At 72.4% G+C, this 42,892-nt stretch carries 41 protein-coding genes, 2 tRNA genes and 1 pseudogene; 24 read left to right on the top strand and 20 right to left on the bottom strand.

Going from position 1 to position 42,892, the window contains the following annotated elements:
• The 3 genes from AB0J67_RS18470 to AB0J67_RS18460 all read right to left on the bottom strand — a co-directional run.
• Positions 1-905, bottom strand: a 905-nt coding sequence (locus tag AB0J67_RS18470) for a glycosyl hydrolase family 18 protein (RefSeq protein ID WP_363483755.1), incomplete at its 3' end; no start/stop codon positions are given.
• 196 nt (positions 906-1,101) lie between these two features.
• Entirely contained in the window at positions 1,102-1,674 is a 573-nt protein-coding gene (locus AB0J67_RS18465; RefSeq protein WP_363483734.1) for an isochorismatase family protein, read from the bottom strand.
• Positions 1,675-1,793: 119 nt separating this feature from the next.
• Positions 1,794-3,149, bottom strand: a complete 1,356-nt coding sequence (locus AB0J67_RS18460; protein WP_363483731.1) for a nicotinate phosphoribosyltransferase — start codon at positions 3,147-3,149, stop codon at positions 1,794-1,796.
• 152 nt (positions 3,150-3,301) lie between these two features.
• Here AB0J67_RS18460 and clpS point away from each other — a divergent pair, with 152 nt between their 5' ends.
• The 5 genes from clpS (at position 3,302) to AB0J67_RS18435 (ending at position 6,170) form a co-directional block, all read left to right on the top strand.
• A complete protein-coding gene (gene clpS / locus AB0J67_RS18455) occupies positions 3,302-3,604 on the top strand; it encodes an ATP-dependent Clp protease adapter ClpS (protein WP_203753525.1) in 303 nt (100 codons plus the stop codon).
• Between the two features lie 10 nt (positions 3,605-3,614).
• Positions 3,615-4,133 (top strand): DUF2017 domain-containing protein, encoded by a 519-nt coding sequence (locus AB0J67_RS18450; protein WP_363483728.1) that lies wholly within the window; start codon positions 3,615-3,617, stop codon positions 4,131-4,133.
• Between the two features lie 67 nt (positions 4,134-4,200).
• Positions 4,201-4,716 (top strand): M67 family metallopeptidase, encoded by a 516-nt coding sequence (locus tag AB0J67_RS18445; protein WP_363483725.1) that lies wholly within the window; start codon positions 4,201-4,203, stop codon positions 4,714-4,716.
• Between the two features lie 58 nt (positions 4,717-4,774).
• Positions 4,775-5,089 (top strand): MoaD/ThiS family protein, encoded by a 315-nt coding sequence (locus AB0J67_RS18440; RefSeq protein WP_363483722.1) that lies wholly within the window; start codon positions 4,775-4,777, stop codon positions 5,087-5,089.
• 115 nt (positions 5,090-5,204) lie between these two features.
• A complete protein-coding gene (locus AB0J67_RS18435; RefSeq protein ID WP_363483719.1) occupies positions 5,205-6,170 on the top strand; it encodes a cysteine synthase in 966 nt (321 codons plus the stop codon).
• Positions 6,171-6,373: 203 nt separating this feature from the next.
• On the opposite strand, the gene AB0J67_RS18430 is transcribed toward AB0J67_RS18435, so the two are convergent.
• Positions 6,374-6,871: a hypothetical protein gene (locus AB0J67_RS18430; RefSeq protein ID WP_363483716.1), complete on the bottom strand. Its 498-nt coding sequence runs from the start codon at positions 6,869-6,871 to the stop codon at positions 6,374-6,376.
• A 167-nt stretch (positions 6,872-7,038) separates the two neighbouring features.
• Between AB0J67_RS18430 and murI the strand changes: the two genes are divergently transcribed.
• From murI to AB0J67_RS18405, 5 genes are all read left to right on the top strand, one after another.
• Positions 7,039-7,833 (top strand): glutamate racemase, encoded by a 795-nt coding sequence (gene murI, locus AB0J67_RS18425; protein ID WP_363483714.1) that lies wholly within the window; start codon positions 7,039-7,041, stop codon positions 7,831-7,833.
• Between the two features lie 61 nt (positions 7,834-7,894).
• Complete coding sequence (locus AB0J67_RS18420; protein ID WP_363483711.1) at positions 7,895-8,641, top strand: MBL fold metallo-hydrolase; 747 nt, start codon at positions 7,895-7,897, stop codon at positions 8,639-8,641.
• A gap of 92 nt (positions 8,642-8,733) precedes the next feature.
• Positions 8,734-9,510, top strand: coding sequence for a ribonuclease PH (gene rph / locus AB0J67_RS18415; RefSeq protein WP_363483708.1), 777 nt, complete (start codon positions 8,734-8,736; stop codon positions 9,508-9,510).
• A complete protein-coding gene (gene rdgB, locus AB0J67_RS18410) occupies positions 9,507-10,130 on the top strand; it encodes an RdgB/HAM1 family non-canonical purine NTP pyrophosphatase (RefSeq protein WP_363483704.1) in 624 nt (207 codons plus the stop codon). The genes rph and rdgB overlap by 4 nt, the downstream gene beginning before the upstream one ends.
• A 144-nt stretch (positions 10,131-10,274) precedes the next feature.
• Positions 10,275-11,474 (top strand): FAD-dependent oxidoreductase, encoded by a 1,200-nt coding sequence (locus tag AB0J67_RS18405; protein WP_363483752.1) that lies wholly within the window; start codon positions 10,275-10,277, stop codon positions 11,472-11,474.
• Between the two features lie 154 nt (positions 11,475-11,628).
• Here the strand turns inward: AB0J67_RS18405 and hutH are convergent, their stop codons facing one another.
• From hutH to AB0J67_RS18375, 6 genes are read right to left on the bottom strand one after another with little or no spacing between them, the layout of a single operon-like run.
• Positions 11,629-13,164 (bottom strand): histidine ammonia-lyase, encoded by a 1,536-nt coding sequence (hutH, locus tag AB0J67_RS18400; RefSeq protein WP_363483701.1) that lies wholly within the window; start codon positions 13,162-13,164, stop codon positions 11,629-11,631.
• Entirely contained in the window at positions 13,161-14,378 is a 1,218-nt protein-coding gene (hutI, locus tag AB0J67_RS18395) for an imidazolonepropionase (protein ID WP_363483698.1), read from the bottom strand. The genes hutH and hutI overlap by 4 nt, the downstream gene beginning before the upstream one ends.
• Positions 14,366-15,763, bottom strand: a complete 1,398-nt coding sequence (locus tag AB0J67_RS18390) for a formimidoylglutamate deiminase (RefSeq protein WP_363483695.1) — start codon at positions 15,761-15,763, stop codon at positions 14,366-14,368. Before AB0J67_RS18390 ends, hutI begins: the two co-directional genes overlap by 13 nt.
• Positions 15,757-16,956, bottom strand: a complete 1,200-nt coding sequence (locus AB0J67_RS18385; RefSeq protein WP_363483692.1) for an allantoate amidohydrolase — start codon at positions 16,954-16,956, stop codon at positions 15,757-15,759. The genes AB0J67_RS18390 and AB0J67_RS18385 overlap by 7 nt, the downstream gene beginning before the upstream one ends.
• Complete coding sequence (hutU, locus tag AB0J67_RS18380) at positions 16,953-18,602, bottom strand: urocanate hydratase (protein WP_363483689.1); 1,650 nt, start codon at positions 18,600-18,602, stop codon at positions 16,953-16,955. Before hutU ends, AB0J67_RS18385 begins: the two co-directional genes overlap by 4 nt.
• A 24-nt stretch (positions 18,603-18,626) precedes the next feature.
• A complete protein-coding gene (locus AB0J67_RS18375) occupies positions 18,627-19,484 on the bottom strand; it encodes a MurR/RpiR family transcriptional regulator (protein ID WP_363483749.1) in 858 nt (285 codons plus the stop codon).
• Between the two features lie 122 nt (positions 19,485-19,606).
• Between AB0J67_RS18375 and AB0J67_RS18370 the strand changes: the two genes are divergently transcribed.
• Both AB0J67_RS18370 and AB0J67_RS18365 read left to right on the top strand, forming a co-directional pair.
• Positions 19,607-20,449 (top strand): class I SAM-dependent methyltransferase, encoded by an 843-nt coding sequence (locus AB0J67_RS18370; RefSeq protein WP_363483686.1) that lies wholly within the window; start codon positions 19,607-19,609, stop codon positions 20,447-20,449.
• A gap of 77 nt (positions 20,450-20,526) precedes the next feature.
• Entirely contained in the window at positions 20,527-21,342 is an 816-nt protein-coding gene (locus AB0J67_RS18365) for an MOSC N-terminal beta barrel domain-containing protein (RefSeq protein WP_363483683.1), read from the top strand.
• Here the strand turns inward: AB0J67_RS18365 and AB0J67_RS18360 are convergent.
• Together AB0J67_RS18360 and AB0J67_RS18355 are read right to left on the bottom strand one after the other, a co-directional pair.
• Positions 21,335-21,850, bottom strand: coding sequence for a GNAT family N-acetyltransferase (locus AB0J67_RS18360; RefSeq protein WP_363483680.1), 516 nt, complete (start codon positions 21,848-21,850; stop codon positions 21,335-21,337). The two genes, AB0J67_RS18365 and AB0J67_RS18360, sit on opposite strands and share 8 nt — an antisense overlap.
• A gap of 99 nt (positions 21,851-21,949) precedes the next feature.
• Positions 21,950-25,036 carry a M14 family zinc carboxypeptidase gene (locus tag AB0J67_RS18355; RefSeq protein WP_363483746.1) on the bottom strand — a complete coding sequence of 1,029 codons (3,087 nt, stop codon included), beginning with the start codon at positions 25,034-25,036 and terminating at the stop codon, positions 21,950-21,952.
• 542 nt (positions 25,037-25,578) lie between these two features.
• Here AB0J67_RS18355 and AB0J67_RS18350 point away from each other — a divergent pair.
• Both AB0J67_RS18350 and AB0J67_RS18345 read left to right on the top strand, forming a co-directional pair.
• Entirely contained in the window at positions 25,579-26,067 is a 489-nt protein-coding gene (locus AB0J67_RS18350; protein ID WP_363483677.1) for a hypothetical protein, read from the top strand.
• A gap of 5 nt (positions 26,068-26,072) precedes the next feature.
• Positions 26,073-28,181 (top strand): hypothetical protein, encoded by a 2,109-nt coding sequence (locus tag AB0J67_RS18345; protein WP_363483674.1) that lies wholly within the window; start codon positions 26,073-26,075, stop codon positions 28,179-28,181.
• A 1-nt stretch (position 28,182) separates the two neighbouring features.
• Here AB0J67_RS18345 and AB0J67_RS18340 read toward each other — a convergent pair.
• Both AB0J67_RS18340 and bcp read right to left on the bottom strand, forming a co-directional pair.
• Positions 28,183-28,255, bottom strand: a tRNA-Leu gene (locus tag AB0J67_RS18340).
• Between the two features lie 73 nt (positions 28,256-28,328).
• A complete protein-coding gene (bcp, locus tag AB0J67_RS18335) occupies positions 28,329-28,805 on the bottom strand; it encodes a thioredoxin-dependent thiol peroxidase (RefSeq protein WP_363483671.1) in 477 nt (158 codons plus the stop codon).
• Positions 28,806-28,985: 180 nt separating this feature from the next.
• On the opposite strand from bcp, the pseudogene AB0J67_RS18330 reads away from it, so the two are divergent.
• The 4 genes and pseudogenes from AB0J67_RS18330 to AB0J67_RS18315 form a co-directional block, all read left to right on the top strand.
• A pseudogene (locus AB0J67_RS18330) lies at positions 28,986-29,627 on the top strand (energy-coupling factor ABC transporter permease); the annotation flags it as partial.
• On the top strand, positions 29,601-30,035 hold the full coding sequence (locus tag AB0J67_RS18325; RefSeq protein ID WP_363483743.1) for a PDGLE domain-containing protein: 435 nt from the start codon (positions 29,601-29,603) through the stop codon (positions 30,033-30,035). The pseudogene AB0J67_RS18330 and the gene AB0J67_RS18325, both read left to right, overlap by 27 nt.
• A gap of 4 nt (positions 30,036-30,039) precedes the next feature.
• Positions 30,040-30,810 carry a cobalt ECF transporter T component CbiQ gene (gene cbiQ / locus AB0J67_RS18320; RefSeq protein WP_363483668.1) on the top strand — a complete coding sequence of 257 codons (771 nt, stop codon included), beginning with the start codon at positions 30,040-30,042 and terminating at the stop codon, positions 30,808-30,810.
• Complete coding sequence (locus AB0J67_RS18315; RefSeq protein ID WP_363483665.1) at positions 30,807-31,565, top strand: ATP-binding cassette domain-containing protein; 759 nt, start codon at positions 30,807-30,809, stop codon at positions 31,563-31,565. Before cbiQ ends, AB0J67_RS18315 begins: the two co-directional genes overlap by 4 nt.
• Positions 31,566-31,669: 104 nt before the next feature.
• Here the strand turns inward: AB0J67_RS18315 and AB0J67_RS18310 are convergent, their stop codons facing one another.
• The 4 genes from AB0J67_RS18310 to AB0J67_RS18295 all read right to left on the bottom strand — a co-directional run bounded on the left by AB0J67_RS18310 (position 31,670) and on the right by AB0J67_RS18295 (position 34,764).
• Positions 31,670-32,779, bottom strand: a complete 1,110-nt coding sequence (locus AB0J67_RS18310) for a hypothetical protein (protein WP_363483662.1) — start codon at positions 32,777-32,779, stop codon at positions 31,670-31,672.
• 17 nt (positions 32,780-32,796) lie between these two features.
• On the bottom strand, positions 32,797-33,531 hold the full coding sequence (locus AB0J67_RS18305) for a thioredoxin domain-containing protein (RefSeq protein WP_363483660.1): 735 nt from the start codon (positions 33,529-33,531) through the stop codon (positions 32,797-32,799).
• Between the two features lie 9 nt (positions 33,532-33,540).
• Positions 33,541-34,095, bottom strand: coding sequence for a MauE/DoxX family redox-associated membrane protein (locus tag AB0J67_RS18300; protein ID WP_363483657.1), 555 nt, complete (start codon positions 34,093-34,095; stop codon positions 33,541-33,543).
• A gap of 105 nt (positions 34,096-34,200) precedes the next feature.
• Positions 34,201-34,764, bottom strand: a complete 564-nt coding sequence (locus tag AB0J67_RS18295) for a sigma-70 family RNA polymerase sigma factor (RefSeq protein WP_363483654.1) — start codon at positions 34,762-34,764, stop codon at positions 34,201-34,203.
• A 106-nt stretch (positions 34,765-34,870) separates the two neighbouring features.
• Here AB0J67_RS18295 and AB0J67_RS18290 point away from each other — a divergent pair, with 106 nt between their 5' ends.
• The 4 genes from AB0J67_RS18290 (at position 34,871) to AB0J67_RS18275 (ending at position 39,533) form a co-directional block, all read left to right on the top strand.
• The gene (locus AB0J67_RS18290; RefSeq protein WP_363483651.1) at positions 34,871-35,521 is read left to right on the top strand and encodes a hypothetical protein; all 651 of its coding nucleotides are present in this window, start codon (positions 34,871-34,873) and stop codon (positions 35,519-35,521) included.
• A 65-nt stretch (positions 35,522-35,586) separates the two neighbouring features.
• A complete protein-coding gene (locus AB0J67_RS18285) occupies positions 35,587-37,329 on the top strand; it encodes a copper resistance protein CopC (protein WP_363483648.1) in 1,743 nt (580 codons plus the stop codon).
• 45 nt (positions 37,330-37,374) lie between these two features.
• Positions 37,375-38,079 carry a YcnI family protein gene (locus tag AB0J67_RS18280; protein ID WP_363483740.1) on the top strand — a complete coding sequence of 235 codons (705 nt, stop codon included), beginning with the start codon at positions 37,375-37,377 and terminating at the stop codon, positions 38,077-38,079.
• Positions 38,080-38,303: 224 nt separating this feature from the next.
• Positions 38,304-39,533 carry a hypothetical protein gene (locus AB0J67_RS18275; RefSeq protein WP_363483645.1) on the top strand — a complete coding sequence of 410 codons (1,230 nt, stop codon included), beginning with the start codon at positions 38,304-38,306 and terminating at the stop codon, positions 39,531-39,533.
• 138 nt (positions 39,534-39,671) lie between these two features.
• Here the strand turns inward: AB0J67_RS18275 and AB0J67_RS18270 are convergent, their stop codons facing one another.
• On the bottom strand, positions 39,672-40,886 hold the full coding sequence (locus AB0J67_RS18270) for a glycosyltransferase family 87 protein (RefSeq protein ID WP_363483642.1): 1,215 nt from the start codon (positions 40,884-40,886) through the stop codon (positions 39,672-39,674).
• Between the two features lie 105 nt (positions 40,887-40,991).
• On the opposite strand from AB0J67_RS18270, the gene orn reads away from it, so the two are divergent.
• On the top strand, positions 40,992-41,597 hold the full coding sequence (gene orn / locus AB0J67_RS18265) for an oligoribonuclease (RefSeq protein WP_363483737.1): 606 nt from the start codon (positions 40,992-40,994) through the stop codon (positions 41,595-41,597).
• A 97-nt stretch (positions 41,598-41,694) separates the two neighbouring features.
• Positions 41,695-41,770 (top strand) — tRNA-His (locus AB0J67_RS18260).
• 223 nt (positions 41,771-41,993) lie between these two features.
• On the opposite strand, the gene AB0J67_RS18255 is transcribed toward AB0J67_RS18260, so the two are convergent.
• The coding region (locus tag AB0J67_RS18255; RefSeq protein ID WP_363483639.1) for a L,D-transpeptidase family protein at positions 41,994-42,892 on the bottom strand (899 nt) is incomplete at its 5' end.

The raw sequence follows: 42,892 nt of genomic DNA, 5'->3' as shown, positions 1-42,892 counted from the left end.
AGGCCGCAGGCGTTCGGGTACTCCCAGTCGATGTCGATGCCGTCGAACACGTCCGCCCAGCGCGGGTCCTCGACCAGGTTGTAGCAGGAGTTGGCGAACGCGGTCGGGTTGGCCGCGGCCTGGCCGAAGCCGCCGGACCAGGTCCAGCCGCCGAACGACCACACGATCTTGATGTTCGGGTACGCCTTCTTGAGCTTGCGCAGCTGGTTGAAGTTGCCGCGCAGCGCGCCCGCGTCCCAGGTGTCGGCGACGCCGTCGACGCTCTCGGCCGCGGAGTAGGCGCGGTCGTAGTCGGTGTAGGAGTCGCCGATGGTGCAGGCGCCGCCGGACACGTTGCCGAACGCGTAGTTGATGTGCGTCAGCTTCGCGGCCGAGCCGCTGCTCACGATGTTCTTCACGTGGTAGTTGCGGCCGTACTGCGCCCAGTTCGTGAAGTAGCCGATGACCTTCTTGCCCGGGTTCGGGTTGGTCGGGCTGACCGACGGGCTCGGCTGGGTCGACCGGCTCGGCGAGGCGCTCGGCGAGGTGCTGGGCCGGGCTGAGGGGGAGCTGCTCGGGCTCGCGGGCGGGGAGGCCGACGGGCTGGCGCCGGTGGCGCAGTTGGCGCCGTTGATGGTGCACGCGGTCGGGGTGCCCGAGCCCGCGGTGACGAAGCCGAAGGACGCGCTGCCGCCGGCCGGGATGGTGGCGTTCCACGTGCCCGTGGCGGTGCGGGTCTGGCCGCTGCCGGACAGGTTGGCGTCCCAGAAGGAGCTGACCGTGGTGCCCGAGGGCATCGTGAAGGTGAGGGTCCAGGTGACGGAGGCGCTGGTGCCGTTGTTGATGACGTACTTGCCCTCGGCGCCACTGCCCCAGTTGGACGTCTGGGTGTACGTGGCGGTGACGGTGCCGGCCGCGTTCGCCATGGTCACGGCCCCGATGGAACCAGCGACGACCATGGCTGCGGTGGCGGCTATCAGGCGGGCCCTTGTTCTGAGCATGGCTCTCCCTTAAAGATTGACACCTATCCCCCCGATGGCGCAAAACATTAAGTTAACTTTCCTTAAAAAGGAAGAGCGCTTACCTAAAACCTCTTTTAAAGGGCTTTCACCTGCGGTTTCGTCAGGCGTTGACGATCTCCACACCGGACTCGCGGAGCTCGGTCAGCGCGCGCTGCGTCGATTCCGGGGCGACGCCGGCGGTCAGGTCGAGCAGGACGGCGGTCCGGAAGCCTTCGCGCGCCGCGTCCAGGGCGGTCGCGCGTACACAGTGGTCGGTGGCGATGCCCACCACGTCCACCTCGGTCACGTCGCGCATGCGCAACCAGGCGGCCAGCCCGATGCCGCTGCACGAGCCCTCGAAGCCGGAGTACGCCGCGGCGTACTCGCCCTTGAGGAAGACCGCCTCGATCCGGTCGGTGTCCAGCTCCGGGTGGAACTGCTCGCCCGGGGTGTCCGCGACGCAGTGCACCGGCCAGGTGGTCGCGTAGTCCGGCGGGTCACCGAAGTGCGCACCCGGGTCCTGGTGATGGTCCTTGGTGGCCACGATGTGGTCCCAGCGGCGCCGCTCGGCGCCGGCGTCCTCGGCCAGGCGCGCCGAGACCGACGCGGCCACCGCGGCACCGCCCGTGACGGGCAGCGAACCGCCCTCGCAGAAGTCGTTCTGCACGTCGACGATGATCAGTGCGCGGGTCATGGCGGCCTCCCCGGACGGCTGGGCGGTGGTGCGCTCACCACCGCCCCTCATGCTGCTCCGGCCGCGCCGTTCCCGCAACGATCACGTGGCCAAGCTCATGCTCGCCGGCTACCGCGACCTTAATCGGTGTCATCCCTCGCTTCGCTCCGGGACGACACCGAGCGGTCGCTATCGCGGGCGACGGTGGTCACCGTCACCGGCACCGCGGGATCCCCGGCGGACAGCTTCAGACCCTCCCACGGGATCGTGATCAGACAGTCGCGCAGGTGCAGGCGGCTCTGCTCCAGATCGGGCAGCTCCGCGGCGGGCGCGCCGCCGCGGATCAGCGGGCGCTGCAGCAGCCGGTCGCCGGGCTGCGGCTCGTGCCCGTCCGCCCCGGTCAGCACGATCTCCTCGACCGCGGTCCCGGTCGGCTTGTGGCGGCGGTACGCCGTCTTGCGCCCGCCGACGGTCGCCTTGTTCTCCGAGCGCTTCACCACCGGGCGGCCCTCGACCTCGACCAGCTTGTAGACCAGGCCCGCCGTGGGGGCGCCGGAGCCGGTGACCACGGCGGTGCCCGCGCCGTACACGTCGACCGGCTCGGCGGCCAGCGCGGCGATGGCGTACTCGTCCAGGTCGCCGCTGACCACGATCTTCACGTCCGGCGCGCCCAGCTCGTCGAGCAGCGCGCGCGACTGCGCCGCCAGCACCGACAGGTCACCGGAGTCGATGCGCACCGCGCGCAGGCCGGGCCCGGCCACCGCGATCGCGTTGCGGATGCCCTGGCTGATGTCGTACGTGTCGACCAGCAGCGTGGTCTGCTCGCCCAGCGCCGCGACCTGCGAGCCGAACGCCGCCTTCTCGTCGTCGTGCAGCAGGGTGAAGGCGTGCGCGGCGGTGCCCGCGGTGGGGATGCCGTAGCGCATGCCCGCGGCCAGGTTCGACGTCGAGGCGAAGCCCGCCAGGTACGCGGCGCGGGCCGAGGCGACGGCGGCCTCCTCGTGCGCCCGCCGCGAGCCCATCTCGATCAGCGGGCGGCCCCGGGCCGCGGTGACCATGCGCGCCGCGGCGGCGGCGATGGCGCAGTCGTGGTTGAGCACCGACAGGATCAGCGTCTCCAGGATCACGCACTCGGCGAAGGTGCCGGAGACGGTCAGGATGGGGGAGTTGGGGAAGAACAGCTCGCCCTCGGCGTACCCGTCGAGGTCGCCGGAGAAGCGGTAGTCCGCCAGCCACTGCGCGGTCGGCTCGTCGACCACGCCCGTGCGGCGCAGGAAGTCGACCTCGTCCGGGTGAAACGTGAACGCGGCGAGCTGCTCCAGCAGGCGGCCCGTGCCGGCCACCACGCCGTACCGGCGGCCCTGCGGCAGCCGGCGCGCGAACACCTCGAACACGCTGCGGCGATGCGCCGAGCCGTCGCGCAGCGCCGCGCTGATCATGGTCAGCTCGTAGTGGTCGGTCAGCAGCGCCGGTGCTCCCGCACCCCTGTCATGCATCCCGACAGCCTATGGCCTGGCCCGATCTTGCGCCTGCCTCCCCCGGGACCGGGCAGCCCGCCGGGGGCGGGACGGGCATCTCGCAAGATCGTCGAGATCCGGCACGGGACCGGCTCGTGCGTACCTGTGTGTTGCCGGAATCAACTCGTAGGATGGGGGACGTGACCGCCGCCCCACAGACCGTTCCGGTCGACAAACCGGACATAGACGAAGCGTCGGAATTTGCCCGACCCTGGGTCACCATCGTGCACAACGATCCGGTGAACCTGATGAGCTACGTGACCTGGGTTTTCCAGCAGCTCTTCGGTTACAGCAGGGACAAGGCCGAACTGCTGATGCTCGACGTGCACCAGAAGGGCCGCGCCGTCGTCTCCGCGGGTGCGCGCGAGCGCATGGAGCACGACGCCACCCGGCTGCACTCGTACGGGCTGTGGGCCACGGTCGACAGACAGTGAGCGGACGCGAATGACCATCTTCCGCCGGGTCGGCTCGGAGTGCGTGGCCGACTTCCGCGAGGACGAGGTGCGGGTGCTGCGCAAGGTCGCCGAGGAGGTCGTCGGCCTGCTCACCGACGGCTTCGACCGCGAGGACCCCGTCGTCGAGCGGCTGTTCCCCGACGTGTACCCCGCCGACGCCAAGGACTCCGCCGAGTTCCGCCGCTTCACCGAGGGCGACCTCAAGACCGCCAAGATCGACCAGGCGGGCGCGGTGCTGGCCGGGCTGCCCGAGGCCGGCAAGGGCGAGGTGCGGCTCGACCCCGAGTCGGCCGAGGCCTGGCTGCGCGCCATCAACGACGCGCGGCTCGCGCTCGGCATCCGCCTGGAGCTCACCGACGACACCGTCGTGGAGTACGAACTGGAGGAGGCCCTGGAGCAGGACGCCGGCTCGGCGCGGGTCTTCCAGCTCAGCGTGTACTCGTACCTGGGCTACCTGCAGGAGTCGCTGCTCGACGCGATCATCGGCATGGGCGGCAACGGCCGCTGACGGCGCGGGCCATGGCGCGGATCACTGAGGGTGTCGTCACGTGTGACGGATCGGTAGGCTGGTCGCCGTGCTGACCATCCACAGGGAGATCATCGAGGCGATCGTCGCCCACGCCCGCCGGGACCACCCGGACGAGGCCTGCGGCGTCGTGGCCGGTCCCGTGGGCTCGGATGCGCCGCTGCGGCACATCCCGATGGAGAACGCCGAGCGCTCCACCACGTTCTACCGGTTCGACTCGACCGAGCAGCTGCGGGTGTGGCGTGAGATGGACGACCGCGACGAGGAGCCGGTGGTGATCTACCACTCGCACACGGCGACGGAGCCGTTCCCTTCGCGCACCGACGTGTCGTACGCCGGCGAGCCCAACGCGCACTACCTGCTGGTCTCGACCAGGGACGAGCACACGGCAGAGATCCGCTCGTTCCGCATCGTGGACGGACAGGTGTCCGAGGAGCCGGTCCAGCTCGTTGATGAGAGCATGGACCCCATGCGGAGCTACCAGAAGAGCGGCGACCCGCACGCCGTGCAGTCGTTCATGTTCGGGCAGAGCCCGGCGGCGGTCGATTACGAGTGTCAGCACTGAGCTGATCCCGTCCCGTCATCCGACCGTTCGACTTCTCTTCTTCAGGAGTGTTCCTTCCATGGCTATCGACGTCCGCATCCCGACCATCCTGCGGTCCTACACCGGCGGCGCGAAGGCCGTCTCCGGCTCCGGGGACAGCCTCGCCGACCTGCTCACCAACCTCGACGGCAGCTACCCCGGCCTGCGCGCCCGGCTGATCACGCCCGAGGGCGGCCTGCACCGCTTCGTCAACATCTACGTCAACGACGAGGACGTCCGCTTCCTCGGCTCGCTCGACGCCAAGGTCAACGACGGTGACACCGTCACCATCCTGCCCGCCGTCGCCGGTGGCGCCTTCGGCCTCGCCGCCGCCGCCGCGGTCCTGGGCCGCTGACCCGTACCCTCCTGCGTCGATCTTGCGCGAACTGTGGGTATGACACGCCCATAGCGGACATATCCCTAACAGTTCGTGCAAGATCGACGCAGCGGTCGCGCGAACGGAGCTGATCATGGCGCGTTATGAGTCACTGCTCGACGTGTGCGGGGACACGCCGCTGATCGGGCTGCCGCGGCTGCGCCCGACGGTGCCCGACGGGGCGCCGCCGGTGCGGCTGTGGGCGAAGCTGGAGGACCGGAATCCGACCGGCAGCGTCAAGGACCGGGCGGCGATGTACATGGTGCGCGCCGCCGAGACCGACGGGCGGCTGCGGCCGGGGGCCACGATCCTCGAACCGACCAGCGGCAACACCGGCATCGCGCTGGCCATGGTGGCCAAGCTGCGGGGATACCGCATCGTGTGCGTGATGCCGGAGAACGTGTCCACCGAGCGGGTCCAGCTGCTCCGGATGTACGGCGCGGAGATCATCTTCTCGCCGGCGGCGGGCGGTTCGAACCAGGCGGTGGCCACGGCGAAGCAGATCGCGGCCGAGCACCCGGACTGGGTGATGCTCTACCAGTACGGCAACGAGGCCAACGCCCGTGCCCACTACGAGACCACCGGCCCCGAGCTGCTGCGCGACCTGCCCACGCTGACCCACTTCGTGGCGGGCCTGGGCACCACCGGCACGCTCATGGGCACCGGCCGCTACCTGCGGGAGAAGAACCCGGACATCCAGATCATCGCGGCGGAGCCCCGCTACGGCGAGCTGGTGTACGGCCTGCGCAACATCGACGAGGGCTACGTGCCCGAGCTGTACGACGCGTCCGTGCTCACCCGCCGGTTCTCGGTGGGCACGCGCGACGCGGTGCTGCGTACGCGGCAGCTCGTCGAGGTCGAGGGCCTGTTCGTCGGGTTCTCCACCGGCGCCGTCGCGCACGCGGCGCTCGCCGTGGCGCACGACGCGGCCAAGAAGGGCCAGCCTGCCGACGTGGCGTTCCTGGTCGCCGACGCGGGCTGGAAGTACCTGTCCACCGGGGCGTACACCGGCACCCTCAGCGACGCCGAGTCCGCCCTCGAAGGCCAGCTCTGGGCCTGACCGCCCCGCGGCACCACCGAGCCCCGACCCGCTTGCGCCGGTCGGGGCTCGTCTCGTCCTACCCGGCCCGGCTCCTGTGGCCCCGCCGCCCCGGGCGCTTCGTCGATCATGAGGTTAGGGGAGCGACACGCCGTCGAACACGCCCATAAGTTCATGATCGACGCGGGCCCCGGCGGGGCCGGGGGCCGGGCCGGGGCGGGTGGTCAGAGGGCGGTGTAGACGAGGGTGATGTTGGTGAGGAGGAGGGCGGTGGCGGCGGTGAGGAGGTAGAGGGGGAGGCGCTCGCGGTGGATGGCGAAGAAGGCGGCGGCCACGGCGGCGATGCCGAGGACGCCGATGGACAGGGCGACGGGCGCGTACCAGACGGGCAGGTCCAGGTTGAGGGCGAGGGAGACGGCCAGGCGGCCGCCGGGGATCAGGCCGAGGAAGCCCAGTGCGGCGGCCCAGGCGCACAGGCCGAGCAGGCGGCTGCCGCGGGGGGACGGGTCGTCCTCGCCGGGCAGGCGGAAGCGCTTGGACACGGCGGAGCGCAGGCGGCCGGGCGCCGACGCCGCGCCCTGGTCGTCGGGGGCGGTGCGCGCGGACGGCATCACCGCATGATCGTCACTGGCCGTGCTCGGGCTGTTGCCGGTGGTGCCGACGGGGTCGGCGGTGGCGATGACGCCCTCGGCGTCGCGCTCGGAGTCTGACTCGGTACGCACTGTGCTCGCCATCCTCGTGCCTGACCTGCCCGCGGATCGGGCCGTGCACACTGTGCAACGGTCGTCGGCGACCCTGCGTAACGCCAGGATGAGACCGGTGTCACGTTGGCGACATCTCGGAACGGACCGGTCCCCTCAAGGGGGGTTGGGCAAGTAGGCTGCGCAGCGTGACGGACGCGCCGATCGGCATCTTCGACTCGGGAGTCGGCGGGTTGACGGTGGCCCGGGCCATTCTCGACCAGTTGCCGCACGAACGCGTCGTCTACCTGGCCGACACGGCGCACGTGCCGTACGGTCCCAAGCCGCTCGCCGACGTGCGCCGCTACGCCCTGGCCTGCCTGGACCAGCTGGTCGAGCGCGGCGTGAAGATGCTCGTCATCGCCTGCAACACGGCGTCGGCCGCGTGCCTGCACGACGCGCGCGAGCGCTACGCCGTGCCGGTGGTCGAGGTGATCCGCCCGGCGGTGCGGCGCGCCGTGGCCGCGACCCGCAACAGCAGGGTCGGCGTGATCGCCACCACCGCTACGATCAACTCAGGGGCGTACCAGGACTCGTTCGCGGCCGCGCCGCACCTGTCCGTGACCGCCGCGGCCTGCCCGCAGTTCGTCGGGCTGGTGGAGCGGGGCGTCACGTCCGGCCGGGCGCTGCTCGGCCTCGCGAGCGCGTATCTGGAGCCGCTGCAGCGTGCCCAGGTGGACACGCTGGTGCTGGGCTGCACGCACTATCCGCTGCTCACCGGTGTGATCAGCCTCGTGATGGGGGATCAGGTGACCCTGGTGTCGAGCGCGGACGAGACGGCGCGGGACGTGTACCGCGTGCTCGTGGAGCGGGAGCTGCTGCGCGCCGACGACGCCCCGCCACCGGAGCACGAGCTGCTGTGCACCGGCGATCAGGAGATCTTCGACCGGCTGGCGAAGCGGTTCCTCGGGACCGCGCTGGACCCCGCGGGAGCACGGGCATGAGCGAGCGAATCGTGAGGCGCGCGGCGCCTCGGGCCGGATCTTCGCGGAGCGGAGACGCGGCGTGAGACTGACGGTGCTGGGCTGCGCGGGCAGCTTCCCCGGGCCGGAGTCGGCCTGCTCGGCGTACCTGGTCGAGGCCGACGGGTTCCGGCTGCTGCTGGACTTCGGCACCGGCTCGCTGTCGGCGCTGCAGCGCTATGCGAGCCTCAAGTCGGTGGACGCGATCCTGCTCAGCCACCTGCACTGCGACCACATGCTCGACGCCTGCTCCTACGTGGTGGTCCGCCGGTACGCGCCGGACGGGCCGTACCCGCCGATCCCCGTGTACGCGCCGGCCGGCGCGCCGGAGCGCATCGCGACCGCGTACAGCCTCGACGAAGGGCCGCTGGACGACGTCTACACGTTCTACGCGCTGCAGCCGGGCAGCTTCCCGATCGGCCCGTTCCAGGTCAGCGTGGACCGGGTCAACCACCCCGTGGAGACGTACGGCGTGCGCCTGGAGCACGACGGGCGGGTGCTGGCGTACTCGGGCGACACGGCGGGCTGCGACGCGCTGCTGCGGCTGGCCCAGGGTGCGGACCTGTTCCTGTGTGAGGCGAGCTACCTCGACGGCGTGGACAACCCGCCGGACCTGCACCTGACCGGCGGCGAGGCGGGCGAGATCGCGACCAAGGCCGGGGTGCGGCGGCTGCTGCTGACCCACCTGGTGACCGCGTGGGGCTCCGAGGCCGAGACGCTGAACAACGCCGCGGCCACCTTCGCCGGGCCCGTCGAGATCGTCCGACCCGGTTCCCGGTACGAAGTTTGACCCCATAGGGTTAGCCGCATGAGCGAGCCTTGCGAGCGAATCATGACGCCCGAGCACGGTCATGCCGGCGACGAGCGTGGCGAGGAGCTGGCATGACCAGACCCGACGACCGTGCGGCCGACCAGCTTCGACCGGTCACGCTGACCCGCAACTGGAGCATGCACCCCGAGGGCTCGGTGCTGGTCGAGTTCGGCAACACCCGGGTGCTGTGCACCGCGAGCGTCACCGAGGGCGTGCCGCGCTGGCGCAAGGGCACCGGCCAGGGCTGGGTCACCGCCGAGTACTCCATGCTGCCGCGCGCGACGACGACCCGGTCGGACCGGGAGAGCGTCAAGGGCAAGATCGGCGGGCGTACCCACGAGATCTCCCGCCTGATCGGCCGCGCGCTGCGGGCCTGCATCAACCTCAAGGCGCTGGGCGAGAACTCGATCGTCATCGACTGCGACGTGCTGCAGGCCGACGGCGGCACGCGCACGGCCGCGATCACCGGCTCGTACGTCGCCCTGCACGACGCGGTGAGCTGGCTGGCCGCCAAGAACATGCTGACCCGCAAGCAGACGGTGGAGACCACGCTGCACCGCTCGGTCGCCGCGGTCAGCGTCGGCATCGTCAAGGGCGAGCCGCGGCTGGACCTCTGCTACGAGGAGGACGTGTCCGCGGAGGTGGACATGAACGTGGTCTGCACCGGCACCGGCGACTTCGTCGAGGTGCAGGGCACCGGCGAGGACGGCGTCTTCGACCGCGCGCAGCTCAACGCGCTGCTCGACCTCGGCGTGGCCGGCTGCGAGCAGCTGACCACCATGCAGCGGCAGGCGCTCGGCCTGCCCACCCTGGACGCGGCCGGTCTGCTGGAGGTGTTCCGCCGGTGAAGCTCCTGCTCGCCACGCGCAACAGCAAGAAGCTCGACGAGCTGCGGCGCATCCTCGCCGCCTCGCCGGAGCTGCTCAAGGTCGAGCTGGTCGGCCTCGACGACGTCCCGCCGTACACGGAGGTCCCCGAGACCGGGCTGACCTTCGCGGAGAACGCGCTGCTCAAGGCGCGCGAGGGCGCCAAGCACACCGGTCTGCCCACGGTCGCCGACGACTCGGGCCTGGCCGTGGACGCGCTCAACGGCATGCCCGGGGTGTTCAGCGCCCGCTGGTCCGGAAAGCACGGCGACGACCGCGCCAACCTCGACCTGGTGCTGGCCCAGCTCGGCGACGTGCCCGACGAGCACCGCGGCGCGTCGTTCGTCTGCGCCGCGGCCCTGGTCCTGCCCGGCGGCGGCGCCACGCCCAACGGCCGCGAGCACCTGGTCAGCGGCAAGATGACCGGCCGCCTGCTGCGCGCCCCCCGCGGCGAGGGCGGCTTCGGCTACGACCCCATCTTCATCGCCGAGGGCAACACCCGCACCAACGCCGAGCTGACCCCCGCCGAGAAGGACGCCATCAGCCACCGCGGCAAGGCCTTCCGCGCCCTCGCCGCCGTCGTAGCCAAGAACCTCGCCTGACCCACCCCGGGCTCCCCGCGCCATATGCGTCGATCTTGCGTGGACTGTGGGTACGACACGCACCAAACGGGCATAACACCAACAGTTCGTGCAAGATCGTCGCGATCATGAGCGGAGCGGGCGGGTATGGCGAGCGAGCGGGTGGTGTCGGGGCAGGTCTGTGTCGTCGGGGGCGGGCCGGCGGGGCTGATGCTCGGGCTGCTGCTGGCCAGGCAGGGCATCGAGGTCGTGGTGCTGGAGAAGCACGCGGACTTCCTGCGCGACTTCCGCGGCGACACGATCCACCCGTCGACGCTCGACCTGCTCGACGAGCTGGGGCTCGGGGACAAGGTCGAGCGGCTGCCGGGGCGCAAGCAGGCGCGGCTCAGCGTCACGTTCGCCGACGGCACGTTCGCCATGGCGGACTTCTCCCGGCTGCCCAAGCCGCACAACTACCTGCTGTTCCTGCCGCAGTGGGACTTCCTGGACCTGCTCGCCGACGAGGGCGCGCAGCTGCCCGCGTTCCGGCTGCTGCGCTCGACCGAGGCCGTCGACGTGCTGCGCGACGAGTCCGGCGCGGTCACCGGCGTGCTGGCGACAGGTCCGGACGGGGAGACGGTGCGGGTGCGCGCGCCGCTGACCGTGGCCTGCGACGGCCGCGGGTCGGTGATCCGCGACAAGGCCGGGCTGGTGCCCGTCGAGTACGGCGCGCCCATGGACGTGCTGTGGTTCCGGCTGTCGCGCCAGGCGTCCGATCCCGACCGGCTCGAGCTGCGGGTCGGCGCGGGCGCGCTGATGATCCTCATCGACCGCCGCGAGTACTACCAGTGCGCGTACGTCATCCCGAAGGGCGGCTACGACCGGGTGCGCGCCGAAGGTCTGGAGCACCTGCGCGAGTCCGTGGCCCGGCTCGCCCCGCCGGTGGCCGCCCAGGTCGGCGAGCTGCAGGACTGGGACCAGATCAAACTCCTGACGGTACGCGTGAACCAGTTGCCGACGTGGCACGCGCCCGGCGTGCTGTGCATCGGCGACGCGGCGCACGCCATGAGCCCCGTGGGCGGTGTCGGGGTCAACCTCGCGGTGCAGGACGCGGTCGCCACGGCGCGGCTGCTCGGCCCGAAGATCAAGGCGGGCTCGCTGCGTACCGAGGACCTGGAGCTGGTCCAGCAGCGCCGCCGCCTGCCGACCACGCTGACCCAGCGCGCCCAGCGCGTCGCCCAGTCCCGCGTCGTCGGCACCGTGCTCCGCTCCGACGCACCCCCCAAGGCGCCCGCCATCGTCAAGCTGTTCCAGCGCCTGCCCGCCCTTCAGGCGATCCCCGCCCGAGCCATCGGCATCGGCGTACGCCCCGAACACCTCACCTGACCCGCCCCGGCCTTAAGCCAAGATCGTGTCGATCTTGCGCGAACTGTTAGGGATATGCCCGTTAGGGGCGTGTCGTCCCCACAGTCCACGCAAGATCGACGCGGCAGGGCGAGGCAGGGCGCGGCGCGCGCGGCGGGGCGGGGCGCGGGGTGGGTCAGGCGAGGGGGCCGGTTTGGGACTCGATGGTGGTGCGGAGGTCGGGGCCGGAGATCACGGCGCGGACCTGCTCCAGGACGGGGGCGAGGAAGACGTCGGGGCCCGGCTCGCCGGCGATGGGGGTGAGCATGGCGACGGCGGCCTGTCCGGCGGGGGAGGGGGTCAGCGGGGCGCGCAGCTGCAGACCGCGGACGGCGGCGAGCAGCTCGACGGCGAGCAGGCTGGTCAGGTTGTCCAGGACGGTGCGCAGCTTCTTGGCGGCGGCCCAGCCCATGCTGACGTGGTCCTCCTGCATGCCGGAGGTCGGGATGCTGTCGACGCTGGCGGGGGAGGCCAGGCGGCGGTTCTCCGCGACGATGCCGGCGGCGGTGTACTGGGCGATCATCAGACCCGAGTTGACGCCCGCGTCGGGGCTCAGGAACGGCGGTAGGTCGCGGGAGCGGCAGACGTCGAGCAGGCGGTCCACCCGGCGCTCGCTGATGGAGCCGATCTCGGCGGCGGCGATGGCCAGGAAGTCGGCGGCGAAGCCGAGCGGCGCGCCGTGGAAGTTGCCGGTCGACTCGACCCGGCCGTCGGGCAGCACCACCGGGTTGTCGGCGAGGCTGACCAGCTCCCGGGCGGCGACGGTGCGGGCGAACTCCAGGGTGTCGCGGGCGGCGCCGGCGACCTGCGGGGCGCAGCGCATCGAGTACGCGTCCTGCACCGCGTGGGCCATGTCGTCGCGGTGGCTGTCCATGATGGAGGAGTTCTGCAGCAGCCGGTACATGTTGGCGGCGCTGGCGCCCTGGCCGGGGTGCGGGCGGATCTCGTGGATGGACGGGTGGAACGGCCGGTCGGTGCCGAGCATCGCCTCGATGGACAGGGACGCCGTCACGTCGGCCATGGTGCACAGGTGGCCGAAGTCGTCGCAGGCCAGCAGCAGCATGGCCAGCATGCCGTCGGTGCCGTTGATCAGCGCCAGGCCCTCCTTGGAGCTGAGCGCGATCGGGGCGAGCCCGGCCGCGTGCAGCGCGTCCTCCGCGGCGACGCGCGCGCCGTCCTTGCCCAGCACCCAGCCCTCGCCCATCAGCACCAGCGCGCAGTGCGCCAGCGGGGCCAGGTCCCCGGACGCGCCGAGCGAGCCGTGCTCGGGCACCCACGGGGTGATGTCGTGGTTGAGCAGGTCGACGAGCGCCTGCGCGATCAGCGGGCGGACGCCGGAGTGGCCGAGCGCCAGCGAGCGCACGCGCAGCAGCATCATGGCGCGGACGACCTCGCGGGGCATGGGCGCGCCGATGCCGGAGGCGTGCGAGCGGATCAGCGCGTGCTGCAGCTCGGCCCGGCGCTCGGGCGCGATGAACGTGTTAGCCAGGGCGCCGAAGCCGGTGGAGACGCCATACACGGGGCGGCCGTCGCGCTCGATGTCATCGACGATGGCGCGGCTGGCCTGCATGGCCGCGATCGCGGCGTCGCTGATGGCGACCCGCGCGTCGGCGCGGGCCACCGCGGCGACGTCGCCGGGGGCGATGCCGGTGGGTTCGACGATGACGGTCATGAGAGCACTCCCTTGTGCGGAGATTCCGGTTGGTGCGAAGCCCGCGGGTTAAGAAGGTGCCCTTCCTCTACGCATAGCGTTAACAAGGTGCCCTTCCTTACCACGGTGCTGATCAGCGGCACGCCGGGCCGGTAGGCCAGGTGCAGGTGAGAGGGCGCGTCCAGGACGATCAGGTCCGCGGACGCGCCGAGGCCGAGGTGGCCGAGGTCGGGGCGGCGCAGCGCGCGTGCGCCACCGGCGGTGGCGGCCCAGACCGCCTCGGTGGGGGTCATCTTCATGTCCCGCACCGCCAGGGCGATGCAGAAGGGCATGGACGAGGTGTACGACGAGCCGGGGTTGCAGTCGGTGGCCAGCGCGACGGTGACTCCGGCGGCGAGCAGGCGGCGGGCGTCGGGCCAGGGCGCGCGGGTGGAGAACTCGGCGCCGGGCAGCAGGGTGGCGACGGTTTTCGAGTCGGCGAGGGCGTCGACGTCGGCGCCGGACAGGTGGGTGCAGTGGTCGGCGCTGGCGCAGTCCAGCTCGACGGCGAGCTGCACGCCGCCGCCCATGGTGAGCTGGTTGGCGTGGATGCGGGGGCGCAGCCCGGCGGCGATGCCCGCCTGGAGCACCCGGCGCGACTCGGCGACGTCGAACGCGCCGCGCTCGCAGAACACGTCCACCCAGCCGGCGTACTTCGCGCAGGCGTCGAGCATCGGGCCGGTCACCAGGTCGACGTAGCCGTCGGCGGCGTCGGCGGGCTTGACGTGCGCGCCGAGGAAGGTGACCTCGTCGCTGAACTCGGCGGCGATGCGCACCGAGCGGGCCTCGTCGAGCGTGCTGAGGCCGTACCCACTCTTGATCTCGATGGTGGTGGTGCCCTGCCGCAGCGCCTCGCCGACCAGGCGGGCCACGTTGGCGCGCAGCTGGTCGTCGGTGGCGGCGCGGGTGGCGGCCACCGTGGTGCGGATGCCGCCGCCGGTGTACGGCTCCCCGGCCATGCGCGCCGCGAACTCCGGCGCCCGGTCCCCGGCGAACACCAGGTGGCTGTGGCTGTCCACGAAGCCGGGCAGCACGGCCGCGCCGCGTACGTCCAGGCGCTCGTCGGCGGCGGGCGCACCGGCGGCCGGGCCGACCCACTCCACCCGGTCGCCGACCACGACCGCGGCGTCGCGCAGCACGCCCAGCTCCGGGTCGTTGGTGGTCAGCTCGCCGATGTTGGTGATCAGAAGAGACACGTGATCGCCTCCTGCAGTTCGCGGGCCACGTCCACGGAGACGTGCCGCCCGTCGCGGACGATCTCCCGGCCGTCGGCCAGCACGTGGGTGATGTCGGCGGCGCCCGCGGCGAACAGCACGCCCTCGGGGTCGATCCCGGCGGTGCGCGGGCTGTCCAGCGCCACCGTCACCAGGTCGGCCCGCGCGCCCACCTCGATCCGCCCCGCGTCGGGCCAGCCCAGGCTGGTGTGGCCGGTGGCCGTCGCGGCGGCCCGCAGCTCGGCGGCCGTGAAGTGCCCGCGCTGCTCGGTGGCGAGGCGCTCGTGCAGCTCCAGGGCCCGCGACTCCTCGAAGAAGTCTATGACCGCGTGGCTGTCGCTGCCCAAGGTCAGCCGGGTGCCCGCGTCGGCCAGCGCCCGCGCCGGCCCGATGCCGTCGCCCAGGTCCCGCTCGGTCGTCGGGCAGAAGCAGGCGTACGACGCCGACAGCAGCGCCATGTCGTTGTGCGTCAGGTGCGTCGCGTGCACCGCCGTGAACGTCTCGTGCACCGCTCCGAAGTCCGCCAGCACCTCGGTCGGCGTACGCCCGTGCTCGGCCAGGCACGCCTCGTTCTCGGCGCGCTGCTCGGACACGTGCGCGTGCAGCGGCCGCCCCGCCGCCCACGCCGCCACGGTCGACATCTGCGCCGGCGGCACCGCCCGCACCGAGTGGATCGCCGCCCCCACCAGCAGGTGCGGCTGCTCGGCCAGCGCGTCCACCCGCTCGGCCCACCGCAGCGCGTCACCGTCGCCGAACCGCAGCTGCGGCCCTTCGAGGGGCTTGCCGTCCACCGACGCGGTCAGATACAGCGTGTCCAGCAGCGTGATCCGCACCCCCGCGTCCTTCGCGGCGGCCACCAGCGCCTCACCCATCGCGTTCGGGTTCGCGTAAGCAACCCCACCCGGCCCGTGATGCAGATAGTGGAACTCACCCACCGACGTGATCCCCGCCAGCGCCATCTCCCCGTACACCCCGCGCGCCAGCCGGTGGTACGAGTCCGGATCCAGCGCCCCCGCCACCCGGTACATCTGCTCCCGCCAGGTCCAGAAGCTCCCCCGGTCCCCATGGGTCCGCCCCCGCAGGGCGCGGTGGAACGCGTGAGAGTGCGCATTGGCGAACCCCGGCATCGTCAACCCCGCCCGGTACACCACCACCCCACCACCCCGCCCGCCCCCACCGGGTTGATCTTGCGTGGACTGTGGGTGCGACACGCCCTTATCGGGCATATCCCTAACACTTCGCGCAAGATCGACGCGATCTTGGGCGGCGGACGGGGTCACCCGGGTCAGGCGGCCCGCGCGGATTTCGAGGACCACGTCGGGGAGCACCCCGTCGGGGAGCCAGGCGTACTGGCAGTGGATCAGCACGCGAGCTCCTCCAGGACCTTGGCCAGGGCCTCGATGCCGGATTCGCAGTCGGGGTCGGTCGCGTGTTCGGCGGGGGAGTGGGAGACGCCGGTGGGGTTGCGGACGAAGAGCATCGCCGTCGGTACGAACGCGCTGAGCACGCCCGCGTCGTGGCCCGCGCCGGTGGGCAGGATCGGGGCGTCGTCGAGCAGCTTGGCGAGGCGGTCGCGCAGGCCGGCGTGGAACTCCGTCTCGGGGGAGACCGACTCGGCGGTCAGGGTGACCGAGGTGCCGTCCTCCAGCGCCCGGCTCTGGGCGCGCAGGTGCACCGCCGCGACGACGTGCTCGACCGTCTCCGTGCTGTCGGCGCGGGCGTCGAGCCAGGCGCTGACCTTGCCGGGGATGGCGTTGGTGGCGTTCGGGTAGACCTGCACCCGGCCGACGGTGGCGTGCGCGCCCAGGCGCCGCGCCTCCTCGTTGGCGGCCAGCACGGTCGCCGCGAAGGTCAGCATCGGGTCGCGCCGGTCGGCCATCAGGGTCGTGCCGGCGTGGTTGGCCTCGCCGTGGAAGTCCAGCCGCCACCGGCCGTGCGGCCAGATCGCGCTGGCCACGCCGACGGCCCGGTCCACGTCGAGCAGGGCACGGCCCTGCTCGACGTGCAGCTCCACGTAGCAGCCGATCCGGCCGAGCAGGTCCGGCCGGGCCCCGGCGGGGCCGTGACCCAGCGTCTGCCGCATGGCCTCGGCCAGGGTCACCCCGTCGCGGTCGGTCAGCGCCGCCGCGGCGGCCGGGTCGACCGCGCCCGCGAGCAGGCGCGAGCCGAGGCAGGCCAGCCCGAACCGGGAGCCCTCCTCCTCGGCGAAGACCGCGATCCCGATCGGCCGGACGGGCGTCAGCCCGCGCTCCCGCAGCAGGTCGACCGCCAGCAGCGAGCTGACCACGCCGAGCGGGCCGTCGTACGCCCCGCCGTGCGGCACCGAGTCCAGGTGCGAGCCGGTCAGCACCGCGTCCCCCGCCGACGGGTCACCCCACCAGGCGAACACGTTGCCGTTGCCGTCCTCCTCGACCACGAGGTCCCGGGCGTGGGCCTGGTCCACGAACCAGGCCCGCAGCTCCTGCTCCGCCGGGGCGTACGCGTACCGCAGGTACCCACCCGTCTCCGGGTCCCGCCCGACGGGGGCCAGCTGCGCCCAGATCTGCGCGAACGTGCTCATGACTCGCGCATCGGGACGCGGACGCCGCGCTCGGCGGCGACCTCGGCGGCGAGGTCGTAGCCCGCGTCGACGTGGCGGATGACGCCCATGCCGGGGTCGTTGGTGAGCACGCGCTCGATCTTCTGCGCGGCCAGCGTGGTGCCGTCGGCGACGGTGACCTGCCCGGCGTGGATGGAGCGACCGATGCCGACGCCGCCGCCGTGGTGGATGGAGACCCACGACGCGCCGGAGGCGGTGTTGACCAGGGCGTTGAGCAGCGGCCAGTCGGCGATCGCGTCGGAGCCGTCGAGCATCGCCTCGGTCTCCCGGTAGGGCGACGCGACGCTGCCGCAGTCGAGGTGGTCGCGGCCGATCACGATCGGGGCCTTCAGCGTGCCGTCGGCGACCATCTCGTTGAACCGGACGCCCGCCTTGTCGCGCTCGCCGTAGCCGAGCCAGCAGATCCGCGCGGGCAGGCCCTGGAACGCGACCTTCTCCTGCGCCATCCTGATCCAGCGCGCCAGCGACTCGTTCTGCGGGAACAGGTCCAGCACGGCCTTGTCGGTGGCGGCGATGTCGGCCGGGTCGCCGGACAGCGCGGCCCAGCGGAAGGGTCCCTTGCCCTCGTTGAACAGCGGCCGGATGTACGCGGGCACGAAGCCCGGGAACGCGAACGCGCGGTCGTACCCGCCGAGCTGGGCCTCGCCGCGGATCGAGTTGCCGTAGTCGAACACCTCGGCGCCCGCGTCCATGAACCCGACCATGGCCTCGACGTGCTTGGCCATCGCCGCGCGGGCCCGCTCGGTGAACTCCTCCGGCTTGTCGGCCGCGAAGGTCTGCCACTCCTCCACCGAGACGCCCTCGGGCAGGTACGACAGCGGGTCGTGCGCGCTGGTCTGGTCGGTCACGATGTCGATGGCGACGCCGCGGCGCAGCAGCTCCGGGAAGACGGTCGCGGCGTTGCCGACCACGCCGACCGACAGCGGGCGGCGCTCGGCCTTGGCGGCCAGCGCCAGCTCGATGCCGTGGTCCAGCGAGTCGGCGACCACGTCGAGGTAGCGGGTCTGCACGCGCCGGTCCAGCCGGGTCTTGTCGACGTCCACGATCAGGCAGGCGCCGCCGTTCATGGTGACGGCGAGCGGCTGCGCGCCGCCCATGCCGCCGCACCCGCCGGTCAGCGTCAGCGTGCCCTCCAGCGAGCCACCGAACTTCTTGCCCGCCACGGCCGCGAAGGTCTCGTAGGTGCCCTGCAGGATGCCCTGGGTGCCGATGTAGATCCAGGACCCGGCGGTCATCTGGCCGTACATGGTCAGGCCGAGCTGCTCCAGGCGGCGGAACTCCGGCCAGGTGGCCCAGTCGCCGACCAGGTTGGAGTTGGCCAGCAGCACGCGCGGGGCCCACTCGTGGGTGCGGAACACGCCGACCGGGCGGCCCGACTGGACCAGCATGGTCTCGTCGTCCTTGAGCGTGGTCAGGGTGCGGATCAGCGCGTGGAAGCTCGGCCAGTCGCGGGCCGCCTTGCCGGTGCCGCCGTACACCACCAGGTCCTGCGGGCGCTCGGCGACGTCCGGGTCGAGGTTGTTGCACAGCATCCGGATCGCGGCCTCCTGCGCCCAGCCCTGCGCGGTGCGGGTGGTTCCGGTGGCGGCGCGGATGATCTGGTCCATCGTTCCCCTCAATCCCTGCTCTGCTTAATCAATGAACACGCTGCGGCGGGTGGCCGAGCTCTCGAAGTGTTCGAGCCGGCGCTGGGTGGCCGCCGGATCGACGTCGCTGATGGCCTGCAGCAGCACCATGGTCAGCACCATCGGCGCGGTGTGCAGGTCGAACACGAGCTGGGAGCCGACCGCGGCGGTGAGCGTCACGTCGGCGAGGTCGGCGGCCGGGCTGACCGGCGAGTCGGTCACCACGACCACCTTCAGGCCCAGGGTGCGCGCCTCGGTGAGGGCGTCGCGCAGCTCCCGCGGGTAGCGGGGCAGCGCGTACGCCAGCACGGCGCGGGCGCCGGAGTCGGCGGCCTGTTCGAGGCGCTCGGCGAGCAGGCTGCCGCCCGCGTCCAGCACCCGCACCTCGGGGTGGATCTTGGCGGCGAAGTAGCCGAAGTAGCCCGCGAGCGGGGCTGCGGCGCGCAGGCCCACCACGGGCAGCGGGCGGCTGGCGGCCAGCAGGCCCGCCGCGGCGTGCACGGCGGCCGGGTCGGCGAGGTGGTCGGCCAGCCGGTTCAGGTTGGCCATCTCGTCGCGTACGGCGCGCTGCAGGTCGTTGTCGCCCTCGCCGGCGGGCGTGGCGCGCTGCCCGGCGGTCAGCTCGCGCAGCCGGCGGCGCAGCGCCGGGTAGCCGTCGAAGCCGAGCGCCATCGCGAACCGGGTCACCGACGGCTGGCTGACCTGGGCCAGGTCGGCGACCTCGGCGGCGGACAGGTAGGCGACGGTGTCGGCGTGGTGCACCAGCTCGCGGGCGATGCGCCGCTGGGTCGGCGTGAGCCGCGCACCCTGCACCAGAGCGCGTACCCCGGCCGTGGCCCCGCCGGGCGCCTCGGATGTTGACACCACATTCACACGGACACTGTATGCAAACTTTCATTCAGCGACAATCTCGGGTCTGTCCCGGGAGCGGCCGGACATGATAGAACTCGCAGACGCATTCATGTTCGCCGTGGAAGGTGCGCCTCATGCCCGACCGCAAGACTCGGATCAGGCGTGCCGTGTCGCGCAGCCCACTGGCCCCGCTGGCCGCGCTGCCCGTCCGGCTGGCCCGCGTGGCCCGCCACGACGCGAAGGTGCTGCGCGAGTCGGCGCGCTGGCTGGTGACCTCCCGCGAGCACCACAACTACACCTATGACCTGACCAAGCTGAACCTGGAGCACCTGGCCTGGTTCGTCAGCGTCGTCGCCGAGGTGCCGGTGGCCGACGTGCGCGGCTGGATCGCCGAGATCGAGTCCGACACCGCGCTGCGCGAGCACATCATGCGGACCACCGCGGGCGCCGCCCGCCGCGGCCTGGCCGACAAGCACGTGCGCTACGCCCGCCGCCTCGGCTGGTACGCCCTGATCCGCGCCCGCAAGCCGCAGCACGTGGTGGAGACCGGCGTGGACAAGGGTTTGGGCACCTGCGTGATCGCCGCGGCCCTGCTGCGCAACGCCGCCGAGGGGCACCCCGGCCGGGTCACCTCGCTGGACATCAACCCCGAGGCGGGCTACCTGGCCAAGGCCCAGCCCTGGGCGGACGTGGTGGACCTGGTCATCGGCGACTCGATCGCCTCGATCGGCGCGCTGGACCGCCCGGTCGACATGTTCCTGCACGACAGCGACCACAGCGCCGCGCACGAGCAGCGCGAGTTCACCGCGATCGAGCCGCGGCTGGCCGACGGCGCGCTGCTGCTCACCGACAACGTCACCTACTCGACGGTGCTGCTCAAGCACGCCGAGAAGACCGGCCGCCGCTTCCTGGCCTTCAAGGAGCAGCCCCTCAAGCACTGGTATCCCGGCGACGGCATCGGAGCCGCCTGGCGCTGAGCGTCGGCGCTTCCGGTGCCGCCGGGCGCCGGGCGTCGGGGCTGCCTGGCGCCCACGCGCGCTGGTAGTTTCACGTCATGCGAGTCGCTGCGCTGCACACGTACCCGGTCAAGGGCTGCCGCAGGCTGGACCACCGGTCGGCGACCGTCGAGCCGTGGGGGCTGGCCGGTGACCGCCGCTGGATGATCATCGATCCGGACGGCAAGGAGGTCACCCAGCGCGAGGTGGCCCGGCTGGCGCTGCTGCGCGTGCTGCCGGTCGGGAACGGGCTGCAGCTGTCCTTCCCCGACACCGCGCCGCTGCTGGTCGAGCAGCCCGAGCCCGACCCGGCGGTGCTGTCCACGCTGTGGGGCCGGCCGCTGCCGGCCACCGCGGCCGGTCCCGCCGCCGACGCGCTGCTCAGCAAGGAGCTCGGCCGCGACGTGCGCCTGGTCTGGATGGACGACCCGGCCACCCGCCGCCCCGTGCCCGAGCCCGAGCTCAACCTGCCGACCGACCGCGTCTCGTACGCCGACGGCTACCCCCTGCTGCTGGCCAACACCGCCTCGCTGGACCGGCTCAACGACTGGATCTTCGAGGGCGGCTCCGACGAGGGCCCGCTGCCGATGGCCAGGTTCCGCCCCAACGTGGTGATCGAGGGCACCGTGCCGTTCGCCGAGGACGGGTTCATCGGGCGGCGGCTGCGCATCGGCGACGTCGTCTTCCGGGTGCCGAGCGCGTGCGGCCGGTGCGTGGTCACCACCACCGACCAGGAGACCGGCGAGCGCGGCCACGAGCCGCTGCGCAGCCTGGCCCGCTACCGCAACGTGAACCAGAAGCTGCTGTTCGGCGTGAACCTCGTGCCGCACACGGTCGGCGAGATCAGGGTCGGCGACCCGGTCCAGCTCAGCTGAGGTCGAGCCACATCACGATCTCGTCGCGGTCGTCGCCGGGCGCCATCCGCAGCGCGCCGGGCAGCCGCCCGACCTCCTTGTAGCCCAGCGGCGCGTAGAACCGCTCCAGCCCGAGCCCGCCGCGCACCGTGATGTGCAGGCCCTCCAGGCCCAGCCCCCGGCCGACCCGCTCGGCCTCGCGCATCAGCGCCGCGCCCTCACCCCGGCCCTGCCGCCGCGGGTGCACCATCACCCGCCCGACCGTGCGCCAGTGCGCCGACAGCGCGAACCGCCTGCTCACCAGGATCGCCATCGCCGCCGCGACACCGTCCTCGTCGTACCCGACGAGCAGCCGGTCGATCCCCGCGTCGATGCCCTCGAACGTCCGCCGCGCCACCGGCTCGACCTGCTCCCGGCTCACCTGCCCGGTGAAGCCCACCGCCCCGCCCGCGTTGGACACGTCGGTCCACAGCCCGACGATCTGCTCCCGCAGCTCCGGCGTCAGCTCCGGGTCCAGCTCAAACCGCATGGTCCGATCCTAGGCCCGCCCCCGACCCCGAAAGGAAGGGCACCTTCTTAACGCTATGCGTATAAGAAGGTGCCCTTCCTAACTCAGACCGTGCTCAGCTCAGTGCCCGAGCAGGTGCCTCAGCGAGCGCTTGACCAGGTCGTCGCGCTGCGCCGGGGTGAGGCCCTCGGCGCCGAAGCCGGTGAAGACCGTGTCCCGGGTGGTCACGATCGACCCCTCCTCGAACGCCTGCTGGCTGCGTACCCAGTTGTTGCTGGGGCTCGGCGAGCCCGCCGCGGTGCCGACGGTCCAGCCGCCCAGCCCGTCCTCGAACGAGGTCTGCGTGACGACCGCGCCGTTCGCGCTGACCGACACGTCGTCGAGGAACACGCCCAGGCCCTGGGTGCCCCAGTCGGACAGGTACGAGATCGACACCTCGACCTGCTGGCCCGCGTACGGCGTCAGGTCGTAGGCCAGCTCCGTCCAGCCCCCGGAGGGGCCGGTCAGTGCGTGCCAGGCGCCCGTGGTGCCGGTCGGCGAGCAGTCCGCGCCCTGGTAGTGCGCCACGGCGGGGTGGATGTCGACCCAGCCCGAGGCGCAGCTGTCACCGGTCTCCTGCGTGGTGTGCCCGTCCTTGTCGGCTAGCGTCGTCCAGGTGTCCGTGCCGGCCGGGCGCGCCTCCACGACGAAGAAGTCCCAGTTCGGCTCGGTGTCGAACGACGACCAGAAGCGCAGCTCACCGGAGGTGGCCGAGCTCAGGTCGACGGTGCGCGACAGCCGCTTGAACGACTGGTCCGACCGGTCGCTGTAGAGGTACCAGTCGCCGGTGCGGGGGTCGAACGGCGCCGCGCCCGGCCGCAGCCAGTCACCCGGTGCGGAGCTGGCGAACTGCGGGAACTGCGCCGGCGGCAGGAAGCTGGACGTGGTCAGGAACGACGCGGTGTGCGTCTGGTTCCCGGCCGAGCCGGCCCCGTTCAGCGTGCCCGCGAACCCGTTGAACGAGCCCGCCGAGCCGCCCACCGGGAACGGCGCGCCGTCCGGGTCGGAGCCGCCGCCGCTGACGTAGTTGTACGCGCCCAGGTAGTACTGCAGGAAGTCGTTCAGCACCGGCAGGCACGGGTACTCCCGCACGGTGCACTCCGGCGCGGCCGGCACGTCCGGGTGGTAGAAGTACGACCCGTCCGCCGACTGCGCGAACAGCGCGTTCTGGCCCGTGAGCAGCAGCTTGCCGCCCTCGTTGAGGTAGTCGCGCACGGACAGCTCGATGTCCAGCGCCGCCTTGGCGGTGGTGCCGCCGGGCTGGCCGTTGGCCCGCAGGATGATGTCGTCGCCGGTCTCCCAGACGATCGCCTTGTAGTGCGACAGCACGCCCAGGTGGTGCGGCGCCTTGCGGCCCTGGGTGTCGAAGTCGTACACGTCGCTGGAGTAGCCGGCCGCGCTCAGCGAGGCGGCGTAGTCCGCGGCGTACTTCGCCGAGGTCACGCCCTGCGCCGGGCTGACGCCCGTGACGTCCTCCGCGGCCAGGATGAGCACCTTGCCGCCGATGTCGTCGTGCACCCGGTAGGTGAAGTGGTCACTGGTCACCGCGCCGAACCGGCCCGGCGTCACCGAGAACCCGCTGAACCACACCTCGACCTGGTCACCGGCCTTGGTGCCGGTCACCTTGCCGCGGTACTCGGCGTAGTAGTCGTCGTTCTCGTCGCCGTAGCGCTCGCCGCCCTGCCACTCCTTCACGGAGCCGGACTTCACGCTGCCGCCGTTGACCTTCCAGTGCACCTTCACGTTCTTCAGCGAGCGCCGGATGATCGCGGCGACCGGCTGGGTGCGGCCGTACGACACGTCGAAGGCGTCCACCACGAAGTGCGGCGAGGTGTGGCCCAGCACCGAGACCGGGTTGTCCGGCTGCGCCGCGGACTTCGCCAGCGACAGCGCGAACGGGATGTTCTTGGCGAACTCGGCCTGGATCAGCTCCTCGTCGTCCGGGAAGTTGAACCCGCTGGCGCAGTCCTCGGCGACCCACTCGTCGTCGGGGATCGAGTTGGACACCGTCTCGCACGTGGTCATCTCGGGGGTGAAGCCGAGCGTGCCGTACTTGGCGGTCATGTGCGTGTCGGTGTCGCCGTTGGTGGTGTAGAGCTCCGCCGAGATGTCCGGGTCGTAGCCGGGGATCGCCGAGTTCGCGTCGTCGCCGGCCAGCGTCGTGTAGATGACGTCATCCGGTGTCGGCGTGCTGACCTGCCAGCCCGCGCCGTAGAGCAGCAGCTCCGCGGCCGAGTGGTAGTTCACGAAGAACTCCGGGCGCACCTTCTTGAAGAACCCGTCCAGCGCCTTGCTCTCCGGCTCCGAGTTCGGGCCCGGGCCGCGGTACGTCTCGCTGGCGGGGTCGGGCGAGGAGCCCTCGTTGTCGTACCCCCACTTGGTGGCGTAGTTGCGGTTCGGGTCCACGCCGTCGCCGGGCGCGATGGTGCCGTCACCGTTGTTGTCGCGCAGGTTCTTGCGCCACAGCCGGTTGTCCGCGGTGAAGGTGAAGTCGTAGCCGTCCGGGTTCACCACCGGGAAGAAGTACATCTCCCGCGTGTTGACCAGGTTCGTCAGCTCAGGGTTGCTGCCGTACCCGTCGATGTAGTGGTGCAGCAGCCGGCGCACCATCTCCGGCGTGATCCACTCGCGGGCGTGCTGGGCGCCGATGTAGACCACCGCCGGGCGCAGGCCGTCGGGCAGCAGGCGCGCCGAGCGGGTCAGCTTGATGCCCTTGATCGGCTTGCCCTGGGTGGTGTGCCCGATGGTGAGCAGCTTGGTGATCGACGGGTTGTCCGCGGCGATCTTCTCCAGCTCCTCGCGCAGGCCGCCGGCCTCGCTGTACGACCGGTACACGGTGTTGCCGGCCAGCGCCTGCTTGCGCAGCGCGTCCGAGGCCTTCTGGCCCTTGATCATCTTCACCGACAGCGTCACGCCGCGGCTCGCCAGCCGAGACGCCTCCACCTCGGACAGCACCGCCTCGACCCGGACCTTGCCGGCTCCGGCGGGCGCGGTCCGCACATCCTCGTGGTCGAGTCCGATCCCGCGGAACTCCTCCACCTGACTCTGTTCGATCACTCCCACGTACACGTCGAGCGGGTTCCTGGCCCGCTCACCGTCGCCGGCGGGTCTCGCGCTCGCCGGCGCGACCAGCGCGATCGCGCCGACCATGCCGAGGCACACCGCCATGACTCGAAGTTTCCCCACTGCCCCTCCTGGGTGTCGAAGGACTCGCGCCCCGAGCCTTTCTGAACATCATTAAATGTGTCAATAGACTTAGGGTGTTGCGGACAGCGCCCGAATGGAATGTCACCGGTGAGGGGCAGACTGGTGGACAGGGCGCCGGGCCCAGGCTAAGGCGGGTCCGGCCGGGAGCGGGGGAGGCGCGATGGCCACGGTCGAGCAGGTGCGGCAGGTCGCGCTGGCACTGCCCCGGGCATACGAGGCACTGGTGCGCGACCGGGTGAAGTTCCGCGTGGGGCGGATCGTCTTCGCGGCGCTGTCCGCCGACGAGACGGTGCTGGGGTTCGGCTACCCCAAGGAGGCCCCGACGGGCTGGTCGCGGCCGAGCCGGCGAAGTTCTTCCTGCCCCGCGAGTCCGACCTGCGCTACCACTGGGTGCAGGCGCACCTGGCCGCGCTGGACGAGGACGAGCTGCGCGAGCTGGTCACCGACGCCTGGCGGATGTGCGTCCCGAAACGCGTCGCCGCCGCGCACCTGACTGGTCGTTGATGCGCCGGCCGTGGCGCCGGCACGCGGAGACCCCCGCGCAGGTGCTCGCGATCGTGGCCGCGGCCCGGCCGCGCACCCTGATCCTCGACGTCGAGCCGTTCGTGGTGCGCTGGGAGCAGGACGACGACGCCTGGCAGCGCCGCGCGGCCGAGGTCGCCGACGCGATAGCCGGGATCGGCGGGGTGGAGGCGCTGGTCTACGCGTCGAACTCCACCCGCGCGCTGGCCCTGCCCGACCGCGCCACCGGGCCCGCGGTCCGCGCCGTGCCGGGCGCGGGCAAGCCGTGGCGCCGCCGCGCCTACCGCGACCTGCCGCGCCCGCTCGTGGTGATCGGCGACCAGGTGCTGACCGACGGCCTGCTCGCGTGGCTGCTGTCCGCCCCGTTCGTCCAGTACCGGCCTGCCGGGCGGCGCCCGTGGTGGCCGAGCATCCAACATGTACTGGGTGTCCCGGTGGGTGTCCTAGCTTTCCGCCGTGTGCCACATTGATGACCGTGGCCCGTGTGATGGTAGGCACCACCGAGAACGTCGCTGATCAGGCCCGGCTCGCGGTGCTGATCAGTGACTACGAGATGGCCCGCGAAGACGAGCGCACCCACATCGCCACCATGGCCGCGATGATCGGTGTGGCGGTCGGCCTCGCCACGGCCCTGGTGGCCGTCGTCAGCCAGGCGTGCCCTTTGGTCGACCTCCCGCTTGGCGAGGCGGAGCCCACCGACTGCGTGAATGTGAAGCCCTTGCTGCTGGCGGCGGCGCCGCTGCCGACGCTGGCCGCGCTGGCGTTCATGCAGATGATCGGCATCACCGCGACCCTGCGCTCCTACTACATGCGGGCGATCGAGACCGAGCTGCAACGCCACGCACCCGGCCGGCTGCAGGAACTGCCGGGGATCCCGCCCGCCAGCTACATCGGGATCATGTCTGACCTGGTGAGCCTACGCCGGGGCAGGCTGGGCTACCGGCTGCTGTCGCTGCTGCTCTACATCTGCGTGGTGCTGGTCTACGGCGGGCTCGCGCTCTACGTCGCCCTGCTTGTCCCGTGGCCGTACCGGGTCGGCATGATCTTCTTTTACGGACTGTTCGCGGTGCTTTTCAGCGTGGAGGTGTTCGCCACCACGGTCGCCGGCAAGTCGATGTTCCTGAAGATGGTCGAGAAGTACGCCGACCACCCGGATCGCCGCCTCATCCCCCGCCAGCGGCGCGAGTCGCGTACGGGCCGCCGGTTGTGGTCCTACCTGCTGGTGCCGCGCCCCCAGGACTGGATCAAGTGGATCATCGTGCCGGTCGTGTTCGGCCTGCTGCTGGCGGCGGGCGTCGCGCAGCCGGACCGTCCGCCGCTGCTCACCGCCGTACTTCTCTGGTTCGTGCTGGAATGGCTGGTCTACCCGGCGCGCTACCAGTGGAACGACATCGTCGGCCTGGCCGACGACGTGGCGCACCCGGCGGCCGCCGGGCGGCTGCGGCTGCCCGGCCGGACGAAGCAGGAGCTGCGCCGCTCCGTGGCCTGGTCGTGGAGCGTGCTGCTGGTCCGGGTCGCGCTCGCGTTCGGGCTGGGTGCCTGGCTCGGGCAGACCGTCGCGGTGGCCTGGTTCACCGCCGCCGTCTTCGGCATCGCGCTGCTCTACGAGTTCCTGCGCGGACGCCCCGCGGCGGCCCGCGCCGAGGTCACCACCCCGGTCGTCGTGGCGCTGTGGGTGATGATCGGCCTCGGGTACGTGCTGCGCGTGGCCGTGGCCTGCCGGCTGCTCGGATTCGCGCTCGACGACGTGCGGGTCTGGCTCGTCGCGGTGCCCTTCGGCGCCTTCGGGATCATGTTCGTGACGATGACCTGGGCGCTGGAGGCGACCAGCTTCTGCCGGCCGGCCGGACCCGAGCTGCAGTACGCCCCCCTGCTGCGGCAGAAGCCGCACATCGCGGCGCTGCTGCCGTATCTCGGCCGGCCGGTCGCCGAGGGCCGGCATGATGCCGCACACGCGACCTGCGGCGTCGACAAGATGCTGGAGGACCGCGGCCGCCTGGTGACCCCGTGGAATCTCGCGGCGGTCGCCGCGTTGCTGCCGGCCGGGCCGTTGAGTCTGCTCATGGCCACCGGAGGGACGGCGCTGCCGCTGACCGATCCGCGGTTGGGGTGGACCTGCCTGATCCTGTCGGCGGGCGCGGCCGGGCTGCTGCTCGCCCGGCGGACCGCGCGGAGGTCGCCTGTCGACGGGGCGACGAAGCCGGCCTTCGTGCCGGCGACCGCATGGCGTGCGGTCGTGGTCGCGGTCGTCGCGATCCTGCTGGCGGGAGCGATGTACCGCTTCGACCTGCGCCCGCTGTTCGGGGTCGTGCCCTGGCTGGTCTTCGCCGGCTTCTACACGGGCTTCCGCACGCAGTCCTACCGCGATCTGCAGTACGGGCTGAAGAACGCGATCACCGCGCTGGGCATGGCGCTGGCCAAGGCCGGTGACCTGCTGCTCGTCGTCCTGGTGGGCCGCCGCACGGCGCATCTGCTCCGCGACGGCCGGCCCGGAGTCGATCCCGTGGTGCCGGACGGTCCGGAGGCCGGCGAACCGGCCGCCACCGGCCGTGGGACCGGGGATGAGCCGCCGGAGCGGGGGTGAGTAGGGCCGGCGGGATTCGAACCCGCACTGGCGCGGACCTAAACCGCGTGCCTCTGCCGTTGGGCTACGGCCCCAGGAGCATCAGTTGCTGCCACATTGTTGCTCATCAGCGGCGGCGGCCGCGATCCAGGGGCCGGTGCCGCGGGGTCAGTCGAGCTTGAGGTCCCGGCGCAGCTTGGCGACGTGGCCGGTGGCCTTGACGTTGTAGAAGGCGTGCTCGACCTGCCCCTTCTCGTCGATGACGAAGGTGGACCGGATCACGCCCTGCACGACCTTGCCGTAGTTCTTCTTCTCGCCGAACGCGCCGTACGCGGTGAGCACGGCCTTGTCCTGGTCGCTGACGAGCGGGAAGGTGATCGCGTCGCGCTCGACGAACTTGGCGAGCTTCGCCGGGGCGTCGGGGGAGATGCCGATCACCGCGTACCCCTTGGCGGTCAGCGAGGCGAGCGAGTCGCGGAAATCGCAGGCCTGGGTGGTGCAGCCAGGGGTCATCGCGGCCGGGTACGCGTACAGGATGACCTTCCTGCCGCGCAGGTCCGCCAGGCTCAGCGTGCCGCCGTCGGCGGTGGGCAGGGTGAAGTCGGGGGCGGTGTCCCCAGGCGCGAGTCGTACGTTCTCCGTCACACCGAACACCCTATCCACGCGCCCCGCGCCGCCCGCCCGAGGTCACCCGACTTGCCTGGCACACGGGCGTGTCTTGCGCCCGCGTACGCCCAGGTGCCGGGCAAGTCGGTCGATGAACGCCGGGGAGGGCTTATTGCAAGTAGTTTGCAACAACCCTAGGCTGGCTGAGTGAACATCGCGATGCACATCTCGAACGGCATCATCGGCGGGCCGGTGTCGCTCGCCTACGGCGTGGTCGCCGTCGTCCTGCTCGCGTTCTGCCTGGCCAAGGCGCGGCAGGACCTCAACGAGCGGCTCGCCCCGATGGCCGGCCTGGTGGCGGCCTTCATCTTCGCCGTGCAGATGCTCAACTTCCCGGTGCTGCCCGGCGTCAGCGGCCACCTGCTCGGCGGCGCCCTCGCCGCGGCGCTGGTCGGCCCGTGGGTCGGCGCCCTCTGCGTCTCCGTGGTGCTGATCGTGCAGGCGCTGATCTTCGCCGACGGCGGGGTGAGCGCGCTGGGCCTGAACATCTCGAACATGGCGCTGCTCGGCACGGCCGTCGGCTACCTGGTGCTGGTCGCGCTGATGAAGCTGCTCCCGCGCACCGCGGCCGGCGTCGGCCTGGCCGTCTTCTTCGCCTCGGTGCTGTCCGTCGTGCTGGCCTCGCAGGGCTTCGTGCTCCAGTTCCTTCTCGGCGGCGACGTCCCGCTGACCATCGGGTACGGCGAGATCTCGGCGACCATGGCCGGGGTGCACGCGCTGATCGGCGTCGGCGAGGGCCTCATCGCGGCGGTCACCGTCACCACGGTGGCGAAGGTGCGCCCCGACCTGGTGTACGCGTTGCACGGCAACCGCCTCGACCAGCCCGCCACCGGCGGCCTGCCCACCCGCACGTTCGTGCTCGGCGGCCTGGCGGTCGCCGCGGTGCTGGCCGGCGGCGTCAGCTACCTCGCCTCCGGCGAGCCGGACGGGCTCGACGCGACCACGCTGACCGGCTGCACCGTCGACGCCGACGGCGTGATCACCGGTGGCAGCTGCATCGCGCAGCAGGCGCAGGACCACGAGCTCGGCGGGTCGATCCTCGCCGACTACGGCATCACCGGCCTCGACGGCGCGACCGGCCTGGCCGGGCTCATCGGCGTCGCGCTGACCTTCGCCGTCGGACTGGCGATCTTCTGGGCCGCCCGCCGTCGCCGCGCCGCCGCGGCCGCGCCGCAGCAGGCCCCGGACGCCGTGCCGGCGGAGAAGTAGTCCGATGGGCGCGGGCCACACCCACCCGATGTACGTGCACGGGCACTCGCCCGTGCACCACCTCGCACCCGAGGTGAAGATCGCCGCCTCGGTGCTGTTCACGATCGTGGTGGTGGCGACGCCGCGCGAGCTGCTGCCCGCCTTCGGGGCGTACGCCCTGATCGTGGCCGTGCTCGCGGTGCTGGCCCGCGTCCCGGCCGGCTGGCTGGCCCGGCGCAGCCTCATCGAGCTGCCGTTCGTGGCCACCGCCGCGCTGCTGCCGTTCTTCGCGGCCGGGCCGACCACCACCGTGCTCGGCCTGTCCGTCGCCGTCGAGGGCCTCTGGGCCGGGTGGAACATCCTGGTCAAGGGCACCCTCGGCGTGCTGATCGCGCTGCTGCTGGCGGCCACCACGCCCGCCCGGGACGTGCTGATCGGGCTGGACCGGCTGCGCACCCCGCAGGCGATCACCCAGATCGCCCTGTTCATGCTGCGCTACCTCGACGTGCTCGCCGACGAGGCCCGGCGCATGCGCATCGCCCGGCTGTCGCGCCTCGACGACCCCCGCTTCCTGTGGCAGCTCACGGGCTTCGCCGCCGGGCTAGGCACGCTGTTCCTGCGCGCCTTCGAACGCGGTGAGCGGGTGTTCCTGGCCATGCGCTCGCGCGGGTACACCGGGCGCCTGCCCGCCGCGCTGCACGAGGGCAGCCTGGCCACCGCCCGGCAGTGGGCCGCCGGTGCCGCGGTGCCCGTGCTCGCCGCCGCCATCCTGCTGGTGGGAAGGTCTACCCTATGACCGCGCTGCTGCTCGACGACGTCCGCTACACGTACCCCGACGGCCACCAGGCGCTGCACGGCGTCAGCCTGCGCGTCGAGCCCGGCGAGCGGGTCGCGCTGCTCGGGCCGAACGGGGCCGGCAAGACCACGCTCGTGCTGCACCTCAACGGCATCCTGCCGAACGCCGGGCTGACCGGCTCCGGCGGCACCGTCAGCGTCGGCGACCGCACCGTCGACCCGCGCGACCGGGCCGGGCTCGCCGAGATCCGCCGCCGGGTCGGCCTGGTCTTCCAGGACCCCGACGACCAGCTCTTCCTGCCCACCGTCGCCGAGGACGTGGCGTTCGGCCCCGCGAACCTGGGCCTGCGCGGGGCCGAGCTGGGACGGCGGGTCGACGAGGCGCTGGCCGCGGTGGGGATGAGCGACGTCAAGGAGCGCGCGCCGCATCACCTGTCGCTGGGGCAGCGCCGCCGGGTCGCGGTCGCCACCGTGCTCGCGATGCGGCCCGACCTGCTGGTCATGGACGAGCCGTCGTCCAACCTGGACCCGCAGGCGCGGCGGGAGCTGGCCGAGATCGTGCTCGGGCTGGACGTGACGCTGCTGATGGTGACGCACGACCTGCCGTACGCGCTGCAGCTGTGCCCGCGCTCGGTGATCCTCGACGAGGGCCGGATCGTGGCCGACGGCCCGACCCGCGAGCTGCTCGCCGACGCCGACCTGCTGGCCCGGCACCGCCTGGAACTCCCGTACGGCTTCGCCGTCCCGGTCGCCTGACCCGCCCGTCCCGGTTTTTTTATAGACGTTGGCCTATCTGGATGACGATGATCTGGTTTTTGTCATCCAGATAGGCCAACGTCAATGGCAAACGAGGCAACGGGTCACGCGGGGTGGTCGGCTGCCGGGTGGGGTTGGGTGGTGGCGTCGGCGGGTGGGCGCTGGGTGGGGACGCCGGAGGTGGTGCCGCGTAGGCGGAGCATGCCGGCCGCGGCGACGCCGACGCCGAGTGCGATCACCGTGGCGGTCATGATCCGGGCGGCCGTGTCGCCCCACGGGATCGGGGCGATGGTGCGGTGGAAGACCGCCGCGTTGACCATCCCGGAGAACAGGCCGACCGCGGCGGCGCCCAGGGCCAGCGCGAAGTCGCCGGCGGCGCGGCGGGTCAGCGAGTACGCGGCGGCGGCGATCGCGGCCAGGGCGCTGACCACGGACCACAGCTGCACGGTGACCAGCTCGAGCAGGATCGGCCCGACGGTGTGGTTGCCCGCGTCGATCTCGCGCCCGGCCGCGTAGCCGAGCGCGAGCACGCCCGCGGCGAGCGCGGCGGCCGACAGCAGCACGGTGATCGCGCGGGGGCGGCCGGGGACCAGGCCGAGCAGGGCCACCACGGCGGCCGCGGCGACGGCGCCGAGCCACCAGCGCACCGGGTCCGGCGGCGGCACCCAGTCGAGCACTCCGGTGACCTGCAGCGGGGTGACCTCGGTGCGCATGGGCACGGTCCAGTCGCGGATCCGGCGGGGCTGGTCGGGCGCGGCGGCGACCTCGGCGGGCGGGCTCGGCTCGGTCCAGATCGCGCGCTGGTCGTGCCAGCGGTACACCGGCTCGTCGCTGACCTTGCGCCACTCCGGCGCGACGGTCGGGTCGGCGTGCGCGGGCGGGTCCACGTGCGCGATGGTGATGTTGAGGTACGTGGCGGGGGAGTGGATGTTCTCGTACACCCCGTCGGGGCGTACCTCCAGGTAGGGCTCGTTCTGGTAGCCCAGCACCTCGACCGGCTTGCCGGTGTGGTTGGTCAGCTGCAGCCGGGCGCCCGCCTCGATGGTGATCACTTCGAGGCCGGGCAGGTCGGGGGCGGCGGTGATGACGGTGTGGTAGTTGGTCGCGTCGGGGGCGTCGGCGCCGTGGGCCGAGGCCGGGGTGGCGACGGCGAGAAGCAGCGTGAGCGCGGTCCCGAGGACCGCGCTCACGCGCCGTGCGATGAGGGGTGTCATCTCTCCTGCTCCGCAGATCAGCTCGTGCTGGCCGAGGGGGCGGCGCCGGCCGCGGCGGCGACGGCGGTCGCGATCGCGGTCGAGCTCGCCTGGGTCGCCTTGCCGTTGACCAGGACGGTCGGCGTGCCGCTGACGCCGGCCCGGCCGGCCTCCTCGCTGACGTGGTTGGTCCAGTTGATGAAGCGCTTGTCCTGTACGCACTGGGCGAAGTCCTCGCCGAGGCCGGCCTGGCGGCCGAACACGATGAGGTCCTCGTCGCTGGGCCCGGCCCCGCCCTCGGCGGGCTGGTTCTCGAACAGCACGTTGGAGAACTCGGTGAACTTGCCGAACTCGGCGGCGCACCCGGCGGCGGCCGACGCGCGGGTGGAGTACCGGTTGGTCGAGGCGCCGTCGAGATACGCCACCGGGTGGGTCACCAGCGTGATCTTGCCATCGTTGACGAGCTGCTGGAGCGAGGCGGCGGCCTCGTCGTGGAAGGTCTTGCAGTGCGGGCAGAGGTAGTCGACGTACTCGTCGACGACGACCGGCCCGCTGCCGCTGACGATGCCGTTGCCCGCGCTGTTGGCGCCCTTGGGCGCGGTGTACTCCGTGGTCTTGCCGCCGGCGTAGATGGCCCAGCCGATCAGGCCGGCGATGACCAGCGCGGACACCGCGGCGATCGAGATCCACATGGTGCGCTTGCGGCGCTGCTCCTTGGCGATCTGCTCGCGCACCATCCGCGCAGCCGCGTTCTGGTCTTTCCTGCTGCTCATGCCGTCGCCTCAGAGGCGCTCGCGGCGGCGTACGGCCTGCTCGCTCGGTTCGTCACTGTTCTCTTCCTCCAGCACGTCGTCCTCCAGGGCGGGGGACGGTCGGTCCAGTCGTGCGTCGAGGGAGAAACGGCTGACCGGGTAGATGATCAAAAAGATGGCCATCGCGAGGAAGGCCACGTCCCGGATGATGTCCGGGAGGTAGTTCGGCGTCACCCCGGGTGGCAGGGGGCCGCCCTTGCTGAAACAGCCGCAGTCGATGTTCAGCCCGCGGGACCAGGCCGAGGCGATGCCGGCGATGAAGGCGACCATCATCACCGCGCTCGCCCAGGCGGCCAGGCGGGTGGCCAGGCCGAACAGCAGCAGCAGACCGACCACGATCTCCACGAACGGCTGCGCCGCACCGACGACCATGGCCAGGTCGTACGGCATGATCTGGTACGCGTTGACGGCGCGGCCGGAGGAGGCCAGGTCGGTGACCTTGAGCGCGCCCGCGACGATGAAGATGCCCGCGAGGCCCAGCCGGCACGCCAGACTCACCCAAGGCTGCGCCCTGTGCCAGGTCATGCCGACACCTCGCCGCGCTCGTCACCGGCGTGAACCCGACCGAGCCGCATGATCCGCTCGTTGCGCTCGCCCATGAAACTCCTCCTTGCCCCCGTGTGTGCGCCCTCAGGCGGCTAAGGCGCTAACGACGTCGGCCACCAGTTCGGCGCGGGCACGCGCGACCCGGGACCGGATCGTGCCGACCGGCACCTCCTGCACCGCCGCGGCCTGCTCGTACGACAGGCCCAGCAGCTGGGTCAGCACGAACGCCTCGCGGCGCTCCGGCGAGAGCCGGTCGAGCAGCTGCGCCGCCCCGATCTGGCCCGCCGGGTCCGGGTGGTGCCCGGCCGTCAGCGCCTGCGTGGCCAGGCGGGTGCCCAGCGCACGCTGCCTTACCACCGTACGCAGGTGGTCGGCGCAGGTGCGGCGGGCGATGCCGAGCAGCCAGGTGCGCACCGTCGAGCGCCCCTCGAACGCGGGGAGCGCCCGGAACGCCCGCAGGTACGTCTCCTGGGTGAGATCGTCCGCGGTGCCCGGGTCGACGAGCGCCGCGACGAAGCGCCACACCTCCGCCTGGGTGGACCGGACGAACGCCGCCTGCGCCAGCGGGTCCCCCGTGCGCGCGGCCAGCGCCCACTCGGTCGCCGGATCGGCGATCGGGAGCGGCTCGTCGGCTGGCACGGGGGGCACGGGGAGCAAGCCTAACCGCCGGTCGGGCTCACTCCGGGCGGCGACGTCGCGCGTGTCACGGGACACGGCCGGGAACCGGAACGGGGTGCGCGCCGACTACCCGCCCATGACGAACTGCGACGAGGTGCGCGAAGGCCTGTCGGCGCGGCTGGACGGCGAGGTGCGGGCGTGGGCGGCCGAGACCGGCCGGGCGCCCGGGGCGCTCGACGGCCACCTGGCCGGCTGCCCGGACTGCCGGGCCTGGCTGCGGGCCGCCGAGCAGGTCAACCGGGCGGTACGCGTGCAGGCCATGGAGGTGCCCGACCTGACCGCGCCGATCCTGGCCGCGGTCGCCGCCGAGCGGGACGCGGCGGCGCTGGCCGGCCGGCGGCAGGCCGACGGGCACCGGCAGATCCTGCGGGTCGCGCTCGGCGTGACCGCCGTGGTGCAGGTGCTGCTCGCGCTGCCGGTGCTGCTGGGCGGCGAGGGCGGGCTGCACACCGGCCGGGAGGCGGCCTCGTTCGACATCGCGCTCGCGGTCGGGTTCGCGCTGGCCGCGTGGCGGCCCGACCGGGCCCGCGCCTTCGTGCCGGTCGCCTTCGTGCTCGCCGCGTGCCTGGCGGTGACGAGCGTGTTCGACGTCGCCGACGGGATGACCGCGCTGGCGCACGAGATCGGGCACGCCGCCGCGTTCGTCCAGGCCGGGCTGCTGTGGGCGCTGAGCCGCACGACCGGGCTCTCCCGCGAACCCCGGACTGCGGTTACGGTCGCCCCGTGAGTCACATGACTGCCACCCCTCACCCCGCCCCGGCGCACTCCTCCGCGCGCCCGACAACTTCTGGGTTGTCGCGACAACCCAGAAGTTGTCGCACGCCGCACGGACTCCCCGCCGGCCCGGCGAGCCGTCACGACACGAGCCGCCAGGACACCCCCGCCCGCGCTGCCCGCCGGCCGGGCACCCGGACGCCGTGGCGGGCGCTGCTGGCGGTGCTCGGGTTCCTCGCGCTGACGCTGCTGCCCGCGAGCCCGGCGTACGCGCACGCGGCGCTGCTGCGCACCAGCCCGCCCGCCGGCTCGGTGGTGCCCGAGGCGCCGCGGCAGGTCACGCTCACGTTCAGCGAGCCGGTCTCCCCGGTCGCGGACAAGATCCGCATCGTCGGGCCGGACGGCGAGCGCGCCGACCGGGGCACCCCGACGGTCGACGGCAACGTGCTCAAGATCGGGCTGCGCGAGGACGCGCGCCGCGGGACGTACCTGGTCAGCTACCGGGTGATCTCGGCGGACAGCCACCCGGTCCCCGGCGGCTTCACCTTCTCCGTGGGCGCCTCGTCGCAGACCCCGGCCGAGCTGCCGGAGGAGAAGGTCGACGACACCATCCGCAACCTGATCGCCGTCGCCAAGGTCATCGGGTACGCGGGCCTGGTCCTGCTGGTCGGTCCGGTGCTGGTGCTGGCGCTGCTGTGGCCGGCCCGGCTGAGCCAGCGCGGGCCGCGCAGGCTGATGTGGACCGGGTTCGGGCTCGTCGTGTTCGCCACGCTGGCCGGGCTCTACCTGCAGGCCCCGTACACCACCGGCACGAGCCTGACCGGGGTCACCGGCGGCGACCTCGCCGACGTGCTGGGCAGCCAGTACGGCATCGTGCTGCTGGTGCGGCTGGCGCTGCTCGGCGTCGCCGCGTTCCTGGTGCGCCCGCTGCTGGCCGGGCGCGACGGGATCGTCGACCGGGTGCTGCTCCTGCTCGTCGCCGCGGGCGCCGCGCTGACCTGGCCGCTGGCCGGGCACCCGGCTGCCTCGCCGGTGCCCGCCGTCTCCGTCGTGGTCGACGCGCTGCACCTGGCCGGCGCCGCGGTGTGGCTCGGCGGCCTGGTCATGCTCATGGCGTACCTGCTGCGCCAGGCGGACAGCCGCGAGCTCGGCGCGATCCTGCCGATCTGGTCGCGCTGGGCGGCGCTGGCCGTCTCCACGGTGCTGCTGGCCGGCGTGGTGTCCGCCCTGATCCAGATCGGCACCCCGCAGGCGCTGGTCGACACGACGTATGGGCAGCTCCTCATCGCCAAGACGGTGCTCGTCGGGCTGGTGCTGCTGGCGGCGTTCTTCGCCCGGCGGTGGACCAACAACGGGGCCGCCGACAACCCCCGGCCGCTGCGGCGCATCGTCACGGTCGAGGTGGCCATCGCGGCGGTGGTGCTGGCGGTCACCGGCGCGCTCACCCAGACCACCCCGGCGCGCACCGCGCAGGAGACCGCCGCGCTGCCCGCCCAGCCGGTCATCTACTCGACCACGCTCACCAGCCCGCTCTACACGCTGCAGGTCGAGGTCGATCCGGCCGAGCGCGGGGACAACGCCGTGCACCTGTACGCGTACAAGGCCGACGGCTCGCCGCTGCCGGTGGTGGAGTGGAAGGCCACCGCGGCGCTGCCCTCGGCCGGCATCGAGAAGATCTCGTTCCCGATGCTCAAGCTCACCGACAACCACGCCAGCGGCCAGGTCACCCTGCCCACGCCGGGCGACTGGCAGCTGCAGTTCACCCTTCGCGTCTCCGAGATCGATCAGGCTTCGGTCACCGCGACGGTGCCGATCTCATAGCGCTCGGCACCCGCTGAGCCGTACGAAAGGTCCCCAGACATGAAGATGACGCGCCGACTCGGTGTGGTCGCGGCGACGGTGCTCGGCCTGCTGGCCGTGGCCGTGCCCGCCGCGGCCCACGTCACGGTCAGCCCGAAGGAGGCCGTGCAGGGCAGCTACGCCCGCGTGGCGTTCCGGGTGCCGAACGAGTCCGACGACGCGAGCACCACCAAGGTGGAGATCCACCTGCCGGAGAACGCGCCGGTCGCGTCGGTGTCCACGCAGCCGGTGCCCGGCTGGACGGTCGCCGTCACCAAGCGGAAGCTGGCGACCCCGGTCGAGGTGCACGGCACCCCGGTCAACGAGGTCGTCGCGACCCTGACCTGGACCGCGACCAGCGCGGACGCGGCGGTCAAGCCGGGGCAGTTCCAGGAGTTCCCGGTGTCGCTGGGCCCGCTGCCCAAGGTGGACCAGATGGTCTTCAAGGCGCTGCAGACCTACTCCGACGGCGCCGTGGTGCGCTGGATCGAGGAGCCGGTCAACGACGGCGCCGAGCTGGAGAACCCGGCGCCGGTGCTGAAGCTGCTGCCCGCCGCCGCGGGCGCCGAGGCCACCCCGGCGACCAGCGACACCACCGTGGCGGTCGGCGAGAACAACGGCGGCGGCAACGACTGGGCCGGCATCGCGGGCCTGGTCGCGGGCGTGCTGGCGCTGATCCTGGCCGGCGTCGCGCTGGCGCGTACCCGAAGGCAGGCACCCCCGGCCGCCTGACAGCACCGAGCGCACCCACCGGCGCGGTAAGGAAGGGCACCTTCTTAACGGACGTCCGTTAAGAAGGTGCCCTTTCTTACTCCGGGCCCGATCGGCGGGGGCGGCGAGCGGGGCCGCATCCCGGTGGGGGGCGGTCGCGTTGTGCCGGGTGGACCGCGCCGACGATCCGGCGCGCGGACGAGCCCGCCACGGTGCGGGCGCCGCCCCCATCGGGAGGACACGCGATGCGTGCTGCGCGAGTGCTCGTCGGCCTGCTGGCCCTGATCCTGGCGCTGCCGGCGCTGGCCGCGGGCATCGCGGCGGCCTGGCTGACCGGGCACGACAGCCCCGACGGCGCGTTCCACGCGGCGGTCGCCCCGCTGGCCGACCCGGAGCGGGTGCTGGTCGTGTCGGACATCGACGCGCTGCTGCGCCGCGACGTGCCGTACGCCCGGGTGGGCGGGGTCGAGCTGCGGCTGTCGGCGAGCTCCGGCAACACACCCGCGTTCGTCGGCGTCGCCGCGCCCGACGAGGTCGCCGCGTACCTGGCCGGGATCCGCTACACCGAGGTCGCGCAGACGCGCGTCGGGCCGGGGCCGCTGGTGCTGCGTACCAACCGGATGGACGCGCCCGGCCGGGACCCGGCCGACCCGCTGGCGCAGGACTTCTGGCTGCGCGAGGGCCTGGGCAGCCTGTCCTGGGCCCCGGAGCTGGACCGGGGCCGCCACCTGGCGCTGGTGGTGGTGCTGCGGGACACGCCGACCGCCGGGCCGCGCCTGCCCAGCGACGATGTCAGCCTGGACGTGGCGCTCGACGCGGACTGGCTCGGCTCGGCGCTGTGGGGCCTGCTGATCCTCGGCACGGTGCTGCTGGTGGTGGCGTTCGTGACGCTGGCCTGGCCCGGCCGGCCCCGCGACGCGGACCCGGAGCCGGTCGACGACGGCGACCTGACCTCGCTGCTGGACCCCGCCGACGACGGCACCCTGGTGGCCCTGCCCGCGGACACCGACGGTGACGGCACGGCGGCCGTCCTGTCCCCGGACGCCGCCGCACCGGGGCGGCCGCCGGTCACGGGGTCTCCCGTCCCGCCGGAGCAGCGCGTCCCGGCGGCCGCCGAGCCGGTACGCGCCCAGCCCGACGCGCCCTGGGCAGGCGCGCCGTACACCGGCCCCGCCGTGGACGCGTCGCTGGAGGACACCGTGGCCTGGCCCGCGCCGTCGGCGCAGCGGGCGCCGCGGAGCTGGTTCGAACCCCTCGACGGGCCCGGCCACGCCGAGACGGTGACCGTGGCGCGCACGGTCGGGGTGCCGGGGATGCGGAGCGTGCCCGCGCCGGACCTGCCCTGGCCGCCGCTGCGGGGGGCGCTGCCGACGACCCAGCCGGTGCGGGAGGTGCTGCCCGGGGAGTTCCTGCGCGGCTTCGCCGACCGGCCGGCCTGCACGCTGCGACTGGAGCGGGTCCGCGCGGTCCGTTGACACAAGACGAGCGGCCCGCGCTGGCGTGCGGGCCGCTCACACCGGGGGAACGGTGTTGTTCACCTTGGGGGCCGTCCCGGGGGAGACGGTGTCCCTGCCCTCTACTGTAAGGAAAACCGCCAGAACGGACAAGACTGGCTAAACGGTCGTTGACGTGCGATAATCCCATGGTCCAGGACGCACGGGCAGGAACACCACCAGCACCAGGCTGAGCAACACGAAGGCGTTGCGGGCCAGGAACAGTTCCGGCGTATCCGTCGGCACCGCCTCGACGCCCCAGTCGACGAGCGACAACACGCCGCGCACACAGACGGCGTACACCCCGGCGGCGAACGCGAGCCAGCCCCAGCGGCGGCCGCCCGCACTCCCCACCGCCGCCGCGACCAGCGCCACGATCGCGGGCACGAACCAGTACAGGTGGTGCGTCCAGGTGATCGGGCTGATCAGGCCGGACAGCAGGCCGGTCAGCGCCATCCCGGCGACCGGGTCGCCGGCCAGCCCCGCCCGCGCCGCCCGCCACATGCCGAACGCCAGCACGGCGAGCGCGAGCAGCAGCCATACCCACTTGGCGGGCTGCTCCGGGGCGACCAGGCGGGCCAGCAGGCCCTGCAGCGACTGGTTGCCGGTGTAGTCCAGCCGGCCCACCCGGGCGGTGTCCCACAGGGCGCCGGTCCAGAAGTCCCACGAGGCGCGCGGCGCGATCGCGGCCGCCAGCAGCGTCACGCCCGCGGCCGCGGCCATCGCGGTGAGCGCGGCCCGCCACTTCCGGGTGACCAGCAGGTACACGATGAACAGGCCGGGGATCAGCTTGAGAGCCGTGGCCACCCCGATGCCGACGCCGGTCCACTTCGAGCCGCGCGGCCCGAGCACCAGCAGATCCATCATGATCAGCAGGACCAGCAGCATGTTGATCTGGCCGAAGGTGATGGTCTCCCGCAGCGGCTCGATCAGCAGCACCAGCGGCACCGCCACCGCCACCGCGTACCAGACCTCCCAGCCCTGCCGCCGGGCCAGCGGCGCGAGCAGCCAGTACGTCGTCACCACCACCGCCGCGACGGTGCCCACGGTGAACAGCGCCTGCGTCACGCACAGCGGCAGCAGCCCGAACGGGAACAGCAGCAGCGCCGCGAACGGCGGGTACGTGAAGTACAGCGCGCCCTGCACCCGGTCCGGCTGGGCGTAGTCGTACAGGTCGTGCCCGTCGCCCCACCACCGCACCGCGGACATGTAGATCTGCAGGTCGAAGAAGTCGTGCTCCACCCGCAGCCGCCAGAAGCCGAACGCGCAGGCGGCGAGCACGGCGAGCACGATGAGCACCCGCGTCGGGGACAGGCGGGCACGGACCACAGACATGGACGCCACCCTAACCGGCGCGCCGCGCCGCGCGGTGCGAGGACCGGGCGACGGTGGCGGCACTGACAGTGCGCCCATACGGCGTACGCTGTGCCGGTGGGAGATCTGCGTAGCGCCGACCATCTGGTATGGATCGACTGTGAGATGACCGGCCTGAATCTGGGCAGCGACGCCCTCATCGAGGTCGCGGCCCTGGTCACCGATGCCGAGCTGAACGTCCTGGGCGACGGGGTGGACGTGGTCATCCACTGCCCCGACCCGCTGCTCGACGGCATGGTCGACGTGGTGAAGCAGATGCACGAGAAATCCGGCCTCACCGAGGCGGTCCGCCGCTCCACGGTGACCGTCGAGCAGGCCGAGGACATGGTGCTGGAGTACGTCACCAAGTACGTCACCGAGCCGCGCACCGCGCCGCTGTGTGGCAACTCGATCGCCACCGACCGCGGCTTCATCGTCCGGGACATGCCGCGCCTGGACACCCACCTGCACTACCGCATGATCGACGTGTCGTCGGTCAAGGAGCTGTGCCGGCGCTGGTACCCGCGCGTGTACTTCGGCCAGCCGGAGAAGGGCCTGGCCCACCGCGCCCTGGCCGACATCCGCGAGAGCATCCGCGAGCTGCGCTACTACCGCGAGGCGATCTTCGTGCCGCAGCCCGGCCCGGACGTCGACGAGGCCAAGCGCATCGCCGCCGCGACGCTGCTGCCCTGAGTCGCGCGGGACACAGCGATACCCGCTCGACGCGGGCCCCGGGGGTATGGCTATCATTGGTCAGTCGCCGCGGCCGCACGGTCAGCGGCGTGCAATGGTGGTCGTAGCTCAGCTGGTAGAGCACCGGGTTGTGGTCCCGGGGGTCGCGGGTTCGAGTCCCGTCGATCACCCCAGTAGAGAAGCCCCGACGGGTATCCGTCGGGGCTTCTTCGCGTCGTGGGGTCCCCGGCGCGCGGTCGTTGGCGGGCGGGGTTTGCGGGTTGGGGCATGATCGCTGTTTCGGGTCAGAACCTGTGGTCAGACTGCCGGTTCTGACCCGAAACAGCGATCAACGATGGCGGGGCGGGCGCCGGCCGCCGGCCAGGACGGCGTGGAGCCGTCCGCGGCGCGGGCGGGTCACGCCGCCGGGGTGACCGAGGGGTTGGCCGACGGCGCGTCGGACGGGCCGGTCGACGGGGCCGTGGACGGGTCCGGGGTGGGGTCGGCCGGGGGCTGGTACGGAATGGCGCTGCCCTTCACGTACTCCTCCCACGGCTTGTCCCAGTCGGTCCAGCCGTTGCCGTACTCCAGCTTCCGCGGCGTGCCCGTGGTGGTGATCGGCGTACCGACCAGCGTGTTGTTGAACAGCCAGGCCGCGTTGGCCATGGACACGTTCACGCAGCCGTGCGACACGTTGCGCTTGCCCTGGTGCTGCACCGACCACGGCGCGGCGTGGATGAACTCGCCGCCCCAGGTCATCCGCTGCGCGTAGTCGATGTTCGTGCGGTAGCGGTTGGCCGGGTTCGGGTCGTCCATCGTGTCGAAGACGGTCTTCCGCTTCTTCTCGATGATGATCATCGTGCCGCTGGACGAGGGCATGCTCGCCCGGCCCAGGCTGACCGGGATCGTCTTGACCGACTTGCCGTCCTTGAGCACCGTCATCTGGTGGGTCTTGTCGTTGACCTTCAGCTGGATGTCCGGACCCACGCTGCACACCAGCGTCGAGTCCCGGCGGCCGTAGTACCCGCCGCCCAGCGGCAGGCCGCCGGCCCGCACGTGCACGAAGATCTTCGTGCCGGCCTTCCAGAAGGTCTTCGGGCGCCAGTGCAGCTCGGTGGCGCTGTACCAGGTCCAGATGCCTTCCTGGAACGGCTCGGTGCTCACCATCAGCCGGCGCTGGAACGCGGCCCGCTGCGCCTTCGGGATGGCCCGGCCGGTGCGGAACAGCAGCACCATGCCGACGCCGATCACGGCGTTGTCGGCCAGGAAGCTGCTCACGCCGATCTGCTTGCCGGCGGCCGGCTTGGCCATGGTCG

Origin of the sequence: Catellatospora sp. NPDC049609 (assembly GCF_040675365.1) — a bacterium.
GTDB lineage: Bacteria > Actinomycetota > Actinomycetes > Mycobacteriales > Micromonosporaceae > Catellatospora.
This window is presented reverse-complemented; position numbering and strand designations above follow the sequence as displayed.

Coding starts and splice junctions, on each gene's coding strand:
- AB0J67_RS18465 (WP_363483734.1), bottom strand. CDS start 1,674: ATGACCCGCGCACTGATCATCGTCGACGTGCAGAACGACTTCTGCGAG.
- AB0J67_RS18460 (WP_363483731.1), bottom strand. CDS start 3,149: ATGCATGACAGGGGTGCGGGAGCACCGGCGCTGCTGACCGACCACTAC.
- clpS (WP_203753525.1), top strand. CDS start 3,302: ATGGGGGACGTGACCGCCGCCCCACAGACCGTTCCGGTCGACAAACCG.
- AB0J67_RS18450 (WP_363483728.1), top strand. CDS start 3,615: ATGACCATCTTCCGCCGGGTCGGCTCGGAGTGCGTGGCCGACTTCCGC.
- AB0J67_RS18440 (WP_363483722.1), top strand. CDS start 4,775: ATGGCTATCGACGTCCGCATCCCGACCATCCTGCGGTCCTACACCGGC.
- AB0J67_RS18435 (WP_363483719.1), top strand. CDS start 5,205: ATGGCGCGTTATGAGTCACTGCTCGACGTGTGCGGGGACACGCCGCTG.
- rph (WP_363483708.1), top strand. CDS start 8,734: ATGACCAGACCCGACGACCGTGCGGCCGACCAGCTTCGACCGGTCACG.
- hutH (WP_363483701.1), bottom strand. CDS start 13,164: ATGACCGTCATCGTCGAACCCACCGGCATCGCCCCCGGCGACGTCGCC.
- AB0J67_RS18385 (WP_363483692.1), bottom strand. CDS start 16,956: ATGAGCACGTTCGCGCAGATCTGGGCGCAGCTGGCCCCCGTCGGGCGG.
- hutU (WP_363483689.1), bottom strand. CDS start 18,602: ATGGACCAGATCATCCGCGCCGCCACCGGAACCACCCGCACCGCGCAG.
- AB0J67_RS18370 (WP_363483686.1), top strand. CDS start 19,607: ATGCCCGACCGCAAGACTCGGATCAGGCGTGCCGTGTCGCGCAGCCCA.
- AB0J67_RS18365 (WP_363483683.1), top strand. CDS start 20,527: ATGCGAGTCGCTGCGCTGCACACGTACCCGGTCAAGGGCTGCCGCAGG.
- AB0J67_RS18360 (WP_363483680.1), bottom strand. CDS start 21,850: ATGCGGTTTGAGCTGGACCCGGAGCTGACGCCGGAGCTGCGGGAGCAG.
- AB0J67_RS18355 (WP_363483746.1), bottom strand. CDS start 25,036: ATGGCGGTGTGCCTCGGCATGGTCGGCGCGATCGCGCTGGTCGCGCCG.
- AB0J67_RS18350 (WP_363483677.1), top strand. CDS start 25,579: ATGCGCCGGCCGTGGCGCCGGCACGCGGAGACCCCCGCGCAGGTGCTC.
- cbiQ (WP_363483668.1), top strand. CDS start 30,040: ATGGGCGCGGGCCACACCCACCCGATGTACGTGCACGGGCACTCGCCC.
- AB0J67_RS18315 (WP_363483665.1), top strand. CDS start 30,807: ATGACCGCGCTGCTGCTCGACGACGTCCGCTACACGTACCCCGACGGC.
- AB0J67_RS18310 (WP_363483662.1), bottom strand. CDS start 32,779: ATGACACCCCTCATCGCACGGCGCGTGAGCGCGGTCCTCGGGACCGCG.
- AB0J67_RS18305 (WP_363483660.1), bottom strand. CDS start 33,531: ATGAGCAGCAGGAAAGACCAGAACGCGGCTGCGCGGATGGTGCGCGAG.
- AB0J67_RS18300 (WP_363483657.1), bottom strand. CDS start 34,095: ATGACCTGGCACAGGGCGCAGCCTTGGGTGAGTCTGGCGTGCCGGCTG.
- AB0J67_RS18290 (WP_363483651.1), top strand. CDS start 34,871: ATGACGAACTGCGACGAGGTGCGCGAAGGCCTGTCGGCGCGGCTGGAC.
- AB0J67_RS18280 (WP_363483740.1), top strand. CDS start 37,375: ATGACGCGCCGACTCGGTGTGGTCGCGGCGACGGTGCTCGGCCTGCTG.
- AB0J67_RS18275 (WP_363483645.1), top strand. CDS start 38,304: ATGCGTGCTGCGCGAGTGCTCGTCGGCCTGCTGGCCCTGATCCTGGCG.
- AB0J67_RS18270 (WP_363483642.1), bottom strand. CDS start 40,886: ATGTCTGTGGTCCGTGCCCGCCTGTCCCCGACGCGGGTGCTCATCGTG.